Source organism: Paludisphaera sp. (assembly GCF_037189885.1).
Classification (GTDB): domain Bacteria; phylum Planctomycetota; class Planctomycetia; order Isosphaerales; family Isosphaeraceae; genus Paludisphaera.
This window is the reverse complement of record NZ_JBBCIR010000073.1, coordinates 1-47,265: the sequence shown is the minus strand read 5'-3', so window position 1 is coordinate 47,265 and position 47,265 is coordinate 1. Positions and strand designations below refer to the sequence as shown.

General features: G+C 71.8%; 31 protein-coding genes. 8 read left to right on the top strand and 23 right to left on the bottom strand.

All coding sequences use genetic code 11. The annotated features are described in order from the left end of the window. Positions 1-910: 910 nt before the first annotated feature. The 12 genes from WG209_RS20080 to WG209_RS20025 all read right to left on the bottom strand — a co-directional run bounded on the left by WG209_RS20080 (position 911) and on the right by WG209_RS20025 (position 12,024). Positions 911-2,089 (bottom strand): hypothetical protein, encoded by a 1,179-nt coding sequence (locus WG209_RS20080; RefSeq protein WP_337176873.1) that lies wholly within the window; start codon positions 2,087-2,089, stop codon positions 911-913. A 159-nt stretch (positions 2,090-2,248) separates the two neighbouring features. Continuing rightward, a complete protein-coding gene (locus tag WG209_RS20075; protein ID WP_337176872.1) occupies positions 2,249-2,746 on the bottom strand; it encodes a YajQ family cyclic di-GMP-binding protein in 498 nt (165 codons plus the stop codon). Positions 2,747-2,872: 126 nt separating this feature from the next. Further along, on the bottom strand, positions 2,873-3,496 hold the full coding sequence (locus WG209_RS20070) for a hypothetical protein (protein WP_337176871.1): 624 nt from the start codon (positions 3,494-3,496) through the stop codon (positions 2,873-2,875). Between the two features lie 99 nt (positions 3,497-3,595). After that, positions 3,596-4,894 carry a C4-dicarboxylate transporter DcuC gene (dcuC, locus tag WG209_RS20065; RefSeq protein ID WP_337176870.1) on the bottom strand — a complete coding sequence of 433 codons (1,299 nt, stop codon included), beginning with the start codon at positions 4,892-4,894 and terminating at the stop codon, positions 3,596-3,598. An 86-nt stretch (positions 4,895-4,980) separates the two neighbouring features. Beyond that, positions 4,981-5,511, bottom strand: a complete 531-nt coding sequence (locus WG209_RS20060; protein WP_337176869.1) for a hypothetical protein — start codon at positions 5,509-5,511, stop codon at positions 4,981-4,983. Continuing rightward, a complete protein-coding gene (locus WG209_RS20055; RefSeq protein WP_337176868.1) occupies positions 5,511-5,762 on the bottom strand; it encodes a UPF0175 family protein in 252 nt (83 codons plus the stop codon). Before WG209_RS20055 ends, WG209_RS20060 begins: the two co-directional genes overlap by 1 nt. A gap of 60 nt (positions 5,763-5,822) precedes the next feature. Continuing rightward, positions 5,823-6,806, bottom strand: a complete 984-nt coding sequence (locus tag WG209_RS20050; RefSeq protein WP_337176867.1) for a threonine/serine dehydratase — start codon at positions 6,804-6,806, stop codon at positions 5,823-5,825. After that, positions 6,796-8,997, bottom strand: a complete 2,202-nt coding sequence (thrS, locus tag WG209_RS20045) for a threonine--tRNA ligase (RefSeq protein ID WP_337176866.1) — start codon at positions 8,995-8,997, stop codon at positions 6,796-6,798. Before thrS ends, WG209_RS20050 begins: the two co-directional genes overlap by 11 nt. Before the next feature lie 136 nt (positions 8,998-9,133). Then, on the bottom strand, positions 9,134-9,580 hold the full coding sequence (locus tag WG209_RS20040) for a PIN domain-containing protein (RefSeq protein ID WP_337176865.1): 447 nt from the start codon (positions 9,578-9,580) through the stop codon (positions 9,134-9,136). Continuing rightward, positions 9,577-9,951, bottom strand: a complete 375-nt coding sequence (locus WG209_RS20035; RefSeq protein WP_337176864.1) for a hypothetical protein — start codon at positions 9,949-9,951, stop codon at positions 9,577-9,579. Before WG209_RS20035 ends, WG209_RS20040 begins: the two co-directional genes overlap by 4 nt. A 91-nt stretch (positions 9,952-10,042) precedes the next feature. Then, the gene (gene pdxH, locus WG209_RS20030; RefSeq protein WP_337176863.1) at positions 10,043-10,678 is read right to left on the bottom strand and encodes a pyridoxamine 5'-phosphate oxidase; all 636 of its coding nucleotides are present in this window, start codon (positions 10,676-10,678) and stop codon (positions 10,043-10,045) included. Continuing rightward, positions 10,675-12,024 (bottom strand): AGE family epimerase/isomerase, encoded by a 1,350-nt coding sequence (locus WG209_RS20025; RefSeq protein WP_337176862.1) that lies wholly within the window; start codon positions 12,022-12,024, stop codon positions 10,675-10,677. Before WG209_RS20025 ends, pdxH begins: the two co-directional genes overlap by 4 nt. A gap of 777 nt (positions 12,025-12,801) precedes the next feature. Between WG209_RS20025 and WG209_RS20020 the strand changes: the two genes are divergently transcribed. After that, entirely contained in the window at positions 12,802-13,407 is a 606-nt protein-coding gene (locus WG209_RS20020; protein WP_337176861.1) for a sigma-70 family RNA polymerase sigma factor, read from the top strand. Next, positions 13,407-17,297 carry a tetratricopeptide repeat protein gene (locus WG209_RS20015; protein ID WP_337176860.1) on the top strand — a complete coding sequence of 1,297 codons (3,891 nt, stop codon included), beginning with the start codon at positions 13,407-13,409 and terminating at the stop codon, positions 17,295-17,297. Before WG209_RS20020 ends, WG209_RS20015 begins: the two co-directional genes overlap by 1 nt. Before the next feature lie 238 nt (positions 17,298-17,535). Here WG209_RS20015 and WG209_RS20010 read toward each other — a convergent pair whose 3' ends face one another. Further along, on the bottom strand, positions 17,536-25,494 hold the full coding sequence (locus WG209_RS20010; RefSeq protein ID WP_337176859.1) for an MG2 domain-containing protein: 7,959 nt from the start codon (positions 25,492-25,494) through the stop codon (positions 17,536-17,538). 589 nt (positions 25,495-26,083) lie between these two features. On the opposite strand from WG209_RS20010, the gene WG209_RS20005 reads away from it, so the two are divergent. Further along, the gene (locus tag WG209_RS20005; protein WP_337176858.1) at positions 26,084-27,655 is read left to right on the top strand and encodes a hypothetical protein; all 1,572 of its coding nucleotides are present in this window, start codon (positions 26,084-26,086) and stop codon (positions 27,653-27,655) included. Here WG209_RS20005 and WG209_RS20000 read toward each other — a convergent pair. Beyond that, on the bottom strand, positions 27,636-28,805 hold the full coding sequence (locus WG209_RS20000; protein ID WP_337176857.1) for an HD-GYP domain-containing protein: 1,170 nt from the start codon (positions 28,803-28,805) through the stop codon (positions 27,636-27,638). The genes WG209_RS20005 and WG209_RS20000 overlap by 20 nt on opposite strands. Positions 28,806-29,046: 241 nt before the next feature. On the opposite strand from WG209_RS20000, the gene WG209_RS19995 reads away from it, so the two are divergent. Further along, entirely contained in the window at positions 29,047-32,031 is a 2,985-nt protein-coding gene (locus WG209_RS19995) for a tetratricopeptide repeat protein (protein ID WP_337176856.1), read from the top strand. 5 nt (positions 32,032-32,036) lie between these two features. Here the strand turns inward: WG209_RS19995 and WG209_RS19990 are convergent, their stop codons facing one another. The 6 genes from WG209_RS19990 to WG209_RS19965 form a co-directional block, all read right to left on the bottom strand. Further along, positions 32,037-32,807, bottom strand: coding sequence for an ABC transporter ATP-binding protein (locus WG209_RS19990; protein WP_337176855.1), 771 nt, complete (start codon positions 32,805-32,807; stop codon positions 32,037-32,039). 3 nt (positions 32,808-32,810) lie between these two features. Continuing rightward, complete coding sequence (locus WG209_RS19985; protein ID WP_337176854.1) at positions 32,811-33,437, bottom strand: energy-coupling factor transporter transmembrane component T; 627 nt, start codon at positions 33,435-33,437, stop codon at positions 32,811-32,813. After that, positions 33,424-34,431: an energy-coupling factor ABC transporter permease gene (locus WG209_RS19980; protein ID WP_337176853.1), complete on the bottom strand. Its 1,008-nt coding sequence runs from the start codon at positions 34,429-34,431 to the stop codon at positions 33,424-33,426. Before WG209_RS19980 ends, WG209_RS19985 begins: the two co-directional genes overlap by 14 nt. Before the next feature lie 106 nt (positions 34,432-34,537). After that, entirely contained in the window at positions 34,538-35,707 is a 1,170-nt protein-coding gene (locus WG209_RS19975) for a hypothetical protein (RefSeq protein WP_337176852.1), read from the bottom strand. 114 nt (positions 35,708-35,821) lie between these two features. After that, positions 35,822-36,607 (bottom strand): esterase, encoded by a 786-nt coding sequence (locus WG209_RS19970; protein WP_337176851.1) that lies wholly within the window; start codon positions 36,605-36,607, stop codon positions 35,822-35,824. Positions 36,608-36,905: 298 nt separating this feature from the next. Then, positions 36,906-38,474 (bottom strand): CARDB domain-containing protein, encoded by a 1,569-nt coding sequence (locus WG209_RS19965; protein WP_337176850.1) that lies wholly within the window; start codon positions 38,472-38,474, stop codon positions 36,906-36,908. Between the two features lie 502 nt (positions 38,475-38,976). Between WG209_RS19965 and WG209_RS19960 the strand changes: the two genes are divergently transcribed. The 3 genes from WG209_RS19960 (at position 38,977) to WG209_RS19950 (ending at position 42,556) form a co-directional block, all read left to right on the top strand. Further along, a complete protein-coding gene (locus tag WG209_RS19960) occupies positions 38,977-39,816 on the top strand; it encodes a DedA family protein (protein WP_337176849.1) in 840 nt (279 codons plus the stop codon). 285 nt (positions 39,817-40,101) lie between these two features. Then, positions 40,102-40,881, top strand: coding sequence for a hypothetical protein (locus tag WG209_RS19955; RefSeq protein ID WP_337176848.1), 780 nt, complete (start codon positions 40,102-40,104; stop codon positions 40,879-40,881). A gap of 334 nt (positions 40,882-41,215) precedes the next feature. Further along, positions 41,216-42,556 carry a hypothetical protein gene (locus WG209_RS19950; RefSeq protein ID WP_337176847.1) on the top strand — a complete coding sequence of 447 codons (1,341 nt, stop codon included), beginning with the start codon at positions 41,216-41,218 and terminating at the stop codon, positions 42,554-42,556. Here WG209_RS19950 and WG209_RS19945 read toward each other — a convergent pair. From WG209_RS19945 to WG209_RS19935, 3 genes are all read right to left on the bottom strand, one after another. Then, positions 42,546-43,961 carry a Gfo/Idh/MocA family oxidoreductase gene (locus WG209_RS19945; RefSeq protein WP_337176846.1) on the bottom strand — a complete coding sequence of 472 codons (1,416 nt, stop codon included), beginning with the start codon at positions 43,959-43,961 and terminating at the stop codon, positions 42,546-42,548. The genes WG209_RS19950 and WG209_RS19945 overlap by 11 nt on opposite strands. A 427-nt stretch (positions 43,962-44,388) precedes the next feature. Continuing rightward, positions 44,389-45,492 (bottom strand): peptidylprolyl isomerase, encoded by a 1,104-nt coding sequence (locus WG209_RS19940; RefSeq protein WP_337176845.1) that lies wholly within the window; start codon positions 45,490-45,492, stop codon positions 44,389-44,391. 168 nt (positions 45,493-45,660) lie between these two features. After that, a complete protein-coding gene (locus WG209_RS19935) occupies positions 45,661-45,891 on the bottom strand; it encodes a DUF2905 domain-containing protein (protein ID WP_337176844.1) in 231 nt (76 codons plus the stop codon). 111 nt (positions 45,892-46,002) lie between these two features. Between WG209_RS19935 and WG209_RS19930 the strand changes: the two genes are divergently transcribed. Beyond that, positions 46,003-46,905, top strand: a complete 903-nt coding sequence (locus WG209_RS19930) for a hypothetical protein (protein ID WP_337176843.1) — start codon at positions 46,003-46,005, stop codon at positions 46,903-46,905. Positions 46,906-47,265: the final 360 nt, after the last annotated feature.

The window sequence follows — 47,265 nt, the reverse complement described above, 5'->3', positions numbered from 1 at the left end:
TCGGCGCTCATGGCTCGCGTCTCCGGTGGACGAGGATCGTTGACACCCCCATTCACCGGGACGCGGGCCCTAACTTTCAACCCCCCAACCACTTCCCCTCGCCTCACGCCCCCCGTCCGGTGGAGTTAAGTGAGGACTGTCCCCATTCTACATCGATTTCGCCGCCGATTTCGGTTGCGATGACGTCTACACGGTTGAGGATTTCTGCTTCGGGTGCAACACGACGGCAAAATGCCGCCAGAAGGAGGTCGTGTCGCTCCTCGTCAGCAGAGCATCTTCCTAGACTCTCGCGGAAATTGTCAGAGCAGATATGACTGACGAACCCTTCGACGTTCAGGCACTTGCCATGAAAGTATCGTTTTATTTCTTCGCGACCGCGTGCGGGTAGAGATTGAATCTGTCTAAGCGAGTCGGTCGCTAGGGATGGTAGTGCCTCGTCTAGTAAGCGGGCAGCCATCGCCGCCCGCGCTTGATTCCGCTTGAAGAAGAGACTCCCTCCTCCAATTGTCACGATAGCTGCGCTGGCGACCCCGCCACTCAATAATCGACGTCGATTTATAGACATGATTTGACTTGCCCCCCAGCGGGTGGTGCCAACTGCGAAGGATGAGATTCCTCATCCGCGCTTTGATGCAACCAAAATTATAGGGGCTGAGTCGGCGTGTCAAATGGAAAATGAGAACAGGTCGGGTGGGCTGGCCATAAACCTGGCATGTGATCAGGCAAGCATGATTAAATTGTGTTTAGAACGGATGGGGCGAGAACGTAAGACCTCGTGTCCCAATGGAGGTCCCGCCGGGCCCCCGGCCTCGCCCCTTCAAGGGGCGAGGCCGGAGGATGTCGGGCCCGGCGGGGGGTCGCGGTCGGTGGTGTACGGTCGGTCGAGCGGCTCGATTCGATTCGGGTCGAATCAGGCGGCGATGATCCACTTCTTGATGCGGCCGACTTCCTCGGCCCAGTTCTGGCTCGTCTTGCGCGAGCGGTAGGCGTCGAAGAGGAGGTCGAGGGTCTGGGCGAAGTGGCGCAGGCCGTCGACGCGGGCGCACTTGGCCTCGTAGGGCTCCAGCCGTTCCTCGGGCTTGGGGAGCTGCGCGCCGGAGACGGCCAGGCTCTCGGCCTGGATGGTCATCTCATACTGCGCCCCGTGGCGCACGAGGATCAGCCCGGCCTTGCGCGGGAGCTTGCCCGACTGGAGGGCCCGGAAGGCCTCGGGGAGGCGCGTGGGGGAGTCGTCGGTGAGGCTGTCGCGGCCGGTCTCGCCGCGGGGGCAGTCCAGGGTCAGCGTCTTGGCGACCATCACGGCGACGTCGGAGCCGTCGGCCAGCGGGATGGTGTCGCTCTCGTTCTGGAGCTGGTGCCAGAGCCAGACCAGGAACTCGTTGCCGAGGTGGTCGAGCATGTTCGGGGCCTTCTCGGCCCAGGCGACGGTGGAGAGCTGGTCGCCGCTGTCGCCGCCGTAGAGGTTGAGCGAGCCCTCGCCCAGCTTGGCGACGACGCGGTCGGACTCGGCGATGGACTCGTGCTCGCCGACGGCCAGCGAGCCGGCCGTGATCGGCTCCAGCGGGCGGTCGAACGTCTCGCGGAACAGCGCCGTGGCGCGCTCGACGACGGTGGAGCTGTTCGACCCGACGTAGAGGACTTCCTCGCGGGCGTCCCAGAGGATCGGGTAGTGGTTGCGGCGACGGAAGCGGCCGTCGGCGGCCTCGGCCTCGGCGCGGGCCTTGGCGGCCTCCTTCGCCTCCTGCTTCTGGGCCCTCGTCGCCGTGCCGCTGGGGTTCAGCGCGGCGCGGGCGTCGATCTCGATCTGCGTGTAGGCCCGCAGGAGCGAGCCGGGGACCTTGTCGACGTCGATCCGGATGGCCGCGTGAAGCGCGTCGTTGATGAAGTTCTTGGCGTAGTCGAAGGTTACGTCCAGGACGTGGCCGCCGCCGGCCCACCCCGTGCTGACGCCGTCTGCGGGATCGGCCGGGCTGTGCTTGCCGATCTTGTGGCTTTCGAGCAGGGCGAGCGTCTCCTCCGAGAACGGCAGCGGCGACGGGCCGCCGACGCGGAAGCGCGTGAAGGTCATTCGTCCGTTCAGGAAGCCCATCCTCGTCCTCCTCCTCGATGGCCCGGCCGGGCGGAACTCGCCCGACCGCGGACCCGGTATCCGCCGGGTTCCCTAGAGATCGGACGCCGGAGGAGGAGGCTTCACCCCGTCGGGCCCGCCGCGGCCATCGACCTTGACGGCGCGGCGGGGTCGGTCCGGTCAGGAGAAGTTGACGAACTGGAGAGGATATTTCGGCCCGTTCTCCTTGAGGTGGGCGATCACGGCCTGGAGGTCGTCGATCTTCTTGGCCGTCACGCGGACCTTGTCGTCCATGATCTGGGCCTGCACCTTGATCTTCATCTGCTTGATGTCCTTGACGATCTTCCGCGCGTCGTCGGTCTCGATGCCGGAGTGGATCTTCACGGTCTCGCGGACGGAGTCGTGCGTCGCCTCCTCGATCTTGCCGCGCACCAGCGCGTTCACCGGCACGCCGCGCTTGGCCATCTTCTCCTTGAGCACCTGGATCACCGTCTCGAGCTGGGCGTTGTGGTCGGCGGTGATCTTCAGGGACTCGTCCTGCTTGTTGTACTCGATGGCCGCCCTGGTCCCCTTGAAGTCGTACCGCACGGCGCACTCGTGCTGGGCCTGCGTGACGGCGTTGTGCATCTCGACCTGGTTGATCTCGCTGACCACGTCGAACGAATGATTGTCGGCCACGGCGATCCGGCTCCCTGGTGTCGGTCGTGCGTCCCTCTCGCGCGAGGGTTAACCCTTAACCGATACCAGCCGGCGCGTCGCTGGACAAGCCGATCCGTCCCCGAGGGGCGTGCAACGACGCGGCCGCTAGACGTCCAGGCGATCGAGGAACTCCAACTCTTCGAGCAGCCGGTCGGTCCGGGCCTCAAGGGCGGCGACCTCGGCCGCGTAGGCGAGACGGGCTCGCGTGCGGGTCAGGTCGCGGATGAGCCGGTGACGAGTGGAGTCTCGCGGTTCGGGGCCGGCCGAGAGGATATCGACGATCTTCTCGGCCTGATCTCCCCAGAGACGCGCCGGGTCGACGGCCAGACCGAGGCATTCGCCGCAGGAACGCCGAATCCGACGCTCGCGCTCGGTGAGGAGGGGGACGGCGTAGCTCAAGCACCCGCCGACGATGCCGATGAGCGCCGAGGCGGACATGACCCTCGTCGCGATCCTTCCCAAGTCGTCGAGCGGTTCGCCCATCAGTGAATGGATGGCGGGGACGAGCAGCAAGACGCCCGAGAGTGTCAGGAGCGCGAACAGGCCGCGCATGTAGGCCATGATCACGGACGCACGATCGATTGAAGTGAGAGGCAACGCCTGAAGGACTTTTCCGTCGTCCCGAAACAGCACGGGCTCGCACGCCCACGCCCGGGGAGCCTGGGGCTTCACATAGAAGGACTCCCGCGGGTAGAGCGGCATCAGGTTGACCGTGGTGAACACCGTCACGATCCGCGTCCCATCGACGATCTTGACCCGGCCGAAGGCGTCCCTGTCAATCTTGAAGTCGAAGAGCATTCGCCAACCTCTCGTCCGAATCGTCGCGGTTCACACCGCTCCCAGCACCGTCGCCGCGATCATGACCGCCATGCCGACCAGCAGCGGGGGGGCGACGATCGCGACGAGTCGGCGGCCGGATTCGTCGGAAAGTCGCGCGCAGACGACGACGACCGCGGCGGCGGGGCTCATGGTCCGGCCGAAGTGGGCGCCGAGCGAGGCCAGCGTCCCGATGCGGACCGGGTCGAGCCCGAGGGCGTCGGCGACCGGGACGAAGAACTCCATGATCGCCACCGCCGGCGCGATGCCGCTGCCGCCGATGACCGCCAGGCCCCACGGCAGGACGGCCGACGCCATCGGCGCCAGCGCGGGTCGCTCGGCCAGCGCCTCCACGACGACCCGGATCAGCCCGCTTCGGCGGATGCCCTCGGCGAAGGTCGACGCCGCGACGATCAGCGAGATGACGTGCGTGTAGGCGTAGCCCGCCCCCTCGAAGAATTCCGGGGCGAGCTTCGAGCCGGATCGCGGAACCGCCAGCCACGACAGCATGACGCCGATGAGCATCGCCGCCAGGATCTTCGAGGGCCCGACGAACTCCGCCAGCGGCGACGCCGCGCCCAGCACGCCGTCGGCGAACAGGACGGCCAGCGGGGCGATGGGGACGGCGGCCTTGAACAGGTTGACGCGGGGCTCGCTTAGGACGGGGCCGAGGACCGGCGCTTGCTCGGCGGCCCGCGACCGTCGCCGGGCGAGGAGCCAGAAGACGAGCAGCGCCGAGCCGCAGGCCGTGAAGTTAAGCGGGGCCTGACGCGAGACCACCTCGTGCCCCGGCAGCCCGGTCAGCTCCGAGAGCTTGCGCATCTCGACCGCGCCGGGGTTGAACAGTTCCCCCCCCATCGAGGCCCCCAGCAGCAGCGTCGCGCCCGCCGTCGCGGCGTCCACCCCCCCCGCGCGGAGCAGCGGGATCAGGATGGGGCCGAGCACGGCGGCGGTCCCGGACTGGCTCACGATGGTCGTGTTGACCAGGTAGCCCGCCGCGACGCCCCCCGGCACCAGCAGCGCGGGGGCGAGCCGCAACGGCCGCGTGAGCAGCCGGACCATCTCGCGATCACAGCCGGTGACTCGCAGGACGAAGGCGAACCCCATCGCCGAGCCGATCGGCACGATCGTCGCCGGGTTGGACATCTCCGCGACGAGCTTCGCCAGCATCTCCACCATCCCCGCCGCCCCGTCGGCCGCGAACAGCGCCGTCGCCCCCAGCAGGAGCGTCAGGCGCACGTCGACCCGCATCGCGATCAGCGCGACGACCGCGACGAGATCCAGGACGGCCAACCAGGCGAGAGGGGTCATGGGCGGGGCTCGATCGATCGCGCGACTGGGGGAGGTTGCGGACGATCGATCATGCGACGTGGGAGTCGTCGATGCAAGGGGCGGGGTCAGGGCGCGATCGCCCCCGGCGGGTCCGACTCGGTGGTCGCTCGCCGCTCGCGGTCCCGCCTCAGCATGTCCCGCATGATGGCCTCGACCGTGGCACCCACGCGAAAGTTGGTCGTCCGCGCCAGGCGATCGAGGGCGTCGGCCAGGTCGACGATGAGCCCATGATAGGCCGCCTCGTCAAGCACGGCCAGCGTGCCGAGGACGCGCAAGCCGCGGTCGCGGGCTTCCTTGACGGCGTCTCTATCGTCCATGAGGACCGCGTCGGCCCTGGCCTCCACGGCCAGCGCGATGGCCTCGCGCTCGCCGAGGCCTAGGCCATCGGCCTCGATCGGCGCGCCCGGCGTGGACTCTTCCAGCCAGGTCGGGCGATCGACGAGCCAATCGCGCACGGCGGCGGGTGTACGAGGCCGCGTCAGCTCCGCCAGCACGGCGGGGGGGACCAGGATTCGCCGGAAGAGGACCGGGAGGCAATCGCCGAGGCCGATGAGGATCAAGTACCGGAGCGGCGAGGCATCACAGACGACGAGCATCACCGCCCTCGTCGAAAGAAAGTTCGCTGTTCCTCGAACTCCTCCATCGAGAGATCGGCATCGACGCCGTACCGTTTCAGGAGGCCGTCGGCCTCGTAGTCGTCCAGGCCGAGCGCCGTCGCCAGTTGATGCCTAGTGATCCTCGCCTCGCGATACAACTCGACGAGGAGGGCTTCCTTGGCCTTGGCGGCCAGGTCGGTTCCCGCAGCCAGGTCCGTGATCGTTCGGGGAAGTTCGAAGCTGACGGTCATGGCGTGTCTCCCGGCGGGTGATCGCTCGGCCGGCTTACGAGATGAGAGCCCGCTTCGATTCTACAGCCACCTCGCCGCCATCGCGTCGAAGAACGGGCCGAGGTCCACGTTGCCGCCGGAGAGGATCGCGCCGACGCGACGGCCTTCCAGATCGAGCCGGCGCTCCAGGAGCGGGGCGACGACGACGGCGCTGGAGGGCTCGACGACGATTTTGAGGCGTTCCCACAGGAAGCGGAGGGCGTCGACGATGCCGGCCTCGCTGGCGGTCTCGATGCGGTCGACGAGGCGGGAGATCACGGCGAAGGGGCGTTCGCCCAGGCTGGTGCGCAGGCCGTCGGCGATGGTGTGGGGGTCGCCGGAGGGTTCGACCTTGCCGGAGATCAGCGAGCGCCTGGCGTCGTCGGCGCGCTCGGGCTCGACGCCGATCACCAGCGTTTGGGGCGACCGCGCCTTGACGGCGATCGCCGTCCCCGAGATCAGCCCGCCGCCGCCGACCGGAACGACCACGGCGTCGAGCGGACCGGCCTGGTCGAGCAACTCCCACGCGGCGGTGGCCTGGCCGGCGATCACGTCCCAGTAGTCGAACGGGTGGATCAGCGTCAGGCCCTTCTCGGCGATCTCCTCGGCGACGGCGGCCTCGCGCGCGGCGAGGGTGGGCTCGCACAGGCGGATCGTCGCGCCGTAGCCGGTCATCGCCGCCTGCTTGATCGCCGGGGCGGTCCGAGGGACCACCACCGTCACCGGGATTCCCAGCAGCGACCCGGCCAACGCCAGCGCCTGGCCGTGGTTGCCGGACGAGTGGGTCACGACCCCCCTGCCCTTCGCCTCGTCGTCCAGTTGCAAGAGCGCGTTCATCGCGCCCCGGAACTTGAACGCGCCGACGCGCTGGAGGTTCTCGCACTTCAGGTGGACGGCGCAGCCCGCTCGGGAGTCGAGCGTCCGCGAGGTGATGACTGGGGTGACGTGGGCCCAGGGGGCGAGGCGCTTCGCGGCCTCGCGCACCTGGGGCTCGCCGATAGGGATGTCGATCGGATCAATACTCATGGCGCTCGCCGGAGTCGTCGCCGGTCGCCGGCGGGGTCAGTGGGGCGGCCTGGTGGAAGACGCGGTCGGCGTCTTCCCGGCGGACGCGGGCGACGGCGTCGTCCAGGCTCATGACGCCTAGGTCGCCGGCCTGGCGGTCGCGGTAGGCGACGGAGCCGGCCTCGGCCTCCTTGGCACCGACGACGAACATCACCGGCACCTTCTGGAGCTGGGCGTCGCGGATCTTGGCGCCGATCTTCTCGGGGCGGTGGTCCATCGTCGCGCGGACGCCGGCCTCGGTCAGCCGTTTCAGGACCGTCTCGGCGTAGTCGGCCGCCTTGTCGGAGATGGGGAGGACGCGGACCTGTTCGGGCGCCAGCCAGAGCGGGAAGGCCCCGGCGAAGTGCTCGATCAGGATCCCCATGAACCGCTCCATGCTGCCGAACGGGGCGCGGTGGATCATGACCGGCGTGTGCGGCTGGTTGTCGGCGCCGACGTACTCCAGGCCGAACCGCTCGGGCAGGACGTAGTCGAGCTGCACCGTGCCGAGCTGCCACTGCCGGCCGATGCAGTCGCGGACGATGAAGTCGGCCTTGGGCCCGTAGAAGGCCGCCTCGCCGGCCGCCTCCTCGTAGGGGAGCTTCATCTCGTCGAGCACGGAGCGGATGTCGTCCTCGGCGCGGCGCCAGGTGTCGCCGGCGGCGCCCTGGTACTTGGGGTCCTCGGGGTCGTGCTTGGAGAGGCGGAGTTTGTAGTCGGTCAGGCCCAGCGAGTTCAGGACGAACTGGGTCAGCTCCATAGTCGAGCGGAACTCGCCGCGGACCTGGTCGTGGGTGCAGAACAGGTGGGCGTCGTCCTGGGTGAAGCCGCGTACTCGGGTCATCCCGGACAGCTCGCCCGACTGCTCATAACGGTAGACCGTCCCGAACTCGGCGAGCCGCAGCGGGAGGTCGCGATAGCTCCTCGGCTGGGCGGCGAAGATCTGGATGTGGTGCGGGCAGTTCATCGGCTTGAGGAGGTATTCCTCGAACTCGCAGGTCTGTTCGAGGTAGCCGATCCGCTCCGCGACGCTCATCTCGAAGTACGGGCGGGTGAACTTCGTCTCCGACGACGGGTCGGGGAGCCGCTCCGGGATGCCGGCCTTGCCCAGCAGCACGCGCTGGGCGTCGTCGTCCAGGTTCCCGGCGACGAGGCCGTCGAGCAGCTCCTTCGCGGAGGCGTCGGCGGGCATCTTCAGGGTCGGGAACTGGGAGTCCTTGTAGTAAGGATAGTGGCCGCTGGTCTTGTAGAGGTCGACCTTGCCGATGTGCGGCGTGTAGACGGGCTGGTAGCCGCGCTTGACCAGCTCGTCCTTGAGGAAGGTCTCGAGCAGGCCGCGGACGATGGCGCCCTTCGGCATCCAGAGGATCAGCCCGGGGCCGACGAGCGGCGAGATGGTGAACAGCCCCAGCTCCTTGCCCAGCCGCCGGTGGTCGCGCTTGCGGGCCTCCTCGACCTGCGCGATGTAGGCGTCCAGCTCCTTCTTGTCGAAGAAGGCGGTGCCGTAGAGGCGCTGGAGCATGGGGCGGTCGGTGCGGCCCTTCCAGTACGACCCGGCGATGGAGAGGAGCTTGAACGCGCCGACCTTGCCGGCGTGGGGGATATGGGGGCCGCGGCAGAGGTCGACGAACTCCCCCTGGCGGTAGAAGCTGAGGACGCCGTACTTCGCCAGCTCCTCGTCGATGTGCTCCACCTTGAGGGTCTGCCCCAGGTCGCCCACGAACGCGCGAGCCTGGTCGACGGGGAGGCTGAACCGCTCGAAGGGCTCGGCCTCCTTGGTGATCTTGCCCATCTCGGCCTCGATCGCCGGGAAGTCGTCCTCGGAGATGGAGCGGCCGTCGACCTCCATGTCGTAGTAGAAGCCGTTGCCGGTGGTCGGGCCGAAGGCGAGCCGGACGCCGGGGAAGAGCCTCATCACCGCGCGGGCCATGATGTGGGCCGTGCTATGGCGGAGGACGTCGAGCGCCTCGCGGTCGCGCGAGGTCAGCAGCCGCAGCTCCACGGGAGCCTCGCCGTTGTCGATCGGCAGGTCGAGGTCGACGATCGTCCCGTCGACGACGGCGGCCACGGCGGCGTCCGCCAGCCTCTTGCCGATCCCCGCCGCGACCTCGCGGGCGCTGGTCCCCTCGGGATAATCCTTGACCGACCCGTCCGGCAGCTTGATCTGGAGCATCTTCGGCCGTTCTCTCCGTCCCCGACGCCTTCCCTCGCACGCCCTGTCAAGCCTCCCAGGGTATCCGACGCCCGGCCGGATGCCAACGTCAAGGGAGATACGAGGTAAGGCCCCGGCCCGAAGCCCCGCCGAACCGTCATCCCGCCAGGATCTCGTCGGGCGTCTCGGCCCGAATGCCGGCGAACGGCCGGAAGTCCTGGACGTTATACGTCAGGAGCCTGTCGACCCCGTGGACCAGCATCGCCGCGACGAGCCGGGCGTCGTGCGCCTTCTTGCCGACGATGCCCGCCGTCGCGACCAGGCCCTTCCATGCCGGGTAGATCGCGGGAGAGTCGTCGAGGAGGATGAAAAGGGTCTGGAAGCGCTGAATGTCGGACAGGACCCGCGCCGGCGACCGGCCGAGCCCATTGACCGCGATCGGGCGAGTCGCCACGACCCAGAATTCATAGAGGCTCTGGGGCACGAGGAAAGGACGCCGGCCCTCCGACGCGATTCGAGCCAACGCCCCCGACGTGGCCGCGTGCATCGGATGGCCGGGCTCGACGAGCCTGGTGAGGATGTTAGTGTCGAGCAGGTGGCTCACTCGCCGCAACCCTCGTAAATGGACTCGCGGTCATCGGCGATGGTCAGGCTACGAACCGGCTGGGTAGCGATGAAGTCGTTAAGTCTCGCGACCCATTCTCCGTCGGTCTCCCCGCGCACCTCGTAAATCGCTTCCCGGTCATCACGCACTTTCCCCACGCGTACTCCCTGACTCGCGATCCAGGCGTTGAGCCGGGAGATCCATTGCTCGGTCGCCCTGGCGGGCTCGGTCGAAGCCGGGGGGGCGGGGTGCTGTTCGCGGAGGCTGGCGACGATCGTCCGCAGGCCCTCGATAACCGAGGCGGGGAGGCCGGTGACATCGAGGAACTGGGGGGATGGCGCGTGAACGGGGTGGTCGACCTCGGTGCTCATGGATCGCTCCGGTCGAAGGGGGGCGGCTCGGGGTCGATACTATCAAACTTAATTATAAGGACCCCTCCGGCCGGCGAGCGTTCGCGAGCGGTCACGGCGACAGCCGCTCGATCGCCCAGGCGACCCCTTCCTTGCGATAGCGGAGTCGGTCGTGCAGGCGGCTGGGGCGGCCCTGCCAGAACTCGACGGCCTCGGGAAGGATGCGGAACCCGCCCCAGTAGCCCGGGCGCGGGACGGCGGACCCGGCGAACTTCGCCTCGAACTCGAGGAACCGCTGCTCCAGGAACTCGCGGTTGGGGACCACCTGCGATTGCCGCGACGCCCACGCGCCGATCCGCGACGCCTCCGGGCGAATCTGGAAGTAGGCCTCGGACTCCTCGGCCGACACCTTTTCGACGGGGCCTTCGATCGCCACCTGCCGCTCCAGCTCCCTCCAGAAGAACAGCATCGCGGCGCGGGGGTTGGCGGCCAGGTCGCGGCCCTTGCGGCTCTCGTAGTTCGTGTAGAAGGTGAGCCCGCGCGGGTCGCAGCCCTTCAAGAGGACGATCCGCGCCGAGGGGCGGCCGTCGGGCGTGGCGGTGGCGAGGGTCGCGGCGTTGGCCTCCAGCGTGTCGACCGCCAGGGCGTCGGCGAACCAGCGCTCGAACTGGCGGATCGGGTCGGGGTCGACGTCCTTCTCGTCGAGGGCGTGGCGGGCGTAGTCGCGGCGGATGTCTGCGAGGCTCATCGGCTATGCTGCTTTCCCGGATTCTCGGGGGTTGGCGAGAGGATGCGGGCGACGTTCATCATCGCCCGCGCGGTGTGGTAGTTCGCCTTCCACTGGCTGGCCTTGGCGCCGTCTCCCCGCAAGCGGCCGTCCCGCTCGGCCTCGGCGAACCATCCGCCGTGCTCGGGGTCGAGCATGTGGCGCTCGATGAACCGCCACTGCTCGGCCAGGGCGCGGGCGTAGCGGTCGGTCTCGCGGCCGAAGCGATGGTCCATCACGGCGAGGGCGTTCAGGCCCTCGGCCTGGGTCCACCAGACCTTGGTGAAGTCGTGGGAGCCGGCGGCGAAGGCGTCCCCCTTGTCGTTGAAGCCGCCGTGGCGCTCGTCCCATCCCCAGTCCAGGGCGTGGTCCATCAGGCTCCGGGCGACCTCCCACGTCCTGGCGTCGTCGGGCATGTGGAGCGTCTCGGCGGCCTCGACCAGCAGGTAGGCCGTCTCGACGTCGTGGCCGAACGAGTCGTGCGCGGGGATCGCCCGCCAGTCTCGGGTGAGGTAGAGGTTGAGCGCGCCGGGCTCCACGGCGATCCGGTCGCGGACCAGTCGCAACGCCTCCTCCAGCCGCTCGCGGACGATCGGCCGGTCGTCGACCTTCGCCAACTCCGCGAGGGCCTCCAGGATGTGGATGTGGCTGTTCATCGTCTTGAAGCCGTAATACACGCCCAGACGATCCTGACGCGCCGCGACGGGGGCCGCGGGATCATACGTCTTGATGGCCGTGCCGTCGCGGCGGATGCCTTCGAACCATCCGCCGTGCTCGGCGTCGTGGGCGTGGGCCTCGAGCCAGTCGAAGGCGTCGCGCGCGACCTTGAGCGCCCGGTCGTCGCCGGCGACCGCCCGGACCTTCGCCGCGGCGTAGATGACGAACGCCGTGCCGTAGACGTGCTTCTCGTCGCCGAGCTTCGGGTCGAGCTTGCCGTCGGGGCCGAGGATCCAGTGGAAGCCCCCCTGCTCCGCGTCGCGCATCGTCTCGTCGAGGTACGCCAGGCCGTGGCGGGCGTACCTCAGGGACTCGTCCCGGCGCGACGGGTCGAACTCGGCGTAGGCGGCGGCGGTCCAGGTCATGCGCGACTGGTAGACCAGCGACCGCTCGCGATCCGGCCCGATCGACCAATCTCGGGCGATGTCCTGATGAAACCCGCCGCGATCGTCGACGGCCGCCGGATACCAGCGGCCCATCTCGTCGGCCAGCAGCGACCGGAGGCGCTCGGCCGTTGGCGCGGTCGCGGGCCCCTCGGCGCGAGCCGGGATCGCGAACGATCCCAGCGCCGCCACGATCGCCAAGCATGCCCGCGGCGTCGCAATCCCCATCGACATCCTCCCCGGCCGCCTCGCGAGAATGGCGGCCCTCCTCGCGATTATCGCCGGGGTCGCGAGGGCGGGCAATGGCTTTGTTCGCGCGCCAGGACGGGACTTGGTTTTGATGTAACCATATTATCTGTCAAAAATTTATGTCCAAGCGAAGTTGGCTTCGTTCGTCGTTTTCGAAGGTGGTTTTTCGCTCGACGCCTCGTGGACCGGGCCCGCGGCGAGGGCCGTCGGATTCTCGGGAATCGCGCGGTCCACGGTCCGCGCGGCTGGCGAATCAAGTTTAACGAACGTGCAACGCTCGTCCCCTCGCCCCGCGGGAGAGGGTGGCCCGAAGGGCCGGGTGAGGGTCGTCGGATTTCGGGGATGGCACCGGCCACGTTGACCGTGAACCGACGCGATCTCCGAAGCGTCATGACCCTCGCCCGCCGCTGGCGCGGCCGCCCTCTCCCTGCGGGAGAGGGGACGAAAGCGGGCCGGGTGGGGGGCATGGAGGCTTGTCGTCGGAGACCGCCTGGGGCTTCCTCGCGCGATCGCCCGTCGTGCTCGTCTGCTTCCGGGATGTCAAGGAACGCCGTCATCGAACTCCTAACCATGATCAGCGGCGGGGTCGGCGGGGTTTCAGGTTTCTCGGAATTTTCTCCGGCGACGCCCGCCGGCTTGTCAACGGCGAGGGGGGGCGGTTAGCCTGAGTGGGTCCCGCGCCGTCGTCGACGCGGCGAGGAGCATTCGGGACGGATGCCGGGCGACGGCCCGGCGGCATCAGGAGGCGAGCGAACCATGTCGGTCGGCGACCCGTCGGTCCCGGGGGACGGCCAGTTGGCCGACTTCCTGACGCGCATCCAGCACGGAGACCAGGCCGCGGCCCGCGAGCTGCTCCAGAGGTATGAGTCCGAGGTCCGCCTGGTGGTGCGTCGGCAGCTCCCCCGGCTGCTGCGGTCGCGGTTCGACTCGCTCGACTTCCTCCAGAGCGTCTGGGGGAGCTTCTTCCGACGGATGCGCGACGCCCCGGCCGAGTTCGAGGATTCGCGGCACCTTGTCGCCTTCCTGGCGCGGGCCGCGAAGAACAAGGTGATCGACGAGTACCGTCGCGCCGCCAGCCTCAAGAACGACATGCATCGCGAGGAGCCCCTGTGGGGCGACGGCGACCGCCCTCGCGAGGTCGCCGCCCCGATCGACTCCCCCAGCGAGGTGGCCCAGGCCCACGAGGCGTACGACCGCCTGCACGCGCTGCTGCCCCGCGAGCGACGGACGATGTTGGAACTCAAGGCGCAGGGCCTGTCGAGCAAGGACATCGGCGAACGCCTGGGCGTCAGCGAGCGGACCGTCCAGCGGGTGCTGGAGGATCTGAGGCGGCGCGTGGAGACGGAGTGGGAGCCGGCCTGATGAGCGCGGGCGTCTGGGGTCGCACCTGGGAGGACGCCTCGACCCCCTCCGCGGCGCGACTCACGCGGCGATACGAGCGGGCCTGGCGCGAGGCGGACGGGACGGGCTCCCGGCCCGACCCGCGCTCGTTCCTCGCCGGCTGGCCGGAGCCCGGCGGGTTCCCCGGCGCCCGGCTCGCCCTGCTGCGCGCCGACATGTCCCTGCGCTGGGAGGCCGGCGAGCGGACCACGGCCGACGACTACGCCCGGCGCTTCCCGGAGCTGGGCGAGGACACCGTCGTCGCCCTCATCTACGAGGAATTCTGCCTGCTGGAGGAGGCCGGCGAGCCCCCCGCCGCCGACGCCTTCCTGGGGCGCTATCCCCGCTTCGCCGAGCCGCTGAAGCGCGTGCTGGACATCCACAACCTGGTCGGGAACGCCTCCACGTCCGAACTCGGCGGCGATTCCACCTCGCTCGAGCGCGACGACCGGCCCAGGTTCCCCGAGGCGGGGGACGCGCTGGCCGGGTTCCGGCTCGTCGAGGAGCTGGGGCGGGGCTCGTTCGCGCGGGTCTTCCTCGCCCGCGAGACCCAGCTCGCCGACCGCGCCGTGGCCCTGAAGGTGAGCCTTCGGGGCTCGCGCGAGCCCCAGACGCTGGCGCGGCTGCAGCACACCCACATCGTCCCGGTCCACTCGCACAGCGTCGAGCCGGCCACCGGGATGCACATCCTCTGCATGCCCTACTTCGGCCGCGTCACGCTCGGCCGGCTGCTGTCCGAGCTGGCCCGCGACGGAGCCGACGCGCCGACGGGGCTCGACCTCGTCGCGGCGCTCGATCGGCTGGACCCGGCCGCCGGCGCGGAGTCGGGGCCTTCGCCCAACCGGCGGGAGCTGGCCGCCCGGCCGTTCGCCCGCGCCCTGGCCTGGTGGGGCGCCCGGCTGGCCGAGGCCCTCGCCCACGCCCACGAGCGCGGGGTGCTGCACCGCGACGTGAAGCCGTCGAACGTCCTGATCGCCGCCGACGGCACTCCGATGCTCCTGGACTTCAACCTCGCCCACGAGGAGATCGCCCCCGGCGAGCCCGGCGGCGGCGGGAACTTGGGCGGCACGGTCGACTACATGGCCCCGGAGCACCTGGAGGCGCTGGCCGACGCCAGCGGCGACCGCGTCGACGCCCGCTCCGACGTCTTCTCGATGGGCGTGCTCCTGTACGAGGCGCTGCTGGGCGCCAAGCCGTTCGAGCCGCCTTCGAAGGGGGCGTCGGTCGTCGAGTCGCTGCTCGACGCGGCCGACGCCCGCCGCGGCGACCCGCGCGCCCTGTTCCCCCCCGAGGCCGACCTCCCCGCCCCGCTCCGCGCCGTGCTCCTGCGCTGCCTCGCCCCCGACCCGGCCGATCGCTATCGCTCGGCCGACGAACTGGCCGAGGACCTCCAGGCCGTGGCCGACGACCTGCCGCTGGCCTTCGCCCGCGAGCCGCTGTGGAGCCGCGTCGCCCGCCGCGCCCGCCGCAACCGGATCCGGTTCGCCACCGCGGCCCTGGTCATGATCTCGTGCGCCGCCGCGGGCGCCGCCGCGATCAACCTGAACATCGAGCGATCCGGCCGCCGCGCCGAGGCCGAGAAGCGCCTCCAGCGCGGCGACGACCTGATGAGCAAGCGCGAGTTCGACAAGGCGCTCGTCCAGTTCGAGGCGGCGGTGAAGTTCGCCGAGAGCTCGCCCCGGGGCCTCGTCGGCCGGATCTTCGATTGGCGGAACCTGCGCGACCTGGCCGAGCGGGTGCGCGTCGGCCTGGCCGAGCCCGACGCCCATTCCGAGCTGGAGCGCCAGGAAGAGACCGCCAAGGCCAAGGTCCGGCTCGCCCGGCGGTCGGCCGACATGCGGGAGCACGCCGACCGGATCCATCGCGAGTCCGAGGGCCTGCGGATGCGGTTCATCGGCGTCGTCGAGGGCCGCGCCGCCGCCGTCGAGACGCTCGTCGTCCTGCTCAAGCCGTTCTACGTCCTGGGGCCGCAGGACTGGACGAAGCTGGAACACAACCTGAGCATGCTCGACGCCGCCGAGCGCGCGCGGCTCCAGGCCGAGGTGGACGAGCTGCTGTTCCTCTGGATCGTGGGCGTCGAGCGGGCCATCGACCCGATGAAGCCGGGGGCCGCCGAGCAGGTCGCCGCGGCGGTCGACGTCTGCGACAAGGCCCTCAAGTTCGCCGGTCCCGGCGGCCCCTGGCGCGAGCTGCGCGCCCGGCTCCTGGACAAGACGACCCCCGGCGCCCGCGCCGCCAGGCCCGCCGAGCCCGACCCCCGCGAGGAGTCGTCGGCGCTGGCGTGCTTCCAGTGGGGCCTGCTCCACTCGGCGGCGCGCCGGCCCGAGCGCGCCGTCCGCTGGCTCCGCCGCGCCGTGTGGATCGAGTGGTCCAACTACTGGTATCAGTACTACCTGGGCTATCTGGAGGACGCCGCCGGGATGGTCGACGAGGCGCTCGGCCAGTACAACGTGGCCGTCGCCGTGAAGCCGGACTCCCCCTGGGTGCTGTTCAGCCGGGCCCGCCTGTTCCACAAGACGGGCGAATGGGACAAGGCCAGCGAGGACATGGAGCGGGCGCTCGCCATGCTGGAAGGCCGGCCCGAGTCGGTCCCGATCCGGCTGGAATTGGGCTACGTCCACCAGGCGCTCGGGGATTTCCGCCGCGCCCGCGCCCGCTACGCCGAGGTCCTGGACGCCGCGCCCGACGGGCCGTTCGGCCGCGCCGCCCGGCTGAACCTGGCGAACATCGCCGCCGAGTCGGGCGACGTGGCGGCGGCCCTGCGAGGGTTCGACGACCTGCTGGCGACTGACCCGGACGACTCGGCCGCGCGGCTCAGCCGGGCGCTCCTGGACCTGCGCCTGGGCCGCGCCGAGTCGGCGTCGGCGGCCCTGGACCTCCTGCTGGGGCGAGAGCGGCGCGACGGCGCGCGGAGCGACCTGCTGGCGACCCGCGCCGTGGTGCGCATGCTGCTGGGCCGCGACGACGAGGCGGTCGTCGACGCCCTGGCCGCGCGGCGGCTCGAGCCGGCGCCGGCCCGCGACAGGCTGGTCGCCCGCGCCCTGATCGCCGCGGGCCGCGTGGAGGACCTCCAGCTCGACGACCCGGATTCGGTGGACCACTTCCCGCTGGGGGGCGCGCGGCTGCGGGCCGACCTGGTCGCATGCGAGCGGCGGATCGCCGAAACGGCCCCCGAGGGGCCCGAGGCGGCCTACCGCGCCCGGCTGACGCGCGCCGCGATCCTCTCCGCGCTGGGGAGGCACGCCGAGGCGAGGTCCATCGTCCGCGACGCCCTGGAGGACTCCAAGGGAAGCTCCGCCGGCGCGCACCTGGTGGCCTCGCGGATCGCCCGCCGGGCGTCCGACCCGGACGAGGCGCTGCTCCTGGTCGAGCGAGGGCTGGCTCGCGACCCGGACGACCCGGAGCTGTTGGAGCTTCGCGGCACGCTGCGGATCGAGGCCGGCGACGTGGCGTCGGGCATGTCCGACCTCGACCTGGCGACGGCCCGCTCCGATTCGGCCTCCGCGCACGCGGCCAGGGCCTCGGCCCTGCGGTCGCTGGGACGGCCCGAGGAGTCCCTCCGCGAGTGGTCGCGGGCCATTCGCCGCGACCCCGAATCCGCGCGAGCCTACCTCGGCCGCGCCCTGTGCTGGCTTGACCTGCCCGAGCCGCTGCACGACCCCGCGCTGGTGGACCTGGAGCAGGCCGCGTCGTGGGCGCGCGACGACGCCGGCGCCGAGATCGGCGTCGTCCTCGCCTACGCCCGCTGCCTCCCCGAGCGCCCCGACCGCCTCCCCCGTTGGCTCGCGTTCGCCCGCCGCGCCGCCGTCCGCGCCTGGGACCGCGCCCAGCCCTGGGCGGCGGCCCTCGCCCCCATCATCCGGGCGGGGTGAGGAGGCGGTCGATCATATCGCGGTAGGCGCGGATATCTTGTCCCCTCTCCCCCCGGGAGAGGGCGGCCGCGCCAGCGGCGGGTGAGGGTCGTCGGATTTCAGGGGGGCCGCCGGGACGGGATGCCGAGGACCACCGCCATCTCTACAGGTCCGACGACCCTCACCCGGCCCTTCGGGCCACCCTCTCCCGGAGGGAGAGGGGACTCCAAAGGTTGCACCTTCCCTCGCGTCGCCGGCCTCACCGGAACTCGCCCGCGGCGGCGCCCGGGGGTTGCATGGGGGCGGGCTGGTAGCGGTTCTGGAGCCGCTCGATCTGCTTCAGGTTATTGCTGCGGTTGAGCGAGCGGAGGTTGGCGTCGAGCGATTGGCCCTCCTCTTTCGCCGGTTCGCCGCGATCGGCCGGCGTCGCCGCCTCGGGTTGCGGGGGCTGGCCGAGGTAGGTCGTGCCGCGATGGAAGGCGTACTCGGACGTCCCCCGGCGGACGACGACGGTGGCCGCGCCGTGGAGGCCCTCGGCCGAGAAAACGCCGCGCGGGTCGGTCTCGCCGGAGTGGAAGTCGGCATCGTTCGCGGCGACCACCTTCACCTGGACGCGGCCGGCCGGGGCCTTGCTCCGGGCGTCTCGGACGACGGCGCGCACCCGACCCGGCCCCGCCTCTTCCAGCACGTCGACCTCCAGCGGCGAGACCAGCACGACGCCCGACGCGTACAGGTCGCCCCCGCGGATCATCACGAGATACGCGCCGTTCTTCGTCAGCGGGAGGTCGATCTCCTTCGTCTTGTCCTCGTAGTCCTCGCCCGAGCCGAGCGCGACGGCCTGCTCGAAGATGGGCGTGATCCCCGCCAGGTCGACCCCGGCGATGGCGTCGAGGTTGCGCCTGACGAGGTAGAGCTGCATCAGGTCGACGGGATGGACGGTCACGTCGACGTTGGGGACGTTGCGGTAAGTCAGCGTGACGCGGGCCTTCGCCTCGGCGCCCGGCTCGGCGGGGGGGCGGACGACCGTCACCTCGTCGACCTTCAGCGCCTTGCGCGTGTAGTAGGTTACGGCGTCGGCGGCGTCGGTGAAGCGGTCGGCGGCCTGGCGGTAATATTCGAGCGCCTTGCCGGGCATCCGGCGGGCGTCGAAGATCTGGCCGAGGATGAAGACCGCCTGCCACTTGTTGGGGCTCGGGGCCTCCGCGCCCGAGGCGTCCTTGTAGGTCGCGGCGGCGATCTTCTCGGCCAGCGCCACGGCCTCGTCGTGACGGCCCAGGTGGAAGTCGGCGAGGGCCTGGCTGTACTGGAAGCTGTCGAGGAACGTGCTCTTCGGGTACGTCGCCGCGAACCGCGCGGCGGCCTTCACGGCGGCCTCGTAGTCCTCGATCTCCAGCATCGTCCCCAGCAGGGCGAGGCTCGCCTCGTCGGCCGCGGGGTTGGCGGGGGACTGGGCCAGGAACGTCTGGATCATCCGGGCCGCGTGCAGCAGCAGGCCGGGCCGCGTGACGCCCGCCGCGGCCATCTTCCGGCGCAGCGCGGGGTCGTCGAGCGAGCGCGTCGCGGCGTCGGCGACCACCTGGGAGAGCCCGAAGAAGTCGGCCTCGATCGCCGGCGTGTTGGGGTATTGCCGCCACAGGTCGACGAGGTAGGCCGTCGCCTCCAGCGGCTCGCCGCGCTGGCGGAGCAGCTCGCCGACGCGGGCGTCCTCGATGTAGCCGGCCTCGATCAGCCCGCGCCAGACGATCATCGCGCGCTCGTGCTCGTCGATGTCGCGGTACGCCTGGCCGATCGCCCGGAGTTGGTCGAACGTCAGGAACAGCTCGGGCGATCGCTCCTTGACGATCTCGAAGTCGCGCACGACCTTGCGGGCGTCGCCCGCCGAGATGTTGACGAGGAGCCGCATCCGGGCGGTGTCCTTAGCCACGTCGTCGCGGAGGGTCCAGTCCTTGAACAGGGTCTCCAGCGGCGGCCCGGCCTCTTCGAGCCGGCCGGCGTCGAACAGCGCCTTGCCCCGCGCGTAAAGCTCGTCGGGCGTGGGGCGGATGGAAACCGGGTCGGGCTCGTCGGCCGTCCGGATGTCGAACGCGCCGGGCTGGCCGACGTGGAAGCGGCCCGGCTCGTCGACGCTCCGCACGGTCGCGGGGAGGGTGCGGTACTTGCCCGGGATCGCGCCGAACACGTCGTACTGGATCCCGCCCGGGTTGCGGTCGGGGGGGAAGTAGAAGGTGAGGACGCCGTCGGCGTGGCTGTACGAGGCGGCCGAGGAGACGACGGAGTCCTCGATGAGCGTCGCGCCCGCGGGCAGCGGCTCCTCGACGACGAGGAAGTCGCGCTCCCACTCGGGGGCCTCCGCCGGGACGTTCCGCCAGACGGTCAGGCCGACGCGGGCTCGACGGCCGACTTGCGCGCCGGTGACGGTGTTTTCAAACGTGGAGGGGTTGACCGCGGCCGAGAAGCCGACGGGGAGCGGCTTGCCGTCCAACTCGGGCGCGGCCGGCCAGTAGACGCGGCGCTCGACGAACGCGGGGCGGTCGTCGCGGGCCTGGTCGGGCTCGAAGTCGCGGGCGAAGCCGGTCAGCGCGACGGCGTAGTGGAACGTGCCGCGGCCCTCGATGGCGAAGGCCACGCGGTTGACGTCGCCGGCCTTCACGGCGTCGGCCGGCACGGCGACGTCGACGGCCTCGGCCGCGCCCGGGGCGTCGATGGCGGCGACCTCGCGGTCGTTGACGGTGATGGTCAGCCGGTAGCGGTCGCCGCCGCCGGCCCCCTTGCCGTGGAACGCCGCGAGCGCCGCGACCGCCGGCCCCTTGGCCTTCGGCGGGTTCCAGCCCAGGCCGAGGCGGTGGGCCTCCAGCCACGCCACGCCCCGCGCCGACTCGTCGGCCTGGGGCCGGACGCGCGTGAACGCCAGCGCCGCGAGGGCCGTGGTCTCGGCCGTGGACCGCGCCCCGGCCGACTGCCCCACGGCCTCCCAGTAGAGCCTCGGCGTCCGCCCCGGCGCGGGGGTCTCGGCCTTCGCCTTCGGGCCCAGGATCGCCAGGACCTCGCCGGCCAGGTCGGCTCGGTTGAGATTCGCGAAGGTCAGCGCCAGGTGGGCGAGCGCGGCGCTGGAGAGGTTGGCGCGCTCGCGATTGAGGGCGTTGGCGGCCTCGAAGCTGGCGCGCTTGCGGGTGCTCAGCGCGTGGAGGATCGCCGCGCGGGCGTCGCGGTCGGCGGTCCCGGCCCAGGCCGACTGGAGCCAGGCCGCGGCCCTGTCGCACGCGGACGGGTCGGGGAGCAGGCCCAGTTCCTCGGCGCTCGCGAGAGCCCAGAGGATGGAGGCGGTGGTGAAGCGGTCGCTCCCGCTGACTTGCCGGTTGTTCTCGGGCCGGTCGGGCGCGGCGGCCATCCAGCCCCAGCCGCCGTCCTCGCGCTGGGATGCCGTGAGCTGGGAGACGAGCCCCTGGATCCGCCCCGCCAGGCGTTGCGAGTCGCCGAGGTTCGTCGGCTGCGTCCTCCGCAGGTACGCCAGGGCCGAGGTCGCGGCCAGGAGGTCGGCGGCGCGGTCGGCGGTGGTGTCGGGGGGGAAGCATGTCCACACGGCGGGGCGAGCCTCGCCGGGGAGCGGCCGGACGCCGCCGCCCATCGCGATCTCGACGATCATCCGCTCCAGGCTCGGCGACACGACGATCCGCATCGCCGGGTTCTCATACGAGCGCCCTTCCGGCAGCCCGAGGAAGACCGTCGCGCCGTCGGCGCTCGACCCGGACGCCGAGGCGAACGCCTGGACGCCCCACGGCCGGACCGGCACCGTCGCGGAGACCGTGTCCGTCCGCTCCCCCAGCGTGGCCGATAGCGTCAGCGAGAGCGGCCCCTCGCCGACCTCGATCGGGTCGAAGACCACCTCGTCGACGCCGTCCCCCTTCACCTCGACGGTCCTCGGCAACACCTGCTCGCGGCCGGACTTCGCGACCAGCTTCAGCGCCACGGTCCCCTCGACGCCCAGGCGATGCACCCGCGCGACGATCCGGGGCCGGTCCCCTTGCGTGAGCGACGGCGGCAGCTTCAGGTCGACGAAGAAGTCGCGACGCACGCGGATCGTCGAGGTCGTCTGGCCGGCGAGCGTGTCCGACCCCGTGACCCCCCGGGCCGTGAGCCGATACTCCGAGAGCGCCGCGGGCGCGGGGAAGGTCACGCGGGCCTTGCCGTCGGCCCCGGTGACGACCGCCGGGTTCCAGTACGCCGTCTCCACGAATCGCTCGCGCGGCGCGGCGGGCCGCCCGTCGGAACTCGGCTTGTCCACGCTCTGCATGGCCATGTCGTATTCCGCCTCGTCTCGCTTCTCGGCCGCCTCCTTCGCGAAAGCCCGGCCGAACCTGTTTCGGAGCGCGATGGCGGGCGCCTCGCCCATCATGCCTTCCCCCGCCGGGGCCGCGGCGCGGACGTCCCGGCCTGGCATGTTCCATTGGGCCCCCTGGCCCGCGGCCAGTTCGCTCAGCCTGCCGCGCATCTCGGCCGCGGTCGAGTCGTCGGCGAGGATCGCCAGCTCCCGCTCGGCGGCTTCCACGACGGCGCTGGCGACGGGGGTCGACGCCGGCGCGTATCGGAACGTGTTGGTGGACGAGACGGCGAACGCGCCGGTGCGCGTCCGGTTGAGGAAATAGGGGCCGATGCCCGGCATCGCGCCGTCGAATTGCCTCAGGAGGGCCGTGTCGACGACGGCCAGCGACAGCTCCGCGACGACCGGGCGGCCGAGCTGGTCGACGGTCGTCACGTCGACCTCGACCGGCTCGCCGGGGCCGAACTGGGGCTTCGTCGGCGCGACGGTCACGCGCAGCTCGCGATCGACGTACAGGTCGAGCCGGGCGTCGTCCAGGCGGTCGCGCCACATCCGGGCGGCGCTCAGGGTGAAGTTCGGGGCCTGCGCGGCGTCGACGTCCCACGCGACCTCGTTGTCCCCCTCCTTGAGCGTCACGATGCGGTACGAGAGGATGCGGTCCGCGTCCCAGGTCAGGAGCGCGGGGCCGGACCGGCCGCGGCTGTGGACGTTGACCTTCGCGGGATCGCCCACCCTGTACCAGACATCGTCGGCGATCAGCCGGAGCGTCGTCTCGTCACCCTTGCCGGAGACGAGCAGCGAGCGGTCGGCGACGATGGCGTTGCCGAAACGGTCGGTCCCGGCGACGCGGACGACATACCGGCCGCCGCGATCGTCCTCCGCGCGGAACGCGACGCTCCCGCGGCCCTGGTCGTCGGTCTTGAAGGCTTGCTTCTCCACCTCGCGCTCGACCGAACGGCCGTGGTCGTCGACGATCTTGATGAGCGCCGCGGACAGGTCTTGCGCGATCGGCTCGCCGAGGGCGTCGGCGGTGATGGCGCGGACGGTGAAGGTCTCGCCGTCGAGGTAGACGTCGCGGTCGGACTCCACCCGGATCGCGAATCCCTCCACCGCGACCATCACCTCCGCCGCCGCGTTGACGCCGTCCTCCGGCAGCGCGGCGACGATCGAGAGGCGCCGGGTCTCGGCGAAGTCGGCGGTCGGGAACGAGACGTGGAACTTGCCCGCCGCGTCGGTCTTGCCGCGGACGACCCGGCCGTCCGGGAGCGTCGTCTCGACGGCCCGGCCCGCCGCCGGCGCCCCGTACTGGAAGCGGACGACCACGTCGGCCTCGACCGTCTCGCCGCGGTAGTAGACCGTCCGCGGCATCTCGATGGCGACGTCGATCGGCTGGAGCTGGTACGAGCGCACCTGGAACGAGCCGGCGAACTCGCCCTTGCCGGGCTGGAAGACGCGGATCTGGTAGCCGCCGAGCGGGGCGGCGGAATCGACCGGCACCGACTCGTGGAAGGTGCCGAACTCCGAGAGCGTCACGTCGCGCGCCGCGATCCGGCGGCCGGCGGCGTCGATGACCTCGAAGCGATACGCCGCGCCGGGAGATACGACGTAACGGCCGGCGGCGACCTCGCGGACCACGCCGCGGATCATGGCGGTCTGGCCCGGCCGGTACGCGGGGCGGTCGGTGTATATATAGGCCCTCGCGGTGAGCCCCTGCGCCACCTCCTGCCGCACGGCCAGGTCCGACCCCGCGACGTGCGGGCCGTCGACCAGCAGGTACGTCAGCCGCTGGTTCGGCTCGCGCGGCTCCTTCCAGTCGTGGAGCAGGACGCCGTCGTCGCCCGTCTTGCCGTCCAGGATCACCCGCGCGCCGTCGGATACCAGCACGCGGGCGTTCGGCCTCCCGCTCCCCGTCTTCATGTCCTGCGCGAAGACGAGGACCTGATCGCGCGAGGTCTTCACGATCGCGTCCAGGTCGCTCGCGACCACGAGGGTCGTCGCCTGGAGCGTCTTCTGGTCGGTCACCTTCACGACGTAGACGCCGGGCGTCTCCAGCTCCTTCAGCGCGTACTCGGCCTCGACGGGCTTGAGCCGCGCGAAGCCGGGGACGTCCTCGGTCCACTCGGCGTCGGGCGCCACCAGGCCGATGTCCAGCGACTCGACGTTCCCGAACCCATGCTTCTTTCGGAAGTAGGATTCCGCGTTCAGCTTGTAGGCGGTGAACGTCAGCCGCTCCAGGTTGCGCGTGGATACCTTGAGGAAGGGGCCCTCGCCGCTCCGGAACGAGCGAGGGGTGACCACCGTCAGCGACTTCGCCTCCATCGCGGCGATCCGACGGGCCGCCTCCTCGGACCAGGGTTGGATCTTCACCTGCTTGTAGGTCTCGACCGCCTCGGCGAGCGAGCCCTTCTCGACCTCCTGGATCTGGCCCGTGAGGAACCGGGCGTGAGCGGCCGGCTCGCTGTCCGGGAACTTGGCGATGAGCGCGGCCCACGCGGCGATGGCCTGGTCGAACTGCTTCTCCGGCATGTGGCTCTGGCCGGACCGGAACAGCATCTCCGGCACCCGCGGGTCGAGGGGGTTCTGGGCGACGAACTCGGCCCAGACGGCGCGGGCGTCGGCGGCGCGGCCGCGGCTGGCGAGGTCGTCGGCCTTGGCGAGCCTCGCGTCGAGGATCGCGCGCTGGGCGTCGGCTCCCTGGGGGCCGTCGGGATATTTGGAGAGGTATCCGCGCCAGGCGGCGACGGCCTCGTCATGCTTCCCCTGCCCCAGCAGGAGCTGGCCCGAGAGGAACGTCGCGGTCATTGATAGCTCGGCCAGGTCCTTTCGCGCCTCGTCCGATTCGGCCCGGAAGCCCTCGCCTTTCAGGAACCGGGCGAAGGCGGCGAGCGCGGCGTCGGCCCGGCCGGCCCTCGCGTTCGCCTGCCCGATCTCGAACGCGGCGCGGACGGCGCGGGGGTGGGCCGGATACGAGGCCAGGAGGCGTTCCCACGCGGCGACGATCCCCGAGGCCGCGCGCGGGTCCGCCGCGGGGTCGGGGTAGGTGGACGGGATGGCGGCGAGGGCGTCGCCGCGGGCGCGGTCGTCGGTCGCCTCGCGGGCGTCGGGCTTCATCGCCTCCACGTCGCGGGCCAGGTCGGTCCAGGCGACTCGCGCGTCGAGCGGACGGCCGGCGTCGCGGAGGGCCTCGCCGAGCGCGAAGCGGACCTCCGACCGGCCGGGGACGGAAGGATAGTCCTTCAACCGGGCCTCAAGCTCCTGGACGGCCCGCGGGTGGTCCCCCAGGAGGCGGCTGGCGCGGGCAATCTCGACGGTCAGCTCGGCCCTCGTGGCGGCGCCCCGGGCCAGCAACCGGGCCTGCTCCAGCAGGTCGCGGGCGGCCTGGGGGTCGGCGGGCGTGACCGGGTCGTCGGGCTTGAGGAGGCCCCGGGCGAACGACTTGTAGACGTCGGCCAGCCGGTCCTTGCGCCCCTCGTCCAGCAAGGGCTCGGCCGTGGCCCTCGCCAGCTCCTCGGCGCGGACAGGCTCGCCGGAGGCCAGCTCCAGGGCGGCGAGCTCGTAGCGGATCTTGGCGATCCACGCGCTCCTGGGATGGTCGACCATGGCCTCGCGGAGCGTCTCGCGGGCGGCGTCTCGGCGGCCGTCCAGGCGATCGGCGACGGCGGAGAGGAACGCGAGGTAGGCCCGGTCGTCGTCGGCGCCGGCCTTCGCGGCCAGGTCCGAGAGCGCCGCGCGGGCCTCGCCGAACCGCCCCCCCTGGAGCGCGGCGACGACGTCGCCGGGGATGGAGGGGGCGGCGGGGGGCGGGGCCCCCTTCGGCTCCTCGGCCCGGGCCGCGTAGGTCGCCGCGACGGTCGCCAGGGCGATCATCCATCCGTGCCGTTGCCAGGTTCGGGGCCTCACGAGGTCGTCCTCCGCCAGATGATGATGGGAGCGGGTCGGCGGGCGCGTGTCGGACGCCCTGTTGGATGCGCGCGACGGCCCGACGGCGCCGCGCCTCGCGACGCGGCGCCGAAGATTCAACGTCGCACGCCGAACATCATTAGTCGATGGCCCACCCCTCGGCGATTCTGAATGCGTGCGTGTTCGCGGCTCGTCGGGGGTGCTGGGGAAAAATGCGGCGGGTTTGTCGCCCGGCGTCGCCGGTTCGCGATTGGATTCCATGAGGCGGGAATCTCCACGGACGTTCCACGCGCCCTGGACCCGATGTTTCGCGGCGGGTTCGCTCGACGCGGTTCGGGAAAACGCTAGAATCTGGGCAGGAGAACCGCTCGACGAGTCAGGCGGTCGGAGATCGAAGGTGGCGAAATTCTCGCGGGGGCCATGGTGGGGGTCTCGGCCGGCGACGGGCCGTCCGGAGCGTCACGCCCAGCGCCCGCGTCGCCGGCCCTCGTCGCGGGTGATCGAGTCGCTGGAGGATCGGGTTCTCCTCAGCGCGGACACGCGGTCCCTCCTGCCGCCCGCGGTGGCGGAGGTCGGGCGGGCCTTCTCCATGCCGGAATACGGGGTTGCCGAGCCCCCGGCTCCTCACGAGGAAGGCTGGGCCGGGTTCGAAGCCGGGCCGGCCGCGCCGGAATACGGGGACTCCGAGCCCGCGGATCCTCCCGCGGAAGACTGGGCCGGGTTCGAAACCGGTCCGGCCGCCCCCCCCAAGGTCGAGAGCGTCTTCGGGCGGGCGCGAGGGCTGGCCCGCGCCGTCCAGGGGGCCTCGCTGATCGTGTGGGATGGGGCGGGGAACTCGATCTCGTCGGGCTCCCCGGCCGAAACCTTCTTCACGCCGGGCGATACGGAGGACCCCGCGCCGCCGCTCGAATTCGGGCCGTTCCCGGAGCCGCTGGAGTCCTACCCCCGGGTCCCCTGGGCGCCCAGCCACGTCTACAACGGCTCGATCATCGGCGGCGACGCGACCGCGATCCGCATCCCCGTGGGCCCCGGCACGCGCTCCCTGACGCTCGACCTGAAGCCCGGGCGCGCCGGCGATTCGTTCGTGCCCCGGATCGATCAGGTGTCGCTGCTAAACCGAGGGGGGGAGCTGCTGACGCAGATCCACGGCGTCTCTTTCCTGGGCGACGGCGAGTTCCAGAGCCTCTTCATCGCCATCAAGGGGGCGCCGATCGGGGGCGAGGTCCTCGTCCTCCTGGCGCCGACGTTCCCCTGGGAGGCCGTCCCGTCGCCGGACCAGGACCCGGAGGAGGCGCCGCCCTACATCGGCGGCGAGGGCGGCGCCGACGGCGAGCCCCCGGCCCCGGCCCCGGCCTGGGAGGATTCGTACTTCGAGCTGAACATCCAGCGGGACGAATTCGAGGGCTTCGGCGGATCCCGCTCGTCCGAGACGACGGTCGTCGGGGAGACGATCTACGCGGCCTCGTTCGGCCGGGTGGAGTTGCCGATCTCGATCATCCCGCGACCGTTCAAGGTCGAGACGGCGAAGATCTCCGAGACGAGCGGCCCGGCCCAGCGCGACTCGGTCGCGCGGGACCAGGTCCGTCGAGAGGTCCAGGTCGACCCGGCCGAGGACGGTCCCGTCGAGATCTTCCTCGGCCCGCTGGTCTCGCGCACGGCCGCGGCGATGGGCCCCGCCCTGGCGACGGCCTCCGACGAGCCGACGCCATCCACCGACCGCGCCGCGCGGCCGGGGGCCGACGTCCCGCCGGCGCTCGGCTCGCGCGTGGATCCGGGGGCGGCATCCCCCGCCCCCAGCCGCGGCGAGGCCGCCGCCCAGGCCGACCCGCCGATGATCGCCCTGCGCGGCCCCGGCGGCGTCCCGATCGTGGTCGCCGGCCTCAGCGCCGGCGATCGGTCGATGGAGGCCGAGGCGGTCGCCGCGAGCGCGCTGGGGGCCGCGCGGGACGTCGCCCCGCCGGCCGACCCCGCCCGTCCCGACGAGGAGGAGCCCGAGGTCGCCCGCGCCGGGATCGCCGGCCGCGCCCTGGGCTTCCTGGTCGGCATGGGCCTGGCGTCCGGCCCCCTCTACCCCGACCTCCTGGCGCTCGCCCGCCGCAAGTTCCGCCGCGTGCCCCGCCGCGTCGGCGGCCGCCGCCGCGTCAACGCCGGCCGAGCGTGACGTCGACGACGCCGAAGAGGCTGTCCCCCAGCCCCTTCTGCCGGATGGCCTCCACGTCCATCCGGCAGGCGTGGAGCGCGTCGACGACCTCGGGATCCCACTGGCTTCCCCGGCCCTTGGCGAGGATGTCGTCGATCTGCATCGGCGAGAGCCGCCGGCGGTACGGCCGGTTGCTGGACATGGCGTCGAACGAGTCGGCCACGGCGAGGATCCGCGCCTCGATCGGGATCTCGTCCCCCGCGAGGCCGTCGGGATAGCCGGTGCCGTCCAGGCTCTCGTGGTGGTGACGGACGCCGGGCAGGATGTGCCGCAGCTTCTTCAGGTCGCGGAGGATCGTCACGCCGATCTCGACGTGCTCCTGGATCCGGCGGTACTCCTCCGGCGTCAGGGCGCCGACCTTCTTCAGCACGTCGTCGTCGATGCCGATCTTGCCGACGTCGTGCAGGAGCCCCGTCAGGTAGAGGTCGCTGCGCTTGTGGGGGGGCATCCCCATCTCCTCCGCGATCCGGACGGCGATCCGGGCGACGCGCTCGGAGTGGCCCGAGGTGTAGGGATCCTTGGCGTCGATGGCGGCGGTCAGGGCCCGGATGATCCCGAACAGGAGATCCTTCAGGTCGGCGTAGATGCGGGCGTTGTGCGACTGCGCGGCGATCAGCGAGGCGACGTACTGGCCACGCTCGATTTCCAGCGCGCCGATCGCCCTCCCCTCGACCGGGTTGACGACCACCAGGGCGCCGGCCGATCCGGCCCCCACGGCGGCGAACCCACGGACGGACGGCGGCGCGAGCGCGACGCGGGCGGCCTCGGGGGCGTCGGCGAGGTGGACGCCGTCGCGCCCCGGCGACCCGCCGAGGAGCCGATAGCACCGCGAGGTCATGCCTTCGACCGCCCCGCTCACGATCACGTCCTCGTGCTCTCCGGCCGGGACCCACGCCGCGGCCTCCACGCCGATCGATGCCCGCAGGACGTTGGTCGCCAGGGCCTGGAACCGCGCCGGGGGGTCGGAGATCTTCAGCCGCCGGATCAGGCGGCCGATCACGACGTGCTCCCCCTCCTCGCCGTCGTCGGGCAGCCGCGCGTTGGAGTCCGGCGCGATCCCCGTCGGGCCGGGCCTGGACCAATCGTCCGTCGCCGAGCCTTCCCGCCTCATACGTCCGGCCACATCCGAGCCCATAATCCGTCCTCCCGCGGCCGGCCGCCGATGACCGGCGCTGGTCCATGAGTCTTCCATCATCAAGACTAGGACACGCCCGGCCGCCGTGCCGTCGAATGCCGCCGCCGCGTTGACATGACGCCACGCGCTGGACAGCCCCGCCCCCTCGGCCTAGGGATTGGATGGAGGTCCTCGGCGAGTCCCGGGGCGATCGATCGCGAGGGTGGGAGGCTGGAGAATGGCCGTGGATCAGCCGGACGACGCCCTGTTCGCGGCCTGGGAGCTGGATTCCGAGCGATCGCTCGAGTCGATGCTCCCCGCGACCTCGGCCGCCCGGCCCGAGCGGCGGTCGTCGTCGGCGGCCCACTTCGAGGCGACCCGCGACTACGCCGGCGCGTTCGACGACCGGGGACCCTCCACGACCGGCCAGGCCTCCCGGGCGAAGGCCGCGGTCGAGTCGCTCAAGGCGGGCGACGATATCGGCGGCTTCCGGCTGATCGTCGAGCTTGGCCGCGGGGCGTTCGCCCGGGTCTTCCTCGCCCACGAGGGGAGCCTGGGGGGCCGCGCCGTCGCGCTGAAGATCTCCCGCGCCGAGGGGGACGAGCCCCAGTCGCTGGCCCGGCTCCAGCACGCGAACATCGTCCCCGTGCATTCGGTGCGCGACGACCCGGCGACGGGGCTCCGGCTGCTCTGCATGCCCTACCTGGGGGGGGCGAACCTCGCGGAGGTGCTGGAGGAGGCGTGGGCGTCGCGGGGGGGCGACTCGCGGGGCCGCAGCCTGGCCGACGCCCTCGACCAGCTCTCGCGACGGCTGCCCGCGCGGGCGGTCGAGCCGGCCCGGCCCTCGCGGCGGCTGCCGGCGTCGCGCGAGGGGGCCTTGTTCCGCGTCGATCCCCCCGGGGCCGTCCCCCCGAGGCCGGCCGGCCCCGATCGCGCGTCGCGGCGGTTCCTCTCCCTCGGGCTCTCGCGCGACGTCCGGGACGAGGCCGGCGCGCCGGAGGAGGGTCGCGACGAGCAGGCGCCGACTCGCCGGTTCCTCCGACACGCCGACCCGATCCGCGCCGCGGCCTGGGTCGTCGCCCGTCTCGCCGAGGGGCTCGACCACGCCCACTCGCGAGGGGTGCTCCACCGCGACCTGAAGCCGTCGAACGTCCTGATCACGGGCGACGGCACCCCCATGCTCCTGGACTTCAACCTCTCCGTGGACGCGGCGACCGAGCGGGAGGAGGAGGGCTCGGCCGAGCGCGCGATGCTCGGCGGCACGCTCCCCTACATGTCGCCGGAGCACCTGGACGCGCTCGACCCGGATGGCGTCACGCCCGCCGAGGCCGTGGACGAGCGGTCCGACCTCTACGCCCTGGGGCTGATCCTTTTCGAGATGATCGCGGGGGCCCCGGCGTTCCCGAGCCCCGACACCGCCGGGGGCTCGCTGGCGACGATCCGCCGGATGCTCGCCGAGCGTCGGGCGGGCGCGCCTTCGCTCCGCTCGATCCGGCCCGAAGTACCGCCGAGCCTCGCGGCGCTGGTCGCCAAGTGCGTCGACCCCGAGCCCGAGCTTCGCTACCACAGCGCGGCGGAGCTGGCGGAGGACCTCCGGCGGTTCCTGGAAGACCTGCCGATGAGGCACGGTCCCGAACCCAGCTTGAAGGAGCGGCTGCGCAAGTGGGCCCGGCGCCACCCCTCGGCCTGCTCGTCATCCTCGGTCGGGGTCGCGGGCGTCGTCATCATCGCCGTGGTGCTGTTCGGCGCGTGGCATGTCTTCGAGGCGATGCAGGGCCTGCACGCGCGGCTGAAGCTGCGGAAGTTCCAGGACGACGCGCTGGAGTGCCGGTTCCTGCTCAACACCTTCGGCGACGAGGCGCGGATCCTCCGGGGGCTGGAGCTGGCCGCGACGACGCTGGAGGGCGCCGGGGTGGACGAGGCCCGAGGCGTCCTCGGCGGGCCGTGGATCCGGCGGCTGACGGAAGCCGAGCGCGAGGAAGTCCGGCTCGCGACCGTCGACCTGATCCTCCTGGCGTGCCACGCCCGCGTCGTCACGGCGAGGAAGGGCCCCGAGTCGGCCCGCCGCGAGGCGCTCGTCGAGGCCATCGCGCGGCTCGATCGGCTACAGCGGGCGATCGACGCCCCCCCCGCGACCCTCTACCGCCGCCGGGCCCGCTATCGCGCGGCGCTGGGGGACGCGGAGGGCGCCGCGGCCGATCGTCGCGCGGCCGAGGCCCACCCCGTGGCCTCCAGCCAGGACTGGACGTCGCTGGGCATGGTGCAGCTCGCCGACGGCGAGGTGGCCGCGGCCGAGCGCTCGCTCCGCGCGGCGACCGAGGCCGACCTGGGCTCGTTCTGGGCCTGGTTCGCGCTGGGGCATTGCCACTTCGCGCAGGACCGCTACAACGACGCCGTCGCCGACTTCACCGCCTGCGTCGTCTCGCGGCCCGACTTCGCCTGGGGACACTTCAACCGCGGCCTCGCCCTGGCCCGCGCCGGCCGCCCGCACGAGGCCCGCGCCGCCTACGCCCGCGCCCTCGAACTCGACCCGACGTTCGAGGAGGCCCGCGCCAACCGCGGCCTGGTCGAGCTGGAGCTGGACCGTCCCGACCGCGCCGAGGCCGACCTGCGGGCCGTGGTGGGCCGTGGGAGGCGCGACGGCCACCTGGCCGCGGCGCTCGCCGACGCCCTGGTCCGCCAGGACAAGGTCGCCGAGGCGGAGCGGCTCTTCGACGACCTGCTGTCGCGGTCGCCGTCGCCCGACTTCCGCGCCGCCCGGGGCGTGATCCGGCTCGTCGTCGATCCCGTCGCGGCGGCCGACGACTTCCGCGCCGCCCTCGACGCGGATCCCTCCCACGCGCTCGCCCACTACGGCATGGCCCGCGTCCTTTGCGACGACGACCGGACCGCCGCCCTCGCCCACCTGGACCGCGCGATCGCGACCGACCCGACGCTGTACGAGGCCGTGGAGCTGCGGGCGCTGGCGCGGGCGCGCCAGGGGGACCGCGCGGCGCTGGACGACGTCGCCCGGCTGGTCGCCCGGCCGACGGCCAACCGCCTCTACAACGCGGCGTGCGCCCTGGCGATCCTGGGCGAGGCCCCCCGCGCCGTCGACCTGCTGGGCCGGGCGGTCCTCCTCGGCTTCCCCCCAGACCGGGCCGTCGACGACCCCGACCTGGCGTCGCTCCGACGTCGGCCCGACTACGCCGCGGCGCTGGCGCGGAAGCCCGTCGGCGAGTGACCCCCTCAGCGGCCGACGACGAGGCTCAGCGGGCGCTCCAGCCCGTGGGCCTCCATCAGCGCCTCGTCCCCGAGGATCTCCCGCGACGGCCCGTCGGCGACGACCTTCCCGGCGTCCAGCAGCACGGTCCGGGGGCAAAGCTCCAGCACCATCTCCAGGTCGTGCGTGGCGATCAGCCTGGTCGCGGGGAGCGAGCCGATCAGCTCCATGAAGCGGCGGCGGCCCCGGGGGTCCAGGTTCGCGGTCGGCTCGTCCAGGACCAGCACCGAGGGGGAGCAAGCCAGGACGCCGGCCAGGCAGACGCGCTTGCGCTCGCCGAAGCTCAGGTGGTGTGGCGGCCGGTCGGCGGCCTCGGCGAGGCCCACGCGGCCCAGGCACTCCAGCGCCAGGCGGCGGGCCTCGTCCCTCGCCATGCCCAGGTTCAGCGGGCCGAAGGCCACGTCCTCCAGCACGGTCGTCGAGAAGAGTTGATCGTCCGGATCCTGGAACAGCAGCCCCACCTTGCGGCGGACCGCCGCCCCCGCGCGGGAGGCGTCGAGGCCGTCGATCCACACCGAGGGCGACGCCCGGCGGCCCAGCGCGCGACGGCCGGGGAGCAGGCCGTTGAGGTGCAGCAGGAACGTGCTCTTGCCCGCGCCGTTGGGGCCGACGAGCGCCGTCGACTCCCCCGGCGCGATCGTCAGGTTCACGCCGTCGAGCGCGCGGCGGCCGTCGGGGTACTCATAGACCAGGCCGGCCACGCGGACGGCGGGGATGGGGGATGATTCGTCGGCCACGGGTCAGTCGTCCAGGGTCCGCAAGGTGCCGTCCCATCCCCGGGCGGTCATCGCCGCGAAGACGCGCTCCTCCCGGTCCAGCGCGCGGCCCAGGAGGACGCCGATCAGGCTCGCCAGCGCGGCGAAGCCGGGCCCGCGACGGCCGAAGCTCCGCGCCCGCCGCGCGGTCGCCATGCGGGCCAGCTCGTCGCGGAGCACGAATCCATACCGATGCATGAAGGCCAGCGTACTCGCCAGCGCCGGCGGCATCCCCAGCCGACGCATGGCGCGGAGCATTTCCGTCCAGGGCGTGACCTGGGCCAGCGTCATCATCGCCAGGAGCGCCAGCCCATTCCGCGCCACCAGGTCCAGGGCCGCCATCCGCCAGGAGAGCCCCGAGGTCGCGGCGACCCTCCCCGCCGCGAGCGCGGCCAGGAAGCCGACCAGCAGCAGGAAGCCCAGCCACCGCGCGAAAAGCCGCGGGATCGAAACGCCCGAGGCGACCACGACCCCCCCCAGCCCCAGTCCCAGCGCCCCGAGGTAGCGCCACGAGCCCGGCGGCGCGACGACCACCGCGACCACGAAGCCGACGGCCGCGATCAGCTTGACTCGCGCGTCCGGGCGACGCCCCGGCCGGTCAGGCGACGGCATCGGCGCTCGCCTCCGGGCGCGCGTCGCTCGCGGTGAAGACGCGCGCCATCCCCCAGGCGAAGCCGAAGACGACCAGCGTCCCGATCAACCCCGCGGCGGCCGTCGCCGCCTTCGCCTCGTCCAGTCCTCGGAGCGCGGAGGGCACCGGGGCCTCGTAGTCGGGCATCGGCGCGGCGAGGACCGGTGGCGTCTCCTCGCTCGGCAGGAAGGCGAACTTCTCGCCGACGTACTCCAGGCCGTCCGGGTCGGGGGCCGCGAACGGCGAGACGAACACGGCGACCGCCAGCGCGATCCCCATCCCGGCCGCGACGGTCGGGGCCCACCCCGGGGCCGGTCGCGGGTCGCCCTCGATCTCCAACTCCGACGGCGCTTCGATCAGCTCGGGGCGGGTCAGCAGCACGAGCCGGACGACCAGCCCCGTGATGAGCGCCTCGCCGACGCCGATCGCCGCGTGGACCAGGGCCATCCAGGTGAGGATGCGGAAGAAGTCCTCGCGACGGCCGCCGGCCGCCAGCTCGATCGCGAACGCCCCCGCCGCCAGCAGGACCGAGAACCACGCCGCGACCATCGCCCCGATCAGGATGCCCCGACGCCCCCCCAGGGCGCGCCGGATCGGGTCGTAGATCGCGTAACCGCCGACGGCGCCGATCAGCCCCATGTTGACGAAGTTCGCCCCGAGCGCCGTGACGCCGCCGTCCTGGAACAGGAAGCACTGGACGATCAGCACGGCCGCGATCACCACCGCGCCCGCCCAGGGCCCCAGCAGCACGGCCGACAGCAGGCCCCCCATCAGGTGCCCCGTGACCCCCGGCCCGACCGGGAAGTTCACCATCTGCGCCGCGAAGACGAACGCCGCCGTCATCCCCATCAGCGAGGTCGTCCGCGCGCCGTGCCGCTCGTCGACCCGCCGCAGGGCGTAGCCCAGCCCCGCCGCCGCGATCGCCCCGGTCGCGATCGCCGCGCCCCCGCCGAGGAGTACGTCCGGAATATGCATGTTGCGCCCTGGTTCGGCTCGGCCCTCGGGCCGGGTTGTCCATCGCCGCCGGTATGGCGTTCGTGAAAATCATCATACCGGACGGCCCCGGCCGGGCGAAGAGGCGTCACCCGGCGGCCGGGCAGGTCGGGAGGGTCGCCAGGGCGCCGCGGATCTTCTCGACGATGTGGCCGAAGGCGTCCTCGTACAGCACCCGCTCGGCCTCGTCGACCCGGCCGCTGGTCAGGGCGAGGCGGCTCGACACGTAGGGCGACATCCCGGGCGCCGGGACGAGCGTCCGCGCGTTGGGGGCGGTCTTCCAGATCTCCCCCCCCGGCCCGGCCAGCGAGAGCGTCGCGACGATCCGCGCGAGCCGATTTTGCGTCCCCAGGTAGGATCCCTCGTGGCGCTCCTCGATCGCGTGGGAGAAGCGGTAAGGGGCGTTCGTCCAGAGGTCCGCCCAGCGCGAGTCGGGGGGGAGGTAGCCCCGCGCGGCGAGGGCCTCGGCGATCGCGGCCCTCAGGGCCTTCTCGTAGCCGGCCGCCGTCCCGCGGACGTACACGCCCGGCGCGGCGTTGATGTTGACCCCCCGACGGGCCACCAGCCCGGCGGCGATGTCGCGAAAGCGAGCGACCGCGGCGTCGCGCTCGGCGGATGGGAGGTGGGCGGCCAGGCTCGCCGCGTCGACGCAGATGGCGAACGCCGCCGACGGGTCGGCCTCGCGCCCGGCCCGTTCCGCCCGATCGTCCAGCCAGCGACGGAGCGTGGCCTCGAACCGGGCGCTCACGTCCCGGCGGATCGGGGCGAGGTCGCGGTCGGTCGCGGCCCGAGCCGAGAGGTTGAGCCAGTCGCCCAGCGAGCCCGGCCCGCGGGCGTCGCCCTCCAGGCCCGCGATAGTCGACTGCACGTCGCGCCTCGCGAGTTCGCGGCGACGGCCGCGGACCGAATCGACGTCGGGGAGGTCGTCGTCGCCGGTCGCGGCATGGAGCGCCGTGTCCAGGTCGCGGAGGGCCAGGTCGATCCGGCCTCCCGCCTCATGGGCCTTCGACGACTCGACCAGGCGCCGGATCGCGGCCAGTCTCCCCGCGCGCTCGCCCCGGATGATCGCCCTCGCGGCGGCGGCGGCCACCGTGGCCGCCACGCTCAGCGCGACCAGCCACCAGGCCCAGGCCCACCACCAGGGACGCCCGTGCCGCCGTCGCTTCCAGTCCCCCCCGACGCGCGGGAGGTACGGGATCTCGACCAGGGCGTTGCAGAACGAGCAGCGCGCCTGCCGGCCGGGGCCCGGCGAGGCCACCTCAATCTCCTGTCCGCAGCGCGGACAGGCGAACGCGCCGTCCATTTCGGGGGGCTCTCCAGGGGGGCGACTCCGGTCGACCCCCATCATACCCCCCAGGGGCGCGGGCGGGAATCAGCGGACGGGTTGATTCGTGCAGTGATTCATGATCCAGGTGTCGACGTCCGCGAGCATGTCCTGGTCGAGCCGATGATTACACGGGTACGACTGGAAGGCGACGTGCAGGCCCCCCGCCCGGAGCGTGGCGACGTCGCGGCGGGCCTGGTCGAGCGGCACGCGCGAATTCCACGCCCCGTGCACCGCCAGGATGGGGAAGTCTCGCAGGGCGTCGAACCGGGAGAGGGCCCGGAAGTTCGCCGGCAGCCAGCCGTTGATGGCCACGACCCCGGCGAATCGGTCGGGGAAGCTGAGCCCGAGCCGATAGGCCGCCGCCGCCCCCTCGCCGAAGCCCACCAGGAAGATGCGCTCGGAGTGGACGTGGAAATGGCCGCGAATCCCGCGGATCCCCGCGAAGACCCCGTCCTCGAGCCGGGTCATCGGGTCCGAGGCCGGCTCGTGCAACGCGCGGCGGAATTGCTCGGCCGGGTCGAGCGGCCGGGGAACCCGGAAGCTGCTCCGCCCGGGGATGTCGAATTCCGGGCCCCACGAATATCCGACCGGGCGGTCCCGCTTGTGGACCTCGACCGGCCCCCGCAATCCGAGTCCGACGTAATTGCGACGGCTCACCGCCGGCATCGCGCGGACGAGCTGGTCCTCGTCCCCCCCCTTGCCGTGGAGCAGGACCAGGAGCGGGTACGCGTAATTGGGCTCGTACTGGCGCGGGACGTAGCAAGAATCGACGAGCGCCGCCGTTCGCGAACTCGTCGAGGAACCCTGTGCGTCCATCCGGTCCTGGGCCATCGTGAAATCCTCGGTGAGCAAGTCTATGGGGTGCTGGGCGTGTTCGTCGCCCGGGATGGGGACCGGGTGGCGGGCCTGGCCGGCACCCCCGCTCGCACGGGAGGTTCAGACCAGGCAAGCATATCCGCCGCCTTACCGCTCTTCAACAAACCGCCTAGCTATTTTCCATTTTGTCTCAAGTTTCCCAGATTGCGATCCGGGGACCGATGGAATCGTCGAAATCTGCCGGGGTTGTGGCGGTTGCCGCAGGTCCGGCGGCCCTGACGCCTGCGTGGGGGCGGCGCGTCGGGCGGTTTCGTCAGAAGAGGTCGCTGAAGAAGTTCGCGACCGACTTCGGGAAGACCCCCAGACCGCTGTTGGAAACACGCGGCGGCGGCCGGCGGAACAGCTTCTTGTGCGGAGTGGCCTGGCCATTCTGCGTGGCCGTGGCGGCCTGGGCGAGCTTGGCGGCCTTCTGGAACTTGGCCAAGCTGGGCCGGTTGACGTTGAGCAGGAGTTCCGGGTCGGGAGTGTTGGGGACGAACGTGGAGCCGTCGCTGCCCAGCAGTCGCAGCGAGACCGGCGCGGACGACGCCATGTTGTTGTTCTTGAAGGTCTCGTTGAGCCCGTTCTCCGGGTCGGCGATGGCCACGATCTTGGCCGACCCAACGCTGTCCAGCAGGATGCCCGAGGGGAGCCGGCTGGGGAGGCTGACCGTCTGGGTGAGCGGCAGCGAGTAGCCCGGCGCCAGCCCTGGGATGATGGCGTCGCCCAGGAAGATGGTGCGGTTGACGTTGCCGCTGGGGCCCGCCAGCAGGAACCGGACGCGGAACGGCCCCGGGTCGACGGTCCCCATGTTCTGGACGGTCGTGCTCACGTCGAACGAGCCCCCCCAGGCCAGGTCGAGCGTCGACGGCGTGACCGTGCCGAGCGCGAGGTCGGGCAGGATCTCGTGGATCGGCGTGGCGGTCGTCCCAGCGGGGAGGTTGATCGAGACGGCCGCCTGGTCGATCCCGGTCCCCCCCATCGCGAAGTGGGGGCCGACGGGGTTCGTCTGGAAGTCGGCGTCCGGGAGGATCGTCAGCGTGAACTCGGTGTGGCCGGACAGGAGCACGGGGGGGATGGCCGGCAGCGTGAACGCCTTCTCGGCGTTGACCGTCTGCCAGGGCTGGATGGCCGGGATGGTGATGCTGCCCAGGGTGACGTCCGCGCCCACCCCCTGCGCGATCCCCGCCGGCGTGAGCACCACCTGCGCCCGGGTCGCGGGGGCCGCCCCGTACGACCTGTTGGTGATCTGGGTCGTGACCGAGAAGGGCTTGCCCCAGGTCGCGGCGGCGGGATAGATCCCCAGCGAGGTCGCGATGAGCTGCGCCGGCTGGGTCGGGGCGATCGAGACGACCGTCTGGTCGTAGCCCGGGCCCACGCCCGCGTTGTTCCGCTCGTTGGCCTCGTGCACCTGGTTGTGCGGGTCGACCTTCAGCGAGAGGTGCAGGAGGCCGGAGCTCTTCATCCCCGGGACCGGGTTCGCCGGCAGCCTGACGGTCGCGGTGAACGGGATCGACTGCCCGGCCGCGAGGCCATCCGGGATCGTCACCTCGCCCAGCGAGACGGAGAGCCGATTCAGGACGGCGCGGCTGCCGGCGAGGATCGCCACGTTGAACGGGCCCGCCGCCGGGCCGTCGCCCTGATTCGTGACCTGGCCGGTGACCGTCACCGTGGAGCCCCAGTCGGCGTCCTGGACCGTGACCAGGGACGACCCGACGAGATCCGGGAGGGCGTGCCCCGCGGCCGAGAGGACTTCCCGCTTCTCCAGGGAATCATAACGCAGGATGATCGGGCCGCGCCCCCAGGCGCGGCGACGTCCCTCGGCGCGTCGCTTGTCGGACATGCTCGTCCCCCTCCTTGAGAACCTCATATCGCGGCGACGGCCCCCGGCCGCCATGACGATGTGATGGGGGGCGCCGGATCTCTCGCCTCGAATAAACCCTTCCTGGGCACCGCGAGGGTATCGATCGGCCGACGCTCGGTCAAGGCGCTTCGACGGCGCGCCCGGCCCGGATCCACCCCTCGCTCGCGTGGCGATCGCGGATCCACCGGGAGGACGTCGAGCCGATCGCGATGGACAGCGTCCCACCCCCGTCGACGGTCGCCATCCACTTTCCAACCCGGATCGAGTCTGGACGTGCTCACGGCCGGTCCGCTCCTGCCTCGCGTCGGTTCATGAGAACGGGCGATTCTGGGCGCGGGTCGTCGCGCCGAGCCAGGGGAATCCCGCGGGCGGGGGAGGTCGCGCCAGGACGCCCCTCGACGCATCGGCGTGGTTGTGATACCAGTGGTTAGGGGCGCGCCGGCGCCGGGGACCGGGGCGCGTCGGGAGTCAGGAGCCGAGCTTGACGGAGCAGCTCGTCGGACAACTCGGGTATTTCGGGATCGCCCTGATCCTGGTGATGGGGGGCTTCGGCCTGCCGATCCCCGAGGAGGCGCCCGTCCTGCTGGCGGCCATCCTCAGCCGCAACGGGAAGCTCTACGGCCCCATGGCGTTCGGGTCGTGCATGGCGGGGATCCTGATCGGGGACTTCCTCGTCTACGCCGTCGGCTATCGATACGGCGAGCGCGTCCTGAGCATCCCGCTGACCCGGCGGCTGCTGACCAAGGCGCGCGAGACCCAGATCAAGGGGTACTTCCATCGGCACGGCTTCAAGATCCTGATCCTCGGCCGGTTCGCGGTCGGGTTCCGGACGGCGGCCTACCTGACGGCCGGCATCCTCAAGCTCCCGCCGCTGAAGCTCCTGCTGATCGACCTGGTCGCGGCGACCTTGAGCACCAGCCTCGTCTTCCTGCTGGGCTACTTCTTCGCCCATCAGATCGAGAAGGGGCTGCACGAGGCGCAACAGTGGGTCGCGATCGCGATCGCCTCCGGGGTCGGCGCCTGGCTGCTGTACCGCTACTACAAGGCGCACCAGAGGGCGGGCCTGCCCGTCGGGCCGCCCGTCCTGGTGTCCGACGACCTCCCCCTGCCCCCGGACGACCTCCAGGCCCGGCCCATGGACGCGCCCGTGGCCGTCGAGCCCCTCCCCCCGCTCGACGCCGAGCCGGCCCCCCCCGCCGCGCCGACGCCCCCGCCGGGTCCCCTGACGGGGCCGGGGGTGTTCCCGCCGCCGGCCGCCCCGGCGGACGCCCGATTCGAGGCCCCTCGGCAGGGCGGCGCGTCGCCGATGACCCGCGCCTGATCGGGCCCGAATTCGTGTTGACCGACCCCGGGGTTCCTGATAGCTTCCGCCTCGGTCTCCAACCGACGAGCTTCAACGACGTCGGCGGGGCCGCGGTCAGCCATCTGATCGAGGGGAGTCGCGGCGAGGGTCGCCGGCTCGATTCCTCCCGACCCGCTTCGACCCGACAGCGGCGCGCGGGTACCGCCCGGAGACGTTCTCCGGTCGGCGAGTTACGGATCGACTCGCTCGGGGCCTCTCGTGATGCGACGAGCGGCCCAGATCAACCTTGGAAGATCGACTCGAATGAACAAGATTTCGTACGCTCTCGCATTGGGCGCCGGCCTCGCGCTGGCCCAGGCCGCCACGGCCGCGCCGATCGTGCAGCAGCTCGACTCGCCCGAGATCTCCGCCTCGGCCTTCAACAGCCTGTTCAAGCCCGTCGCCGAGGCCCCGCCGATCACGCAGGATTTCGGGTTCATGAACACCCCGGTCACGGGCGTCGTCCAGTCCCAGGTCTTCGAGGGGACCGGGGCCTATGAGGGCGTCTACGCCTACGCCTACCAGTTCGGCGTCAAGAACGTGACCGACACCTCCGGCGAGCCCACCTCGGTCAACAACGCCTCGCTCCAGTTCAACGCCACGCCCACCCGGGCCGACCTGCTCGGCACCGGCGGCCCCGGCAGCGCCGTGTTCGTGGTCAAGGACGGCGTCGTCGGCTCGCTGAGCCTCCCGGCCGCCGCCCCGGGGAGCGTCGTCACCTCCCCCTCCTCCATCGCCTGGCTCCCGGGCGAGAAGACCGGCGCCCTGAACTTCCAGTACCTGGACGCCAACACGAAGTCCGACCCGCTCGGCGCCGGCGCCACCAGCGGCACGATCATCGTGCTGACCACGGAGAAGTGGACGAACAAGCCGGTGAGCCTGAACAACGCCAACCCGCAGATCGTTTACCCGCTGGCCTACGCCTCCGAGGGCGGGCCGATCCAGGAGGTCCCGGTCCCCGAGCCGGCCACCCTCCTCGGCTGGGCCGGCGTCCTGGCCGCCGTCGCCGTCGCCAAGGCCCGCCGCGCCCGTCGCGCCGCCTGACGACGACGCGACGCTCGCGCCATCCGATCGAACCCGGAGCCCCCGACGACGTCCCCCCGGACTCGTCGGGGGCTCCGCCGTTTCGAAGCGGCCCGCCGGCGGGTAGAATACAACGATCCGTCCCATCGGCGCTCACCCCGAAGGCCGGCGACTAAAGCCCTTCTCCCCTGGTGGGAGAAGGTGGCCGAAGGCCGGATGAGGGGGAAGGCCCGGGCTTTCGGTCGCGCCCCCCCTCATCCGCCCCTCCGGGGCACCTTCTCCCACCCGGGGAGGAGGGAGGAGCCGGAGCGAGCCAGCCGACGCGCGCCATGCCGGAACAGACTGCCCCAACAACATGAACTTCCCCCCCATCGCCCGCGTCCGCCGGACCTTCGACCAGCCCGAGGTGGCCGACGTCGCCGCCGCGATCGCGCGCGAGGTCGCTTCGAGCGCCCTGGTGACTCGCGTGCCGGCGGGGGGGCGGGTCGCGATCACCGTCGGCAGTCGGGGGATCGCCGGGCTCCCCGAGATCGTCCGCGCGACGGCCGGCGTGGTCCGGTCGCTCGGCTTCTCGCCGTTCGCCGTGGCGGCGATGGGGAGCCACGGCGGGGGCACGGCCGAGGGCCAGAGGTCCCTGCTGGCGGAGCTGGGCGTCACCGAGCGCTCCATCGGCTGCCCGATCCGATGCGGGATGGAGACGGTCGTCCTGGGGACCGACGCCTTCGGCCAGCCGATCCACTTCGGCCGCGACGCCTTCGACGCCGACGGGGTGATCCTGCTCAACCGGATCAAGCCCCACACCTCGTTCCGCGGCCGCCATGAGAGCGGCCTCCTCAAGATGCTGACGATCGGCCTTGGTAAGCGGCAAGGCGCGGCCCAGGTCCACAAGCTCGGGCTGCCTGGGCTGATGCGGATGCTCCCGGAGGTCGGCGCGTTCCTGCTGGGGCGTACCCCCGTCGCGCTCGGGCTGGCGATCCTGGAGAACGCCGCCGATCGCGTGGCGAAGGTCGTCGCCGTCGAGCCCGAGGAAATACTCGATGTCGAGCCCGCCCTGCTGGACGAGGCCCGCGCCCTCATGCCGGGGCTGCCGTTCGACCAGCTCGACGTGCTGATCGTCGGCGAGCTGGGGAAGAACTACAGCGGTACCGGCATGGACCCCGCCGTCATCGGCCGGCTGAAGGTCGAGACCGCCCCCGACCACCCCCGCCCGGTGATCACCCGCCTGGCCGTGCTCGACGTCGCGGAGGAGTCGCGCGGCAACGCGCTGGGGATCGGCTTCGCCGACCTGACGACCGAACGCCTCGTCCGCGCGATCGACCCGACGCCCCTCCGCGTGAACTGCTTCACCAGCAACTTCCTGCAACGCGGGCGCGTCCCGCTCGCCATGCCGACGGATCGCGACGTGATCGCCGCCTGCCTCGACACTTGTTGGCGCGTCGACCCGGCCGAGGCCCGCCTGGCGATCGTCCCCAACACGCTCGAACTCACCACGATCTGGGTGACGCGCCCGCTCGCCGACGAGGTGGGCCGCCTCCCCGGCCTCGCCTTCGAGACCGACTTCCTGCCGATCCCTCTCGACGACGCCGGGACGCTCGACCAGGAGGGGCTTTTCCCGGAGAGCATCCGGGCCAGGAGACGGCCCGCGCCCCCACGCGAGGAGGGGGCGCGAGGCCGGCGGGGGGATGTCAGCTCGTGACCTTCATCGCTTCCGGATCCCAGCCGATGAGCTTGCTTTCATACAGGCTGGTGTTGCACAGGAGCGCGGGGGCGGCGGCGCGGAAGCCGAAGACGGCGTCCTCGTAGACCGGGTCGCCCTTGCGGATGGAGGTGAAGAAGCGGACGAAGTGGTCGAACCGCGGGTCGTATCCCGGCGGCGGGGCGAACGTCATCGGGCCGTCGTAGGGGGTCTTCGGCGGGGCCTGCCGCGGCTCCCTCGCCAGCTTCTCGGCGATGGCGTCCTGCTGGGCCTGGGAGAAGGTCTTGACGGAGTTGTACCCCTTCAGCTCCTGCTCCGGGGTGGGCCAGGAGATGCCGACGCGTTCGAGCTTCAGTGAGGCGAGGTCGGTGGAGATGACCCCCTCGTCGCCGACGAAGCGGAACAGCGTGGCGTCGCCGCCGCCGTCCTCGAAGTCGCACTGGAGCGAGACGGTGAACTCGGGGTGCGCCTCGGTCTTGGGGTAGTCCAGCAGGCTCAGGATGACGTCGTAGACGTCGCGGCCGTCGTCCCAGTAGCGCAGGCCCCCCATCGCGGCGACCTTGTTCGGGCCGATGGCGCCGGTGGCGTGGTGGATGCCCGTCAGCAGGTGGACGAACAGGTCGCCCGCCACGGCCGTGCCGTAGTCCTGGTAGTTCCTCCAGCGGAAGAAGCGGGTCGCGTCGAACGGCCGCTTGGGGGCGTGGCCGAGGAAGCGGTCCCAGTCGACGGTCTCCGGCGAGGCATCCAGCGGCAGGGTGTACTGCCAGGCGCCGAGCGAGGAGTTGCGGTTGTACCGCGCCTCCACGACGTTCACCTTGCCGATGGCCCCGGCGGCGATCATGTCGCGCAGCTTGTCCATCACGATCGAGCTGGCGAACTGGCTGCCGACCTGGAAGACGGACTTCGTCTCCTTCTGCGCCGCGATGACCGCCGGGCCCTCGTCCAGCGTCTGGACCATGGGCTTCTCGCAGTAGACCGGCTTGCCGGCCTTCATCGCCTCGATCGACATCGCGGCGTGCCAGTGGTCGGGGACGCAGAGCAGGACCGCGTCGACGTCCTTCCTGGCGAGGATCTCGCGGTAGTCGGCGCATACGTCGACGTGGTCGCCGTAGACCTCCTTCACGCGCTCGCGACGGCCGGCGTACAGGTCGGCCGCGGCGACCAGCTCGACGCCGGGCACCTTGAGGGCGCAGGTGGTGTCCTCGAAGCCGATGATCCCCATGCCGATCGTCGCGATCCGCACCTTATCATTCGCCCCGTCGGCCGCGGCGAGGGCCTCCACGGCCGCCTCCGTCTCCGGGTTGCGCGACAGGACCGTGACCGCGGCCGCCGCCGAGGCCGCCGCCGAGGCCGCCGCCGCCGACTTCAAGAACCCTCGGCGCGAGCTGGTTTCGCGACGTTGCATCATCGTTTTCCTTTGGGTGGTGCCTTGAGGACCGATCGAAACGGTCTTCCCCCCTGGTGGGGGAAGACAGACCGCGCGGCGGTCAGATGAGGGGGAGCCCGCCCGCGGGATTTCACATTTCGCGACCCCGCCCGGGCCGACGGCCCCGGACGGCCCCTCCGGACTCCGAAGCTCGTGCCGCTCGTCCCCCCCTCTTCCGGCCCTCCGGGCCACCTTCCCCCACCAGGGGGGAAGGCCGTTGGGATGGCCTCCGAATGGCCGTGGCTGTCAGGTTGTTGTCAGCGCGGGCGGCGATCTCGCGCGCCTCGCGAGGCCCCAGGATACCCGCCGCCCGCCCCCGACGCGACTCCGACGCCCGCGCGCGACGGCGCCCCGGGGCGGCGAGGCACCGGGGCGCGCGGTCGGTCGTCGGGCGGGCGTCGGTTCCTTACTTCGGCGTGGCCTTGGCCTCGGCCTTGCCGGCGGGGGCCTGGGCGGGCGGCGGGGCCGGGGCCGCGTCGGGGGCGGCCTGGGTCGGGAAGTCGGGGAACAGGTCCTTGGGCATCGGCTTGACGTCGACCTTGGCCTGCTTGCGGGCCTCGGTCAGCAGCAGGCGCTGGAGGTCGGCGGCGTAGGCCGAGGTGATGAAGGGCTTGTTCTTCTCGAAGTCGACCGCCTCGCCTTCCTTGCGGTCGGTGACCTGGATCAGGTGGTAGCCGTAGGGGGTCTCGACCGGGTCCGAGATCTCGCCCTTCTTCAGCTTGAAGGCGACGTCGGTGAACTCGGGGATGAACCCGCTGTTGAGGTTGAAGTAGTCGAGGTCGCCGCCGGCCTTCCCCTCGTTCGCCGGGTCCTGCGAGTACTTGTTGGCGGCCTGGGCGAACGTCAGCTTGCCGTCGTTGATCAGCTTCTTGACGGCCAAAAGCTGGCCCTTCACCTTCGCCTTGTCGGCGTCGCTCGCGTCGGGCTCGGTCCGCAGCAGGATGTGGCTGGCGCGCACCTGCGTGCCGCTGAACAGGTCGTTGTTGGCGGCCAGGAACTTCTTCAGCTCGGCGTCGGTCGCCTTCGACTTCACGAACTCGATCCAGCGCAGGCGGTCGGCGATCTCCGTCTTCATCTCGTCGAGGGAGAAACCGTTGTCCAGCAGCGCCGTGGCGAGGTCCTTCCCCTCGGCCTTGAGCCCCTGCTCCAGCTTGCCGATCTCCTCCTGGACCTGCTCGGGCTTGATCGCGATGTTCTGGCGGGCCAGGAACTGCGTCACCAACTTCGTGTTGACGAGCGTGTCCACGGCGTCGCGATAGACCAGCTCGCGATCCTCCGTGGGGGGGACCGGGTAGCGGGTGATGACGTTGTAGACCTCGCCCTTGGTGACCGTCTCGGTCTTCCCGTTGGCCTCCACCGACGCGACGACCTCGTCCGGGTTGGCGATGGCCGGCACGGCGGGCTGGCCCTGGCCGGCGGCGGGGGCCTGGGCGACGGCCCGGCCTTCGGCGAGGCTCCATCCGAGGGCCGTCGCGGCGACCGCGAGGCTGGCGAGCACGATCCTGCGCATCAAGGGATCTCCCTGGCAAAGCGGAGGCGACTGGCCGATTGTCGCCCCGTCCCCTCGTCCTCCGGGGCGGGCGTCCTCGGCTCGCGGCCGGCGTCACGTCGAGCCGGCCCGATTTTCCGGATTATAACGATTGCCTCAAGTCCCGCCGCGCGAATCGACTCGGAAACCTCACCCCCGCCCGAACCAGCGGATCAGCGCGACCGCCCCCGTCAGGGCCAGCGACACCACGATCATCGAGGTGATGGGCGCGTACAGGCTGAACCCCGGCCGTTCCACGCTCACGTCCCCCGGCAGCCTCCCGAACCACGACAGGGCCCCCGCCCACGCCGCGGCCCCCACGAGCAGCATCGCCAGCCCCGCCAGCATCAGGATCGGGCCGACCGCCGAGTTCCCGCCCATGTCGACACCCCCGCCCGCGCCTTGCGTGCCCCATCCCCCGCGACCGATGATGGCGGTCGACCTCCAACGCATGCAACAGCTTCCATGCCAATCGTTTCGAGAGGACAGCCCGTGCCCGCGCTTCATCATGGCATCGCCTTCGTGGGACTCATCTCCCTCGCCGCCACCGCGGCATGGGGCCAGGCGACGGAAGGGATCGAATCGGCGCTGACGGACCTCGGGCCCGGCGCGAGGGTCGGCATCGAGGCGCGTCGCCTCCCCGGGCCGGGGGGCGCGGAGGCGTCATGCCGCAAGGACGCCGACGCCGTCCTGCCCACCGCCAGCGCGATCAAGACCGCCATCATGATCGAGCTGTTCGCCGAGTTCGCCGGCCGCCTGGGCGAATCCCCGCCGGGGCTCGACGCGACCCTGAAGGACGACCATCCGGCCGTCGCCCACTTCACGCCGAAGCAGAGGGGGGAGATCCGCGATGGGCTCGCCGGGGCGACCGCCCGCCGGATCGGTCGCGTGATGCTGGGGTCGGAGGATGCCCCGAACGTCGTCTACAACGCCGCGTCGAACGTGGCCATCGCCCTGCTCGGCGGCCCGGAGGAGACGACCCGGCGCATCCACTCCCGCGACCCGGAGTTCGCCGCGATCATGGTCCGCCGCTACATGCTGACCGACCGCGCGGCCCGCGGCGACAATGAGGCCACCCCCGCCGCGCTCGCCGCCGTCCTCCGCCGACTGGCCGCTCGCTCGCTCCCCGACGTCGACGCGGACACCATGGAAGCTTGCCGCGCCGTACTCCAGACCGCCGACGACTCCGCCCGGGGCCGTCGCCACTACAAGAACGGTTCCCTCGACTCCCTCCCCGTCACCCGGGTCGTCACCGGCTGGCACGAGCGCCCGGACGCCCCGGCGATCGTCTACGTCGTCATGCTCGCCCACGACGACCCCGACGCCGGCGATCGCCTCCAGCAAGCCGCCGAGCGCCTGGCGAGGCAGGTGGTGGACTCGCTGCGCGAGGATTAAGTGGTTTGTCACCTGGGGCTAAGGCGGTTTATCGCGTCGGATTCGGATCTTTGTCTCGAAAACCTGAAATCGCGAGGAGCCTGCCGCGGATCATCTCCAAGTCGGGAGGTTCCTTGGCAATTCGTCAGCATCGATGATCCAGGGGCGGCCCATGGTACGCCCCTCGTTCAGCGCCGATCAAGCGGCCCATGAACCGGCGCGATCACGACCCCTCGCCCGGCCCGAATCCGTCGCTACTCCCGGAGGGCTGGCGACCCGACGCTGATTCCGGCATGGTCGCGAAGCGGGGCCGGGGAGCGTCGAAGAGTCTTTTGTGGCGCGGCCGTCTCGGCCGCACGCGCTAGCCCGCGGCGTGCGGCC

Excerpts from the sequence above, each read along its gene's own strand:
- WG209_RS20015 (WP_337176860.1), top strand. The coding sequence starts at position 13,407 with ATGAGCGCGGGCGTCTGGGGTCGCACCTGGGAGGACGCCTCGACCCCC.
- WG209_RS19940 (WP_337176845.1), bottom strand. The coding sequence starts at position 45,492 with ATGCGCAGGATCGTGCTCGCCAGCCTCGCGGTCGCCGCGACGGCCCTC.
- WG209_RS20020 (WP_337176861.1), top strand. The coding sequence starts at position 12,802 with ATGTCGGTCGGCGACCCGTCGGTCCCGGGGGACGGCCAGTTGGCCGAC.
- thrS (WP_337176866.1), bottom strand. The coding sequence starts at position 8,997 with ATGCTCCAGATCAAGCTGCCGGACGGGTCGGTCAAGGATTATCCCGAG.
- dcuC (WP_337176870.1), bottom strand. The coding sequence starts at position 4,894 with ATGACCCCTCTCGCCTGGTTGGCCGTCCTGGATCTCGTCGCGGTCGTC.
- WG209_RS19965 (WP_337176850.1), bottom strand. The coding sequence starts at position 38,474 with ATGTCCGACAAGCGACGCGCCGAGGGACGTCGCCGCGCCTGGGGGCGC.
- WG209_RS19985 (WP_337176854.1), bottom strand. The coding sequence starts at position 33,437 with ATGCCGTCGCCTGACCGGCCGGGGCGTCGCCCGGACGCGCGAGTCAAG.
- pdxH (WP_337176863.1), bottom strand. The coding sequence starts at position 10,678 with ATGAGCCTCGCAGACATCCGCCGCGACTACGCCCGCCACGCCCTCGAC.
- WG209_RS19970 (WP_337176851.1), bottom strand. The coding sequence starts at position 36,607 with ATGGCCCAGGACCGGATGGACGCACAGGGTTCCTCGACGAGTTCGCGA.
- WG209_RS19995 (WP_337176856.1), top strand. The coding sequence starts at position 29,047 with ATGGCCGTGGATCAGCCGGACGACGCCCTGTTCGCGGCCTGGGAGCTG.
- WG209_RS20000 (WP_337176857.1), bottom strand. The coding sequence starts at position 28,805 with ATGAGGCGGGAAGGCTCGGCGACGGACGATTGGTCCAGGCCCGGCCCG.
- WG209_RS19955 (WP_337176848.1), top strand. The coding sequence starts at position 40,102 with ATGAACAAGATTTCGTACGCTCTCGCATTGGGCGCCGGCCTCGCGCTG.
- WG209_RS19950 (WP_337176847.1), top strand. The coding sequence starts at position 41,216 with ATGAACTTCCCCCCCATCGCCCGCGTCCGCCGGACCTTCGACCAGCCC.
- WG209_RS20050 (WP_337176867.1), bottom strand. The coding sequence starts at position 6,806 with ATGAGTATTGATCCGATCGACATCCCTATCGGCGAGCCCCAGGTGCGC.
- WG209_RS19935 (WP_337176844.1), bottom strand. The coding sequence starts at position 45,891 with ATGGGCGGGAACTCGGCGGTCGGCCCGATCCTGATGCTGGCGGGGCTG.
- WG209_RS19980 (WP_337176853.1), bottom strand. The coding sequence starts at position 34,431 with ATGCATATTCCGGACGTACTCCTCGGCGGGGGCGCGGCGATCGCGACC.
- WG209_RS20055 (WP_337176868.1), bottom strand. The coding sequence starts at position 5,762 with ATGACCGTCAGCTTCGAACTTCCCCGAACGATCACGGACCTGGCTGCG.
- WG209_RS20005 (WP_337176858.1), top strand. The coding sequence starts at position 26,084 with ATGCCGGAATACGGGGTTGCCGAGCCCCCGGCTCCTCACGAGGAAGGC.
- WG209_RS20025 (WP_337176862.1), bottom strand. The coding sequence starts at position 12,024 with ATGGGGATTGCGACGCCGCGGGCATGCTTGGCGATCGTGGCGGCGCTG.
- WG209_RS19945 (WP_337176846.1), bottom strand. The coding sequence starts at position 43,961 with ATGCAACGTCGCGAAACCAGCTCGCGCCGAGGGTTCTTGAAGTCGGCG.
- WG209_RS20080 (WP_337176873.1), bottom strand. The coding sequence starts at position 2,089 with ATGGGCTTCCTGAACGGACGAATGACCTTCACGCGCTTCCGCGTCGGC.
- WG209_RS20060 (WP_337176869.1), bottom strand. The coding sequence starts at position 5,511 with ATGCTCGTCGTCTGTGATGCCTCGCCGCTCCGGTACTTGATCCTCATC.
- WG209_RS20035 (WP_337176864.1), bottom strand. The coding sequence starts at position 9,951 with ATGAGCACCGAGGTCGACCACCCCGTTCACGCGCCATCCCCCCAGTTC.